Source organism: Rossellomorea sp. QJM3NY_18 (genome assembly GCF_056173145.1).
The window spans coordinates 4208358-4266028 of sequence record NZ_CM149659.1 but is presented as its reverse complement, the minus strand read 5'-3'; the positions used below and the strand labels follow the sequence as shown (position 1 = coordinate 4266028).

Genomic DNA, 57671 nt, shown 5'->3' with positions numbered 1-57671 from the left:
GCTGGTAGAAAGGATGAAGATACATGGGATATTATGACGGTGATCATAATTCAGAAGGCAGGAACGTCAGGCAAAAGGGAAATCGGGGAGGAATGTTCCTGGCGGGGCTTTTGGGAGTCGTCCTTGGGGCGGTCCTCGTAATCGTGGCCATTCCTCAGCTGACGAACTTTGATATATTACCTTATTCGGTCCAACCGGATCAGGATTTGAAAGAAACAGATCAGACGTATCATAATGGAACCACCAAGAATGTGTCTGTCAATGTGACGACGGATGTGACAAAAGCCGTTGAAAAGACCGGGGACTCCGTGGTAGGAATCACGAATATCCAATCCCAGAGCTTCTGGGGTCAGGGTGGTGGTCAGACCCAGGACCAGCAGGCAGGAACGGGATCAGGGGTTATGTATAAAAAAGAAGGAAAAACAGTCTATATCGTGACGAATAATCACGTGGTTGAAGGGGCAGATCAATTGGAAGTCACCCTCGCTGACGGTACAAAGGTTCCTGCTAAACTCCGTGGCACTGATGTTTGGACAGACCTTGCCGTCATTGAAATCGATGGAAGTAAAATAAAGAATGATGATATTGCCGAGTTTGGAAATTCTGATGAGCTGAAAGCGGGTGAACCTGTCATCGCTATCGGGAACCCCCTTGGACTTCAATTCTCTGGTTCCGTGACGCAGGGTGTCGTTTCAGGTGTAGAGAGAACGATTCCTGTCGACATCAATCAGGATGGTATGGAGGATTGGAACGCAGAGGTCCTGCAAACGGATGCAGCCATCAACCCGGGTAACAGCGGTGGAGCCCTTATCAATATTTCCGGACAGCTGGTCGGCATCAACTCCATGAAGATCGCCCAGGAAGCGGTGGAAGGAATCGGACTCGCCATCCCGATCAACTATGCCGAGCCGATCATCGAAGACCTTGAGCAGTACGGAGAGGTCAAGCGTCCCGCTATGGGCGTGACACTGGAAGACGTCAATCAGATTTCTGCCTATCACCAGCAGGAGACCTTGAAGCTGCCGAAAGATATCAACTATGGTGTGATGATCAGACAAACCGTTCCAAATTCACCTGCTGCTCAAGCTGGTTTACAGGAGCTTGATGTCATCACAGAACTTGATGGTGAAAAGATAGAGAATGTGATCGACTTGCGGAAGCATCTTTATAATAAAAAAGAAGTGAACGATCAAATGAAAGTCACTTTCTATAGAGATGGTAAGAAGAAAGAAGTCACGATGAAATTGACGGATGAATCCCGATTATAATATGTGGATAAATGAAAAGCAGGAAGGCGGTGCGCCCTTTCCTGCTTTTTCTTTACATGATATGATGATTGTGGATAAGTATATAAACTACATTTTGAAGAATGGTTAGGAGGAAACGACATGATTTTCTGCTGCTTGGAGCATGTGGAATTGGCCATGGATATTGTCGTCGATGAACATGAGGTAGCGCCTCAACTAACAGAGCTTTCTGAAGAAAAGAAGTTATCCACAACCTGTGAATATTGTGGGAATAACGCCGTATATATAGTGGCGAACTAATATTCTCATACTATATGAGGATTAGTCTTGTGGATATGTGGATAATTTCTGTGGATAACGTGTTTGTAAATTGTTTGTAAAGCGAGTGTGGATAGTGAATATCACAATAGTAACGGTTGGTAAATTAAAAGAAAAATATTTAAAGCAGGGAATCGATGAATATGTGAAGCGACTCGGGGCGTACGCAAAGATCGATATTGTCGAGCTGGCAGATGAAAAAGCTCCTGAAGTATTGAGTGACTCTGAAATGGAGCAGGTGAAGAATAAAGAAGGTGAACGGATCTTAGCGAAAATCTCACCAGATCATCATGTCATTGCCCTTGCCATTCAAGGGAAAATGCGTTCTTCAGAAGATCTCGCCGATAACCTGGACAAGCTTGCAACGTACGGTAAAAGCAAAGTGGCGTTTGTAATTGGCGGATCATTGGGACTGAGTGATGAAGTGATCAAGAGATCCAATGAAACCCTTTCGTTTTCGAAAATGACTTTCCCCCATCAATTGATGAGACTGATTTTGGTGGAGCAGATCTATCGGGCGTTTCGGATTAATCGGGGGGAACCGTACCACAAATAGTCCGGAAAAACGATAAAGTGACGTAAGGTATTTATGAAGAATCACATTTGAGGAGGGGTCCACCCATGCAATATGAAAAAGTCCGCTGGGGAATAATCGGCTGCGGTGATGTAACAGAAAAGAAAAGTGGCCCTGCTTTTCAAAAGGTACGAAACTCAGAGCTTGTGGCAGTCATGCGGAGGACGGGTGAACTGGCGAAGGATTATGCTGAAAGACATGGAGTAGCGAAATGGTACGACGAGGCTGATGCCTTGATTAACGATCCTGATGTGGATGCAGTTTATATCGCCACTCCTCCAGGTTCACATAAGGAATGTACGCTGATGGCAGCGGCTGCCGGGAAACCGGTTTATGTGGAGAAGCCGATGGCACGCAACTTTGAGGAATGCAATGAGATGGTGGCTGCTTGTAAGGAGGCTGGTGTTCCTTTGTATGTAGCATACTATCGCCGGGCTCAGGAACGCTTTTTGAAGATAAAAGAATTGCTTGATCAAAACGTGATCGGAGACGTTCGTTTTGTCTCCTCGACCCAATATCAAAAAGCAGGGGAAGACGTGAAAGATTCAGATCAATTACCTTGGCGTGTTCAGCCTGAAATAGCGGGAGGTGGGTTGTTCTTCGATTTAGCCAGCCATACCCTTGATATACTTGATTTTCTACTCGGACCGATTCAAGAAGCAAAAGGTTTTGCTTCCAATCAAGGGGGATTTTATGAGGCGGAAGATATTGTGACTGGTACATATCGTTTCACATCGGGGGTTCAAGGCGTCGGAACCTGGTGCTTTACGGCTTTTGAAGATGTAGATAGGAATGAAATTGTCGGAAGTAAGGGGAAGATCAGCTTTTCCACTTTTGGCGATGATCCAATCACGCTGACGACAGTTGAAGGAAAAGAGCAATGGAGTTTTGATCGGCCGCTTCATGTCCATCAGCCGCTTGTAGAAACAATCGTGAAGGAGCTGACCGGGAGTGGCGTTTCCTGTCCCAGTACTGGAGACTCTGGTGCACGAACCAACTGGGTGATGGATAAGATAGTAGGGAAGTAGAAAGTACCTGATTCCTCCTATAAAACATCGACTACCAGTATGGCTATCCTAAAAAAGAGAGAAGAGCATTTTCGCTCCTCTCTCTTTTTTACTACTATTATTATTTACTTAGAAACAGAAAAGCCTTCCGCATCTTTCACTGCATCCGCATATTCATCTAAAAGAGCACGAACTTCATCGGTGGTCTCTGATTCCATCAGGCGATTTCGCAGCTCACTTGCTCCCCGGAATCCACGTACGTATATTTTAAAGAAGCGGCGAAGCGGTTTGAATTGGCGCGGCTCAAGTTCTTCTGAGTACTTATCATGAAGATCGAGCTGCAGACGCAAGAGATCGAGCAGTTCCCCACTCGTATGGTCTTTCTTCTCCTTTTCGAAAGCGAACGGATTGTGGAAAATCCCACGTCCGATCATAATGCCGTCTACACCGTATTTCTCCGCAAGTTCAAGTCCCTTCTCTCGGTCAGGGATGTCTCCGTTGATCGTCAGTAATGTATGAGGGGCGATTTCGTCCCGAAGCTTCTTGATTTCAGGAATCAGCTCCCAGTGAGCATCAACGTCACTCATTTCCTTTTTCGTACGTAGGTGGATGGAAAGATTGACAATGTCCTGTTCCAATAAGTGCTTCAGCCAGTCGTGCCACTCCTCCACCTTGGTGTAACCAAGTCGTGTCTTCACACTGACGGGAAGTCCTCCTGCTTTGGCTGCCTGGATGATTTCAGCTGCGACATCAGGTCGGCGGATCAGGCCGGATCCTTTTCCATTCGCTGCGACATTGTGCACCGGACACCCCATATTGATGTCGATTCCGCGAAAGCCCATTTTAGCCACACCGATACTCGTTTCACGGAAGTATTCAGGCTTATCCCCCCAGATGTGGGCGACAATCGGCTGTTCGTCTTCCGTGAACGTCAGACGTCCGCGGACGCTGTCTTTTCCTTTCGGGTGACAATAGCTTTCTGTATTCGTAAACTCTGTAAAAAACACGTCAGGTCTCGCCGCTTCACTCACCACATGACGAAAAACGACATCGGTCACAGCTTCCATCGGTGCCAGAACAAAAAATGGCTTAGGCAACTCATGCCAGAAATTTTCTTTCATACTCTATTTAAACCCTTTCCTTTAGGGAAGCGTATTCCCAAAATTAAAAAGTAAGATGCTTTACTGTTATCCATTCCCGGTTAGGATGGATTCCAACCAGTATATACTTTAATGGTATTGGACAAAAAGTGCAAGGGGACGCGTCGTCTTGTTAGGAGGGAAATACTTATTATTGAAGAAAAATGAACCAAATCTTGAATAGATTAATAAGGTGATCAGTACTTTGAATATGGAAGAATTTATTTCATAATACCGAACACAATCTGTAAAAAATTGCTATAATTGTTTACAGAAGCAGTGTATCGACCTGCGAAAGTAAAGGGGAGCCGCCAATGTCTGATTTTAATGAAAATCCGTTAATGAAGAGCGATGAAAAGAAACCGAAGATCAAGATGGAAAGAAAAGAAGGGGAACCGACGTCTGCCTTTAAAGGGGCAAGTTGGGCAGCTTTGGTGATAGGTGTTTCCGCTTATCTGATTGGCTTGTTCAATGCCGGAATGGAACTCAATGAGAAGGGGTATTACTTTGCGGTATTGGTATTCGGGCTCTATGCAGCTGTATCCCTGCAAAAAGCTGTAAGGGACAAGGAAGAGGATATTCCTGTTTCGGGCATCTATTATGGGCTCAGCTGGTTCGCCGTCATTGTAGCCGTATCCCTGATGACCATCGGACTCTACAACGCCGGAAGTATCATCCTAAGCGAAAAAGGATTTTATGGAATGTCGTTTGTTCTTAGTCTATTTGCGGCCATCACGATTCAGAAAAACATCCGGGACACCCAGGTGGCAAGAGATAGAGACTAATGAGTGGCGGTACTGCTTTCAGTGCCGCCCTTTGCTATTCATAAAGCTTATTTCGAAACCAGGGTTTGAGATAGAGAGTGGACTGGTTTGCTGCTGAATAAAGAAAATTCGACATGGTGGCACGAATATTCTGAGATTCGCATAATTAGTTGAAATCCCGCATGAAAAACTATTTCTCCGCATGATAACGAAATTCTAAGCACGATCCAGATCATTTTCCACATGATTCTTCCCATAATAAAGCTTGCCTCACAGTAAACCCAGTTAAAAAAAGAAGTATCCAAGAACCATTTTACGTTCTGGATACTTCTTTTTAAACGTTATGCTGCACTTATCTGCTTCTGATCCAACCGATAACTGAAGAAAGTAAGCAGACTCGCACAAATTGCAACCACTCCGCCGACGAGGGTCACATTCATCAACGGTCCCTGGTGGTAGACAAGGCCACCGAGTGCCGAGCCCATGGCGATGCCGACATTGCTTGCAACCGGCATCAGGGAAGCGGCGAGGCCAGTCGCTTTAGGCTGATACACACCGGCAAGGTCGATCAGGTAAAGCTGAGTCGATGTGGTAAGGAGGATGGCCATTAAGGACATTAATCCGATGTTGATCAATCCGATGATAAAATGATCGGTCGTAAAGTACAGGGTAAACAGGACAAATGCCTGGATAAGAAACACGAATCGGAGGCGTCCGATGGCATTGTGACTGGCAATCTTCCCTGCAAGGATGTTGCTGAATATTGAGATGAAGCCGTAAGCGAACAGGATCAAGCTGATGGAGCTGCCTGGTGCTCCCATCTTGTTCAGAATCGGGACAAGATACGTAAATACTGCATAAGTTGCACCGAAGCCAAGGGATGGAATGAAGAAAGCCATCAGGATCCTTGGATGAGTCAATAAGGAGAACTGATCACGCATGGAACTGCGGTATTGACTGAGCTTACTTGGCAAATTCATGAAAGATGCCAAAAAGGCAACGACACCTAATAACGTCGTCAAAAGGAACGTAGCATGCCAGTTGTACCATTCGGCAATGACCGTGCCGATGGGAACTCCGATGACGTTTGCCAGGGTGAACCCGCCGAACACGAATGAGATGGCGACGCCTCTTTTTGTGACGGGAATGGCCTCACTGGCAATCGTCATGGCAAGGGAAATCAACACTCCTGTCACAATCGCTGTCAGCATCCTAAGCGCCATAAGCATGACGTAGCTTGTGGAAATCACGCACAAAGCATTCAAAATAATGAATGACCCGATCAAACACAACATCCATTTCCTCTTTGGAAAATGACTAGTCGCCGACATGACAATGGGCGTGGCGATGGCAAAGGTAATCGCAAACGCTGAAACAAGCGTGCCTGCCTTTGCATTTGTTATATGAAGACTTGAGGAAATCTCCGTTAAAATTCCGACGATGACAAATTCGCTTGTCCCGAGAACAAATGTTAATAACGTAAGAGTAAAAATAAGGAACCAATGTTGTTTAGATAATACCGTTTCTTTCATACGTACCTCTTTTCTAAGTTGAATATCCATATGGGATAGAGTGGGCAAACAATTTAACCATCATACCATAAACCGTTTTTATACAGGAAGCCTTCTAATTAAAAATATTAGTAAAAGAGCAGGACTCAATTATCATGTCCTGTATAGCATTTTCTTTTTTACTTTACGATCTGGTTTGATTCGAGGTGAATGTGGATATATATTCTAAATAAGGTTATTTATGTATTAAAAGTGTGTCTTAATGAAAACTAAATCAAATTAAGGTGGGTAAATAATTGGTGAAAAAGGTATCTATTTTAATCGTAATTTTCTTTTTATCAGGTTGTACTTCTTTAGAAGAGAAGGTCTCCACCTTTACGGAAGCGGAAATTGAAGAGGTGTATGGAGAAAAAGTCAAAATGACTTCTATAGAGGAATCCACACCTATTGGCGCCACGATCATTGTGGTACTTACAAAAATCTTCACCGATGTATATGACCTGACATTTCAATCTGAAGATGATCCGAATTTCACATTTGGGGGTGAAATTTCAGGGGACCTTGAAAACTTTGAAGAGGATTACGTTCAAAGCAAACATGAATATTTACTGGAACGGGATAAAAAGTATGAAGAATATCAAAATGTATTTAAAGAGAATGGAATAGAAGATGTTCAGTTTAGAAGTATGATCCGCAAAGGCAAACCTTACATAACAGTCAGTGGATACTACAAGGGTGGAGAAACCAACCCGGAGAAGTTGGTGCACACACTAGGAGAAATAAGCGAAAGCCTTGTGAAAGTGCCTGTCGAAACCTCACTTGATCTGGAAATGGAATATAATAGAATTTCAACGGATTACTATAGTAAGGAAGAATCTGATGAATTCCAACAGATAGTAGAACAACAATTTATGTTGATCCACCACCATGAATTAATTGAAAACGATGTGTTGGACCAAGAACTCGATAAGTTGGACATGTTTGCCGATTCAAGTTTGAATTGGGATGAGAAAAGTGAACATTTTATTACAACATTGTTTGTAAATCAGGATATCACCTTATTTGCCAGACCTCATTCAAGTAATGAAGATATTCTAAAAGCCTTTGATATCTTCAGAAAATACGGTATGGATGAAGCAGTCGTGAACATCATCGATTTAGATGGTACATGTAAGGTAAAGGAAGTAAAAGAGAAGGAAGATCTAAGCAGGTGCTATCGAGAACGCTAAAACAAATCCGTCTCACTAAGAGACGGATTTATGATAGTACCATTGATAAAATGTTTCAGCTTCCTCACTTGATATTCCAAACAACAAACTTTCATGGGTGGGGTTTGCCCGGTTTGAAAACGTGATGGTAGCCACACCAAACTTCCGCTCGAGAAAAGAGTGCTTTACCATTACCTGCTGGATCCGATTACGATGTGTAATGAAGGTTTCATTGATCCATCCTCCCTTACGTATTTGGATGGTTTGCCCGTGCCGTGAATAGCTCGTATACCAGTAATCTAGAAATCTCAGGAAAATGGCTACGGCAAAGATCACCCCTGCCATCCACATCCATTCAATCTTGAAGATCCAGAACCCAGCAATCGCAACGATTGTCAGATAATACGGCTGGATAAGCTTCAGCCAAAGGACTTTTACAGGAAAGCGTTCCATCTCCTCATTGACTGGGAACTGGGGAAGGATGGCATGCAGCATCTCATACGCTTCCTTTTTCGGCATAAACGGATAAAACGAACTGATGTCCTCTTCGGATGAACCGGCACTGATCAATTTAATGGATACGATTCCTATCATTCTTTTGACAATGGATTGTTCCACTCTGACTGCTTGTACTTTATTCTTTGGAATAGAGAAGCTTACCTCATTCCCGATCCCTTTCTCGATATAAATACGTTCGTGATCATCAGTGATGACATAGTTTCCGTACTTAATAGACGTTTTCACGAAGCCAATGAAAATGGACAGCAACATGGCAGCAAGGAATAAAGTGACAAGAATCCATACATGTCCAAGGAGATAATGCCAGGCACTTTCCGCAGATTTCTCAATGGCAAAGAAGTCTGCCAAATTGAAATAGACGGCACTTAATAACGGGAAGATCGCCAGGAAGCTGAGTGAGGTAAAAGATGCTTTGATCAGATCCTTCCTGGTCGTCTGGAAGTGTACCCTTCGTTCTGGTTTCGTCTCTTCATCCAATTCAGTCAAGTCCTGAGTTTGTTCAAGGTGAGTCAGAATTCGTGCCTTTTCAGCCTGTGTAATAACAGGAAAATGACAGGTAGAGTCCTCGTCGCTTGTCCCGGTCTCCATTGTTAAAGAGGTTAATCCGAACCAGCGATGGACGAAGGTGGTATGGGACCTGTGGCTATGGATCCGGTTCCAGGCAACGGTTTTTTGCTTTTTAATGACCATCCCTTCTTTGAAGATGATGGACTCCATTCCTAATTCATAGCGGTTTGAGAACCATTTAGTAAAAATAGAGACAACAGAACCCGCTGTCACGATTAACAATGCATAGCGGCCCCATACTACCCATCCGGCAGTTGAGTTTGCCTTCAGGATGAACAGGAGGAGATAGAATCCAAACTGGTTCTTTACGATTGATACCAGTTCAACAAGAATATACGCGGGATGATATCGTTTCGAAGGTTTGATCATGCTCCCATTTCTCCTTCTTCGGCATCCCTTATTTTTGCAAAGGTTGCAATTTCTATTTTTAATGATTTTGCATTATCGGCTGAAATAGCCGGTATTTTATGATTGGAAGTCGTGGTCCCGATTTCCAGGTCATAAAGATCATACCGACGCATGATCGGACCCTGCTCGGTTCGGACGTATTCCACTTTTTCCATTGGAATCAGCACGTGCTGCTGCTGCCATTTCCCGAATTTCAGTTGGACAAATTCCCGGTCGACCTGATAGCGCCATGTTCTTTGCAAATAAACAGGTTCAATGAAGATGGAGAAAATGGCAGAAAGAATGATTAGACCTCCTAGTATGTATAGGACGATTTCAACCCAGTCATACCAATCGAATTGGTTGGTGCAAAATATAAAAATTCCTATGATGAGCAGTGCAGTTGTATGCCCAATCGTGTTGGAGATTCGCCAGACTTTGGTGGCTTTGTTTGATATGGTTTCCGTTGGTTCTGTTATATGTAAGTACATATGGTTCACCTCTGTCTATATTTACGGTTTTAAGAAATAGAAAGTTTCATAGAATATGGAAATTAATCGTGATATCTATTAAGTAATTCTAACTGATAGATCATAGCAGTTAGAGAATTCTGTGATATAGTGAGTGATATGGTAAATTTTAGATGAATGTACGACTATTGAGGTGAGCAGAGCTGAAGAAACTGAAAGATATAGATGATATTACCCGTGTGTACCTGAGCAATATGCAGCTTCCTAAAGAAAACAGAAGAAATGTGATAGGGTTTCTAATCCTACTTTTGGACTTTTTAGGATTGCTTCCTTTGCTGAGCATTCCTTTTTCTTCCTCCTTCTTCTGGGCTGCACTGGTACCGGCTGTCTTTATACATTTATGGGGCATTCTGTATATCGTTGCTCCCTATAAATTTGAACGGTCTTATTACTTATACATTGGAATTTTTGGGGTTGTAAATACGTATGTATTTTTCCTTGTTATTCAAAAGCTTTTATATCTTCATATCGGTGTAGAAAGCAGTCGCTTCTTTTACATAGGACTAGTGTTGATGGTGTTGCTATTGGTTTTTATTCAGGTTTTTCATGTGAAAATGCTTTATTCCGGTGCCTATGTCAAAATCCAGGATGGAAAGTCTCCATTTACTATTTCATCGATTGTCGCTTTTTCAACTTTTGGATACGTTGCTGCACAGTTTTTAATGTCTTATATGCTCACTGACTCAGTTTTTATGATTATATTAATGATGTCGTATACTGTTGTATCCATCGTGACTGCTTATTTATCAACTTTCGTTCACCGGTATATTTATATACAAAGAAATAATGAAAAAGTGCTGAAAATGTATCCTGATTTTGGGAAACCAAAGGATTTCAGGAAGTTTGGTTAGGGGGATTTTATCGTTGAAGCAGAAAAAGGTAGATGATATTACTCTGTCTTATTTAAGGTTCCAATCACCCAGAGAAAACAGGAGTAATATACTGGTGTTCTTTTTCGTTTTTCTGGATCTCATTGGTGTGCTTTTCCTTCTGGGAGAGCCCTTGATTCCTTCGTTATTTTGGGGTGGCATGATTCCGGTGATATTCATTTACCTGTGGGCCATTTCATATGTGATTGCCCCTTATACGTTTGAAAAATCCTATTATTTATTTTTCGGAGTGTACGGGGTTATCAATACCTTCGTGTACTTTTTAGTGATACAAAAATTGATATATTCTCATTTTCAAATAATCGGAGTAGTCCCATTGGTTTTAGGGTTTATTCTATTTGCCTCCCTCCTTCTCATCATAAATTGGATGAACATCCGCTTATTGCATTCGGGAACGTACTCACGTCTTCAGAAAGGAGAAAAGAGTGTAAACCTTTCTCCTATTGTCACAGCCTCAGGCATTGGGTACGTACTGGCACAGGTAATCTTATCTTCCTTCTTTGTAGAATCGGTAAAAACCCTTATGATCATTGGGGTGTTCTCTATACTCTCTGTGGCGACCGCCTACTTTTCTACAAGCATCCATAAATATATTTATATCAGAAGAAGTATCGAGAAGGTAAAACAGGTTTATCCCCAATTCGGGTTACCGAAAAGAGAACGAACGGTGAGTGAGGAAAAAGGGGAGATGACATGAACAAACATAAGGATATTGACCCAATCACATTATCTTACTTGAATTTGCAAACACCGAAAGAGAATAGGAGAAATATCATTACATTCTTTATCTTTTTTTTAGACATCATTGGTCTCCTTCCCATTTTGGGAGAGCCTTTCTCCTACGCATATTTTTGGCCAGCTGTTGTACCAGTGGCATTTATACATATATGGGCAATCGTTTATTTGGTTGCCCCATTTATGTTTGAAAAGTCGTACTACCTGTTTTTCGGTATATATGGCATCGTGAATACATATGTGTATTTTTTGGTGATACAAAAATGTTTGTATGTATATGCCGGATTGGATGGTAGGGTCCCGTTTATTTTAGGTGCGTTGTTACTACTGGGATTGCTGGTGTTTTTCCAGCTATTTAATCATAGATTGTTGTATTCCGGGACGTATGCAAGACTGCAGAGAAATGATCAGAAGGTTACGTTATCACCTATTTTAACTGCTTCGAGTATAGGGTATGTCATTGTTCATTTTTTGCTTTCTACGTTCATGACGGAATCTCTTACTATGATCATCATCGTTACGGGAGTGTCCATCCTATCGATACTCACCGCCTTTTTTTCAGTATCCGTTCATAAATACTATTTTATTTTGAAACATGAAGAAACCGTTAAGAAGTTGTACCCTCAGTTTGGTTTACCTAAAAGGAAGAGGGGAATTTAACGGGGAATCATTTTTTTTGGGGGGAATTACATGTCAATAAAGAAAGTAGTAGGATTTATCCTTGTGTTTGTGGTGTTTACCTTGATTGCATGTTCGCTATATGGAATAAATGTTCCTTTACCCAGTTCCTATATTCCATTAATGATAGCAGCAAATGGTGTGTTTGCTTTTTGCTCTATTTTTTCTCAGCGATTGGTTATTGCTTTATACGAAGTGAATGTCTTCGAAGGAAAAGATAGTTTAATCGGATATTTTAATAAGTACACGGCTATCTTTACATCGGGTCTTAACTACTATATACAAAACATATTAAACCGCCTTCCTTTTCTAGTGAATAAGCTCCTGGCCTTATGTTTTTTCCTATCTCTTGTTTGGATTGGCTTTGGGATAATTGGAATCTTTAATTAACATTTATGAAATGGTGGAAAGGCGGGATATAGCATGTCAAAGGAAGAACTTATTCAGCTTTCAAAAGTGAATAAAGAAGTTAAAAATAAGGATGAGAAATTCTTCTCTTTAAAACGAGGCTTTATTTTTTACTGGAAAAGTAATGTTTTCCTTCTCTTTTCTATTCTTCTATTCTTATTGAATAAGAACAGTTGGGCTCCGGATGGAGATAGTTATGTATGGTTATTTGGCATCCAGGTTGAAGCGTTACTTATTCTGCTCTCATTCATTGCTTGTTTACGTCCCAGGATATTGGAATAGGTAAAAGGATTCGGTATTAAATAAAAGAGCCATCCCTACATCAAGGGATGGCTCCTTCCATTATAGCGACGTCTTAATCACTTTTTTATAATACAAAACCGATAATACACCAAAGATCGAATACAACACCGTATATAAAACCATCACGATGATCATCGGCGTCCAGACTTCGGCTCCGAACAGGAACCATCCGGATTGGACCGCAAAGTAACTGTGCAGAAGTCCGATGAGAAGAGGGATTCCGAAGTTGAAGAGCTGTTTGGCTTGAATGCCTCTCAACAAGTCTCCTTGAGTAAATCCTAATTTTCGTAAAATCGTATAGTTCGGCTTCTCATCTTCACTTTCGTCCATCTGTTTAAAGTACAGAATACAACCAGATGTGATCAGGAAAGTGAGGCCAAGGAACCCGACGATGAACATCGTGAGGCCGATGTTTTGTTTTTGTTCAGCTTTCATGTCGTACTGTGAAGCGTTCCCCCATCTTTCAACTAGATTTAACTCATGAAAGAGGTCGTTTGCTTTCTTTAAGTCTTTTTCCTATTCGATGTTCACACCGATATACAGTGAGGACTCCCTCTGAATTTCTGGATCCAGATCCTTTTTCAATTCCTGGAAAACATGGTCATCCACAATGACCGCAGGGGAACCAAACCCTGTAAACCACCCTGAAATCGGATATTCATCCCGCATTCCCAAGTATTTGAGCTTTATGTTCTTCGTTTTTCCTTTCAGCTCTATCTTACCGGTATCATGTAGTGGCATTAGCTTTTGAAGTAAATCGCTATAGCCTGTAAAGACTGTTTCACCTTCTTTTACGTCAATACCTTCTACACTTTTTTCACTGATGACAGCAGTAGGCATGGCATCTTGTGATCCGTTCAGTTCACTGAATTCAGAGTCTGCAATGTCTTCCAGGTTCACGAGAACTCTAATGACTTCAATCTCCTCTTTTTTGAATTCAATACCTTTATTCAAAAGGGCTTCTTTAAAATCATTGAAGTCTTGTTTGTTTATTAATGAAAAATCCGCAGGAACATTATTTTCAGCCGTTTTTTCAGCTGAGTAATATCCGATATAGCTCAATGACAGTAGGGCGATAGCCAGAGCCGAAACCGTTGTGATGATCGTCAACAGTAAGGCACTCGATTTCATCCGGAACATGATGGATGAAAGGGACAGGACCTCGTTAATGTTCAAGTAGCCATTCTTTTTCTTACGGATCACATTGAAAATAAAGCTGACGGACCCTTTATAAAAAAGGTAGGTTCCGAGAATGACGGAGCCGAGTATAAAGAGCATGGCTCCATACAGTTGAGCCATGGTCGTGAAGTCGCCGCCAAACAATTTGGAAGATACATAATACCCGGAAGCTATCAGTATGATTCCGAAAACCCCAATGACCATTTCGAGCTTGGACATCTTTTTCACTTTCGTCTCCGTTGAAGATCGGACTCTGAATAGTGATAAGATGCTTTGTCTTTTGATGAATACAAAGTTCATCAGCATGATCAGCAAGTAAATCGCACAGAACACGATAACGGTCTGGATGAGGGCCTTAGTCGAGAAATGCAATGTGGCAATCGCATCAACGCCGGTTATATTGAATAAAATCATGATGATTAATTTGGAGAAGGAAAACCCGATCAAGATACCCAGTATCAAAGATCCAAAATAAAGGATGAAATTCTCCACACTTAAAATGCGGAAGATTTTATTCTTTGTCATGCCGATTAGCTGAAATAACCCGATTTCTTTGCTTCTTCTCTTAATGAAGAGGGTGTTGGCGTATAAAAGGAAAATCGAGACGATGACCACAAGCAGGACAGAAGCGGCTCTGACGGCTGCTCCACCTTTGATGGTTCCCTTCGCTGCATCCATGGACGGATCATACTGGAGGGTCACGAAGGCGAAGTAAAGGGCAACACTAAAGACTAAAGCAAATACATAAAGATAATAATTCTTCAGGTTCTTCTTCAAATTCCTGAAGATCAAGGTATTAATGTTCATTCTGCACCCCGCCAAGCACTCCTTGGGTTTTCATGATGTCACTGAAGAAATGCTGTCTTTCCTGTTCACCTTTATTTAATTGCGTATAAATTTGACCGTCCTTGATGAAAACGACCCGACTACAGTAACTTGCCGCAACGGGATCATGTGTGACCATGACGATCGTCGCCTTCAGCTTTTGATTGAGCTCGCTCAGTTTATTCAGAAGATCTGACGCTGATTTCGAGTCGAGGGCACCCGTCGGTTCATCTGCGAAAATAATGCTTGGTTCATGGATGAAGGCACGGGCTGCTGATGTCCGCTGTTTCTGCCCGCCGGAGATTTCGTTCGGATATTTATCTTTCAGTTCAAGGATCCCTAGCTCGGAAGCAAGGTCATTGAATTTCTGATCAGCTTCTTTCTTAGGGGTCTTGGTGATGGATAATGGCAGAAGGATATTTTCTTTCACCGTTAACGTGTCGAGCAGGTTGTAATCCTGAAAGATAAAGCCGAGGTGATTCTTTCGGAACTGTGCGAGCTGCTTTTCTTTCATCATCGTCATTTCATTGCTTTCAATTTTAATCGAGCCCTCGCTCACTTTGTCGATGGAGGATAGGACATTTAAGAGAGTCGTCTTTCCGGAACCCGACGCCCCCATGATACTGACGAATTCACCCTTTTGGATCGACAGGTCGATTCCCTTTAACACTTCCTGCTTATTGAATTTATTTCCGTAGCTTTTATGAAGTTTGCTTGCTTCTAGTATTGTCATCATATAAAACTCCTTTGATTTGATACCTTTATTATAAAAAGCAGGAAGTTTGTTTTCCTTTTATTGTTCGAACAAAATAGAAAAGCATGTGACATTTTTGTCACACGCCGGTAAGTTGGACGAAATCATTTTTCTCCGGGAATATGAGGGTGACCCGGGTCCCTTCTCCCCGTTTGGATTCTATCTCTATGGAAATCAGCAGAGATTCTGAAACTCTCTTGATTAAATATAAGCCCATGCCGGTAGAGGCGGTATCATTGTGGTCAGTGGTCGAAGTGAATCCTTTTTCAAAGATCCTTGCCAGGTCCCTGGAGTCGATCCCCCTGCCGAAATCCTGAATGGTGAGAGCCACTTTATCATTTCTTTTTTCGCTTAATATGACAATGTCCGATTTAGAGCTATATTTAACGGCGTTAGTCAAAAGCTGTCTGATCATAAAAGCGAGCCACTTCGCATCGCTCAACACGTTTGTGATCTTGAGTTGAATGTCAAATCCGATCCCCTTCTGAATACACCAGGATTGCAAGGTTTTTATTTCCTGAAAAATGACAGACTCGAGATCGGTGTCCTCAATGTATAAATCATTCTCCATAAAAGACATACGCTTCTGGTGCAGCTGCCGATCCAACAAAAGGTGGATGCGCAGCCACTCATATTTTAAATGAGACTTCAAAGGTTCGTCTTCCAAACGTTCAATCATCAAATGCATCGCCGTCAGTGGGGTTTTCACTTCATGGATCCAGGACAGAAGGTCGTCCTTTTCCTGTTCGAGCATCATTCGATTCTCAGATGCTGTCTTTCTCAAAAGGTTCGCCTGCTCCGATAGACTATCCGAAACGATTTCCTGGAATGGAGTATCCGGGGCATTCAGTCCTGTAATGTTGAGATTATGATCCCATTCTTTCAGCTGTTTGAAGAATCGGGTTTCCTTCTGATATCGGATGAACATAAAAACAATGAAAAAGAGCAGAGACAGAAACACCATATATATGATCGGTTGTAACGGGATGGCCCTATCGATAGAGGCGATAAAGATCCATAACAGGTGGAGTCCAAGCATGAACGAAATCCAGCTTTTCCGTTCCCATAAGAATGTACGGATCATGGCGAATCCTCTTCAATGGCCAGATACCCCTGCCCGACTTTCGTTTCAATGAAACGGCCCAATTCGATCTCTTCAAGGCGCTTTCTGAGGCGGTTCACATTGACGGTCAACGTGTTATCGCTGATGAATCGCTTGTCGTCCCAGAGGCTGTTCATCAGCGCATCTCTGCTGACAATCTTATTCTTCTGTTCGATTAGAAGTTTTAATATGTACATTTCATTCTTCGTCAAATCGATAGAACCGATCTCATTGGATACCGTATTCCGTTCAAAATCAACGGTTGCTCTGCACCAGGTCTTGATACTCACCTGTTCGGTGTTATAGTTATACACCCTTCTGAGAGTGGCCTGGACCTTTGCGATGAGGACATCGAAATGAAAGGGCTTCTGGATGAAATCATCTGCCCCAAGCTGCATGGACATGACCATATCCGTCGGGTGATCCCGGGAAGACAGGAACAGGATCGGCACATTGGAATGCGTGCGGATCATCCGGCACCAGTGGAAGCCGTCGAATCTAGGCAATTGAATATCAATGATCACAAGATCTGGTTTCACCTCTGTGAACTCCTGCATGACATGATTGAAGTCTTTGATTCCATATACTTCATAGGACCACTGGGAAAGCCGCTCCTTTATTTCATTGAATAAGGTTGTATCATCTTCGATTAGTAATAATTTCAATTTCTTTCACCACTCTAACTTGCTGTTTACATAAATTGTATAGGAAATCTCATATGTTTGCCATATGCCTGAAGATAGGAACTGTTTTATTTAGAAATATTTAGATTATTTTTACAAAAGATGGGTATTTAATTTCTAAAAGCAATTGACCAAATTGCATAAGAAAGGAATTAAATCATGAAGAAACTTCTCGGGTTAGCATTGATAACAGCCGTTCTGTTAAGTGGATGTGGTGAAGTGCAGATTTCGATTAATAAGGATCAGGAAGTGGAGGCCGAGACCGCCAGCAAGAAAAAAGAGAATGAGAAAGTGGATCTGATCAGTGATGAACCAGAAAGTGAAAAGACGAAGGAAGCAGATAAGCAAAAGGCAATCCTTCGATTCATCAACGAGGATATCTATAAGGTAGCGGAATATGAAGTCGTCGCCTTCCAGTCACTGGCTTCCGTATCAGGAGTCAACTATACGGATGATCAAACCGTCTACAGGGAATTGACCACCAACACCATTCCAGCTTACAAGAAAGCATTGAATGAAGCCCAGGGCATTGAGGCTGAGATCCCTGAACTTGAAGAAATGGGGGACCGGGTCGTGACGGCAACCCAGACCTTTTATGATGCCCTCATTCTCGAAAAGAAGGCGATTGAAGACCAGGATAAAGGTTTGATCAATGAATCCAATGCCAAAATGGAGGAGTATTACAAACTGGTGGACGCCTATCACTCGGACATGAAACTTCTTGCAGAAGAGTATAATGTGACGTATGACCTGAATGAACCGAAACAAAATGTAGAAGAATTATAAGTGAATAAAATTAAATGAACTTTTTTCTGTCAAAACCTAACTCCAGAATGAAAGGAGTTAGGTTTTTTTAGGTGCTAAATGAATCTTTTTAAAAAAATTCTATATAAGAAAATTTTATTAAAAATGCGGTTTATTAAAGTAAAAATAAGGATATATAGTAAGTACTTGTAACTATTTGATAAGATTATCCAATCTTTATTCTCCAGATTCATGAATACTGGGGAGCCGATAGTAATTGTTTTCGTACTATTTACCTAATAAATGATAGTGGATCTTATATCAAATGACCTGTAATTGATTATTCCTGTAGTTATAAAGTTTCCTTTTTCCTGTAAAAATTGTGTTTATATGTATGTTTATAATAGTATGATATTGGAAGTGTGGAAACAATTGTAATTTTAAGGATATTGAGTAAAAAAGGGTTACATAGTTTAGTTGATTTCATGTTTCTTATTTGGGTATTCTGATTTGAAATAGATGATTACCACCAATTTTAACTAAGGGAGAGGAATTACATGTCAGGAATTATTCGTGTTACCCCAGCAGAATTGATTAGTATGTCAAACCGATACACAAGCGAAAGCAGCCAAGTTGGTGAACAGATTTCACGCCTTGACAATATGATATCTGAGTTGGAAGGTATGTGGGAAGGTGAATCAAGCCGTGCGTTCGGTGAGCAATATCAAACACTTCGTCCTTCATTCCTGCAAATGCAACAACTTCTTGAAGACATCTCTATGCAGTTGACCAGCACAGCCAAGTCTCTTGAAGATGCAGATGCTCAGATCGCTAATCAAATTCGCGGATAAGTCTATCCCAATCCATTTTAAACCTGAAGGAGCGCTTATCATTATGTGGGGCGCTCCTTCCTTATGAGGTGAACCCGGACATGTATATAGAAATCACCATTGATCTTAATCGTTATGATGAGAGTTCTTTCGATCTCAGACTATCAAATTATCATACTGTAAAAAAACTGATTGATCTTGTATGGCAGTCCCAAAAACTTACGGCTGAAACCAGGGATGGCTATTGGATCCGGATTGCCAACAAGCACAAAGTGGTTCCTGGCAATATGCGGCTTGTTGATGCAGGGATCCACACAGGAGATCGAATTGAAATTTTATAAAGGAGACCAATAGAATGGCACAAAATAGTGGATCTTACTTACAAGAAAAGCTGGAAGCCGTAATACATAGAAAAGATCATCGTATCACGCTGATTTTTCAAAAAGAGAAGATTAAATTGGATGACGTAACGGAGATCGGCTTCCTAAAGGAGTTATCCCCTTCCATTCAAAGAGAAATCACCATGGAAAATGATGAATTATGCATGGTGAATACCGTACCGGAGTCCTTCTCGTTTCATCCTCAATTAAAGGCAAATGAGAAAGAACGTTTGATGACTGCTTATCAGTTGGTGCAGAAAATTCAAAGACATACACTGTCACGCCTCCACCTCATTATATGTCCCGAAAACATTGTATTTGACCAGGGAATGACACCTCATTTCATTCACTATGGTGTGAAAGAGAGTCTTCCCCCATACGAAAGAGACCAAGAGCTGCTGCTTAAAGAAACGAAAGCCACAGTAGCAGCCATTGTAGATTCACAGCATAGTTTCAAGGACTACTTAAAATTCAATGGAACATTGAAGTTATCTTCTCTTACAAAGGCTATTCTGGAAGCAGGTAGCTTGCAGGAATTAAGTGGAGTGTTGAATCATTCCATCGCAGAGGCCAAAAAATCTGAACGTTTGTACGTGAAGGTCAGCAAGAAGAAATGGAAGGTCAATCGGTATGTTCTCCTTGGGGTCTCTATATGTTTAGTCCCAGCAATCCTTTATTCCATTTATTCTCTTTTCTTCATGAATCCAAAGCAGGACAGGGTTGTAGCGGCGCAGGAGAGTTTCCTGCTTGAAAAATATAGTGACGTTGTGACGGAGCTCCAACCATACGAAATTGACGAAATACCCAAGGTCACTCAATACCAGCTTGCCCTTTCCTATATCATTAATGAATCCTTGACCGAGGATCAAAAGGAAAATGTGCGTAACACGGTCTCGCTTCAATCAGATCCTCTATATTATGAGTATTGGATTAATATCGGAAGAGGGAAGGCGAAGGAAGCGTTGGAAACAGCCCGTTTCTTAGAAGACCGTGACCTGATCCTATTTGGACTCTTGAAATACAGGGAACAAGTGAAGGCTGACGGAGACCTTGATAGTGAAGAAAGACAACAGGAATTAAATGAAATAGAAAGTGAAATTGCTGAATATGAAGAAGAAATGAAGGCATTGGAAGAGGAACAAACTTCACAGCCAACTGAGTCACTGGAGCAACCGCAGCAGGCTGAAGAAAAAGCGGAACCGGATACGGACGGAGCAGAATCTGAACCTTCAGAATCAAAAACAAAAGATGATAAGAAAAAAACAAACTAACAGGGGGGTGAACACATGTATGCCCTATGGGTTTTTCACGACCATTATTATCAAACAATCCTTTTGAAGGATGAAAACAAAAAAATTACACTAGGTCCCCATATAGAAGATACGATCACTATTTTATCCTTGCCATCAGCTATTGAAATAGAGTATTCCGGATCAACATTCCATCTTCATCACGAAGGGGAGGAAGGAAGCATCCTTGAACCAGGCAGTGATCATTGCGTTCGGCTTGAGGATAATGAGCTGCATATCATCATCACTTCATTCAAACCAAAGGCTGAAATCTATTATATAGGACATAAAGAAGAAATCAGGATGTCGACGATGGAACCTGAAGCAACGATTCATCATCCATACGGGAACAGGGAAGCAAGCTGCTTCTGGTATAAGGATTCCGATGGTGGATGGATAGTGGAATCAGGTGATTCTTCTTCTCTCTATCTAAATGGTCACCTGGTTACAGGAAAACAGAAGCTCCAAACAGGTGACATTCTATTTACTGCTTTCTTATCCGTTACCCTGTTAGAGGATGATTTAATCGAGATACATAGTATTGAAGACTATCAGACTTCGTTGGTGGAGACTGTGAGACCGTTGTCCGAGATGCAGAAGAAATATCCCAATTACCGCCGTACCCCGAGGATGGTTTACGATCTGCCGGATGAAAAAGTTCAATTGTCCTTTCCGAGTCAGGAATCAAGTGATACAAACCGGAGTCTGTGGTTAATTATCCTTCCTCCACTCATGATGCTGATCGTCATGGGAATTGTAGCCATTGTAATCCCGAGGGGGATATTCATCATCATCTCGATGGTCATGTTCACCACCACCCTTGTAACATCGACCGTCCAGTTCTTCAAAGATAAAAGCAGCAAGAAGAAATCTCAGGAACGCAGAAAACGCATCTATACTCAATATTTAGAGAATAAAAGGGAAGAGCTTCAATCCCTTGCGGAGAGACAATCTGACGTCCTTCAATTTCATTTCCCTTCTTTTGAAAGGATGAAATATCTTACAGAGCAACTATCGGACAGGCTCTGGGAGAGAACGATCGAAAGTCCCGACTTCCTGCAGTTCCGGTTGGGCAGGGGGAAGTTACCTGCCAGTTACAGTATTTCGGTGAATTCTTCCGATATGTCCAATCGTGAAATGGATGAGCTATTGGAGGAGTCACAGAAGTTAGAAGAGGCCTATCGGGAAATCGAACAATTACCGGTAACTGCCGATCTTCATAAAGGGGCAATTGGTCTGATTGGGAAAGAATCCGTCTACAAAAACGAGATTCACCAGCTTATCGGCCAATTGACGTTCTTTCATAGTTACCATGATGTACGATTCATCTCCATCTTTCATGAAGAAGAGTATAAGGATTGGGAGTGGATGAAATGGTTACCCCACTTTCAATTACCGCAGTCCTTTGCAAAAGGGTTTATTTACAATGAGAAAACGAGGGATCAAATCCTCTCCTCCATTTATGAAATCCTGCGTGAAAGAGATATAGATGAAGATTCAGAAAAGGTAAGATATGCTCCTCATTTCGTCTTTGTCATCACGAATCATCAGCTTATTTCTGACCATGTGATCCTTGAATACCTGGAAGGGGAGTATGGACACTTGGGGATGTCTGTCATATTCGCGGCAGAGGCAAAAGAAAGCCTATCAGATAATGTTCACACCCTTGTCCGTTATATTAATGACAACGAAGGGGATATCCTGATTCAAGATAAAAAAGCCGTAAAGATCCCTTTCACTATGGATGGGTATGAGCATGATGGAAATGAGAAATATGCCAGAACCCTGCGAACCCTCAACCATCAGATCGGGATGACCAACTCGATCCCTGCAAGCGTGTCTTTCCTCGACATGCTCAGGGTAAGGGATGTGGATCAACTGCCGATTGAAGAAAATTGGCTATCGAGAGAATCAGCTAAGTCGCTGGCTGTGCCTGTAGGCTTAAAAGGTAAGGAAGATATAGTTGAACTTAACTTGCATGAAAAGGCACACGGACCTCACGGATTACTTGCAGGAACGACCGGATCAGGTAAGAGTGAATTCCTGCAGACATATATTCTATCGTTAGCGGTTCACTTCCATCCCCATGAAGTAGCGTTTCTGTTAATCGATTATAAGGGCGGCGGAATGGCTCAACCGTTCAAGAACATCCCTCACTTATTAGGGACGATCACCAACATCGAGGGAAGTAAGAACTTCAGTACCAGGGCGCTTGCCTCCATTAAGAGTGAGTTGAAACGGAGACAGCGCTTATTCGACCGTTATGAAGTGAATCATATTAACGACTACACCCGCCTCTACAAACAAGGGAAAACGGAAGAGCCCCTTCCTCATTTATTCCTGATCTCGGATGAGTTTGCGGAATTAAAGAGTGAAGAGCCGGAGTTTATCAAAGAATTGGTCAGTGCAGCCCGTATCGGTCGTAGCCTGGGGGTTCATCTTATTCTGGCCACCCAGAAGCCGGGCGGTGTCATAGACAATCAAATCTGGAGTAATGCCCGTTTCAGAGTAGCATTGAAAGTGCAAAACACAGAGGACAGCCGTGAAATCCTCAAAAACGGGGATGCTGCTTCCCTGACGGTGACAGGAAGGGGATACCTGCAGGTTGGAAACAATGAGGTGTATGACTTATTCCAATCAGCCTGGAGCGGTGCCCCTTACCAGGAGGAGTCCTTTGAAGCAGAAGATGAAGTGGCGATCGTCACGGATCTCGGACTCATTCCTTTATCAGAAGTATCGACAAATCCCGGCAGTCAAAAAGACATGACCAGTGAAATTGACGCTGTAGTCGATCGGATAGAAGCGTTACAGAATCAAATGGACTTGAAAAAGTTATCCAGTCCTTGGCTCCCTCCATTGTCCAATCGGATTTACAGAACAGGATTCGCCCAGACTGAGGAGAATAAAATCCTCCTCTCGATGGTGGATGAACCGGAGAAACAGAGCCAAACCCCTTATCATTATGAGGTGATTGAGGATGGAAATGTCGGTATCTTCGGTTCATCCGGGTACGGGAAGACCCAAACGCTCATTACGTTATTAATGGGTATGGCTACACAGTTTACCCCGGAAGAGATCCATTATTATCTTCTCGACTTCGGGAATGGCGGATTGCTGCCACTGAAGCAACTGCCTCATACGGCAGATTACTTCCTGATTGATGAGGAGAGGAAAATAGAGAAGTTCATTGGGATTTTAGACGATGAACTGGCACGCAGAAAACAACTGTTCCAAAAACAAGAGGTCAGTTCAATCAAAATGTATAACACTGTAAGTGAAGATAAACTTCCTCTTTTATTCGTGACCATTGATAATTTTGATCTGGTCAAAGAAGAAATGCAGGAGCTTGAAACGCAGATCAATCAGTTTGCTAGGGACGGCCAATCGCTTGGAGTATATATGTATTTTACAGCTACACGAGTAAATTCTGTACGACAGTCGTTGATGAATAATCTCAAAACGAAAATTGTCCACTATTTAATGGACAGTTCAGAGGCTTATACGATGTTAGGGAGGTTACCTTTTTCCCCGGAAGCCATTCCGGGAAGGGCCATCGTTAAGAAAGACACGGCTTACTTCTCCCAAGTCTTCCTTCCTACTGAAGGGAAGGATGATTATGAACAGCTGAATCTGTTGAAAGAAGATATTCAGTTATTAAAAGAGAAATATAAAGGCTTGTCTTCACCTAAACCGGTGCCGATGCTGCCGACAGAACTGACCATGGTCAACTTCACCCAGTACACGGATTCAGGAAGGAAAGCTGGCCTGCTGCCGATCGGGCTGGATGAAGAGACGGTTGAACCAGTGTATGTGAACTTCAAGAAAACAAAGCATTGCCTCGTATTGGGACAGGCACAAAAAGGGAAAACGAATGTGTTGAAAGTATTAGCCAACACAGCACTCCTACAGGACAGTGAACATATAGCGATCTTCGACTCCATAGACAGGGGATTATCGAATTTGATGAGGGAAGAAAAGGTTGTATATATGGAAAACAAAGAGCATATTTCCATGTGGCTTAACAGAGTGGAGGAGTTATTCAGTTCAAGAGAAGAGCAATATAACTTATCCATTCAAAAGGGAAGCACTCTCCCATCCTTCTCTCCTGTAATGTTGATCGTGGACGGGTATGCAAGATTCCTGCAAAATCTGGATCCCCTTCTCCAGGACAAAATTGTGAAGTGCATGAAAAATTTTAGTCATTTAGGCTTCTGTGTGATCGTTTCAGGAAACAACAGTGAGTTAACGAAAGGCTACGATACATTGACGGTTGAAATGAAGCAAATTCGACAAGCGCTTGTATTGATGAAAAAATCTGAACAAACTCTATTCACTCTCAGCTATGACCGAAGAGAGCCGGAAATCCAGCCTGGTTTTGGTTATTATATTGAGAATGGAAAAGAAATAAAAATTCAAATACCACTTATGGTAACGGAAAGGAAAGTACACGCATGACAGAGAAGGTAAGCCTGTTCAAACTTTTATTAGCGGTCATGATGATTCTTGCAACTCCTCTTCTATTCTTCCGTTCAGTAGGTGAAAACCCGCTGAAGGTAAAAGAAAACGCCACTAAAGCCATTGCCATTGTGAACGAAGATGCAGGGACAGAAGTAGATGGGGATCCCTTGTCATTTGGTGGGGATGTGACGTCCATACTAGAGGATCAATCATCCTTTGAATGGACAGTCGTTGGCAGAAGTGCAGGAGAAAACGGTCTTCAAAGTTCAAAATATGACGCAGTGGTCTATATACCTTCGGACTTCTCTGACAAAGTCATGACATATGATGAAGAAAGACCGGAAAAGACAAACTTGAATTTTAAAGTCCAAAGCCAACTGAATGCCGTAAATAAGGAAAAGGTCCAGCTGGAAATCGAAAAAGCCACCAAAAGGGTCAATCATAAAATGTCCTCCCTTTATTGGAACTATGTATCAGCGGATATGGAGAATATCCGGGCAGAATTCGATGAAATTTTACAAAAAGAACAGACGTTCCAAGAAACGATGCTGGCATTCTATAAACCTAGCTCAAAGGATCTCGCTGGCCAGATCGAACAGCAGACATCGATGCTATCAAACCTTCAAAACTCGATCCAGCAGGCGGACAGTCGGGCACCGGAGCAGCAAAATTCACTTGAATCCTTTGAACAAAGCCTTTCAAGCTTCGTAGAATATGTGAATCAGTATAGAGAATACCAAGATAAACAAAAGCAGTTATTAGCGGATATCCAGTCTCAATCCGTACAGATGATCAACGAATCAACTGAAAATCAGCAGCCGCGTTACTTAAAGTCCAAATCACTCTTCTCAGAACAAAGTGAGGCTTTAACGGCAGGTTTGACCCAGTTGAATAACAATATAGATACAAACCAAGAGGTATTTACTGACCTCCAGCAGCGCAGGTTTGAAGAAGTAGGCAGACAAGTGGAAGACTTCTATTCTTTTCAGGAAAGAGTGTTGAATTTCTATCAGCAATTACAGGACACAACGACGCTGAATAACCTGCAAGGAAATATCTTTGAACTTAATAATAAGTTGGCTGAAGGAGATGGGGAGATCTTCAATCCACCTGCCCCACCTGAAATTCCAGAGCCGCCAAAAGATGGAGAGGATCCCGAACCTCAACAGGTCGTCATTTCCTCACAGGAAGGTGAGCCCGAGCCAGGAGAACCAAATGATCCTCCTCCTGCACCACCGAATTTAGAACCGGAAATAGCGGAACTGACGGCCATTTCAACAGAAATTGATACGTTGAAAGAAACACTGACTAAATTAACAGTACCAACACTTAAAGACATAACGGATGCTGTGACCACTATTCATACGATCAATGATCGCATCTCGAAGGTCAGAACGCAGTTGGAAGAGAAAAAGAATAGCTCTGAAAACCCTCTTCAAGCTGAAGTGGATAGACTAAAGGCAGAAGTATCAAGACTTCTTAAAGATAATCAAACATTGATTGATAAAATCGATGAACTGACCAAACAGGTTAAAACTCTTACAACCGAAAATCAAGAACTCAAAGATCAAGTAAAGACATTGACAGAGACAAATGAAGTTCTCTTAAACCAATTGGAGATGTTCTCAGACAACATTTCGAATATCGTTGCCGAAATTGAGGATAAAGAGAGTTCAATCCTGAACTCGGCCGCTTTATCGGAAAATAGAAGAAACACTTTATATGGCTATTTTTCCCGAGGGATTAATAACTATAAGCTTATGGATCTTCTACAGTACTATTCTTACCTCGATCGGTATGAAGCGACTCTAAATGGAATGTTAACGGAGAATGGAGTGAAAGCGGCCGTTCTTCAGGATGAAGAGCTTAAAAATGAGGTCAATGAGATATTGAAAGTGAGTCAGACTGAACAAGCGGAGTGGAAACAATTAAATACAGGGTTGCCGACTACTGAGGATGCCCTTATCACACTTCAAGACTCATACACTGTATTTGCTGCTGAATACAATCAAACCATAGATGATCAGCAATCACAGGTTACAGAGAGCCTGAATGCGATTAATCAAGAAGCAACAAATGTATTAAATCGAATCCAGCAACCTGAACAAGCTGCTCCAACGCCTGTCACAGGAGCAGCAGGCCCTGATTTAGTAGGGAATCAAAAGCAAATCGGAAGTGAAATCAAGTCTATCCATTCCTTCCTGGATACAGTGAGTGAAAGTCAAAATACAATCGTTTCCTATACGAACGAGCTTCAATCAAATGTGTCCAATGTTCAAAGTGATGCAGATACCTTGAATAATAAGTGGGCAACGAATGTAGCTTCCACTCAATTAATCCGTGATGATGTATTCAGCGTCCTTGGGAATGCGTTCGTTGACGGGCAATCCAATGGGTATGTATATGATTTCTTAACAAATCCTTTAAATGTAAAGGGTGATGTTCCGGAAGAGAAGAGTGCGAGCGTTCTTCCACCGGTCGTTATTTTGTTTATCATCTTGTTATCCAGCTTGCTTATCGGATATACAAGTTATTACTTTCAAAATGCCCCTCTTTGGATTCAAGGAGTCATTTTTCTTCTCCTGAATCTAATTGTCGGATTTGTGATCAGCTTGTACGGTCTGGACATCTATCCGTTGGTGGAATCCCGTTCAGTCGAGTGGACGATCTTTACGATTCTCCTTTTATTGGCTGCATCTGGACTGGTCAGAGTGGCTTTTGTGGCACATCGTTTAGTGGGCTGGTTTGTTTCTGTGGGACTCATCACCCTGTTTGTGACACCACTATTAGCCTTGACTACGCCGAATTTCAATTTTAAAGATCCGATGTCTACTGTGTATATGTCGATTCAATACGGCACGGAGTCACTTTTCAATCAAGCGGTCATCGTTTTGGGATTGGTCGTGATCGGCCTTGCCGTCTTACAGGTATTGTTGAATAAACGATCCATCAAACAAACCGACGAGACAACAGAAGCTTATGAGGGGTAAAATCCTTTTGCTCCTGACCTCCATCGTCAGTGTAATGATGACGTTCGGTTCACCTATTTTTGCAGGTACAAGCATAAATGAATTGATTCCAAACGACTATCAGGAAAATAAGTTCAAAAAAAATAGTGACCTCATCCATGATCAGTCATCAACAAACCAGAAGATCCGAATTCCCGATGAACAGAAGAACCTGACCTTTGAAGGGCGTCCAAGCAACGGATTGAACGAGTTGAAAGATAAAATTTTCTACAATGAAGAAAAAGATACCAATACAATAAAAGCAAAAGCTGTAAATCTAAAACTTTTTAGTCAATCCGAATCGGCACGATTAGGTGGATTGGAAGAAGACAGTCAATCCTCTTCTTCCCTTTCTCTTTTGATTGCTGTATTTGTAGGGATTTGTGTATTACTTCTCATCATGGTTATTATCATCTGGAATAGAACGGCTCAAAGAAAACAGGGATTGAAATAATAAGAAGAGGTGCCCAGCGAAATATGGGCCCCTCTTCCTTTATTAGTTATAAGTCTCATTCACCACCCTATATAAATGCACAGAAGCCCCTTAATTTCGTCATATCCACCTTGCTAAGGGGTAAGGTTGGTATTAGAAGTGAAAGGCCTAATAAAGCAATCTAGACGAAAAGAGACCTGACAATTCATTCAGGTCTCTTTTTTAGATCAGTGTTTATCTTCATGACGGATAGCGAATACTTTTTTCGCCACCGTTAAGGCATTAAGAACGCGTGGGAACCCTGTATATGGGATTAAATGAGTGATGCTCTCGACGATTTCTTCCTCCGTAAGCCCTGCTGTGAGTCCAGTGTTGATATGGAGCTCAAGCTGAGGCTCCGTTCCTTGTGTCACAAGGGAGGAAATGGTGACGAGGGCGCGTTGCTTATTCGTCAATCCTTTTCGGGAATATATTTCACCATAGGCAAATTCAATGATGTATTTTGCCACATCGGGAGCGATATCTTCCAGTGCTTCAGAGATTTTGAGATGAGTGGCGATTTCTTTGTTATCGTTCAGTGTGTATTCCATCAGTTTATCCAATCCGTGTTGATATCTGTCTTGATTCATCTTCCATTCCTCCTGTCTAAGTTGCTACAGGAATACTATAACGCTGAAAGTATATATGCGTAAAATACATATAATTTATCGGTAGTATGCAAAAAAGTTATATGTTTTATCGATCATCCAGCATTTTCTTGAACTCACGAACAGCAAAAGATTCATATCGTCCTTTTTTCGTGATGATCCCTAAGTTCCAGGGAACGACTGGGTTTACGATGCGAATGGATTTGACGACTCCCTGGTCCACTTTTTTAGAAATGGATTGAGGGAAGATGGAAATGCCAAGATTTTGCCCGATCATTTCACCTATGAAATCCCACTGTGAACTCTCATAGGCGACCTTAGGATAAAATCCCGCTTTTCTGCACTCCTCAATGATTTTGTCATGCAGGGCAAAGTCTTCACTGAAGAGGATGAAGTCCTCGTCATGTAATTCGTTCATTTCCACCGAATCTTTTTCCGCCAATGGGTGAGAGTGATGAACAAATAGCATATGTTTCTCGGAAACGAAGGGGACGACATCAAACTGCTCTTCATCCATCGGTAAGACGACCACACCAAGGTCCAGCCTCCCATCCCTCACTTCTTCCTCCACTTTATTGGCACCATACTCGTTCAGCTGTATCTGGATGTCCGGATATAATGTGTTAAATTCCTTTATGATGCTTGGAAAAAATAAAAAACCAATCAAAGGCGGGATCCCGATTTTGATTTTCCCTTTCTTTAAGTTCATTAAGTCATACAGATGAGTCGATAAGTGATCAAGAGATTCAAGGATAACCTGTCCCTGTTCATAAACGATTTCGCCCGCTTCCGTCAATTCGATTTGCCGTGCGGACCGGTCGATCAGTTCCATGTCCAGTTCATCTTCCAGACTCCGTACCATCTTACTGAGGGTGGGCTGGGATAGATGAAGAACGTTTGAAGCCTTCGTAAAACTTTTGAATTTGGCCACTTCATTAAAGTAGGTAAGCTGTCGAATATCCAATGGTTTCTCTCCTTTTCAATCTATAACTTTTTTGCATGATAAGTATAGTTTTAATTCATTTTACTTATTAATAGGAGAAGAGTAAAATTTCTTACGTCAAAATAATTACTGTTTAAACGATTGAAGAGTAGTGCGAATGCGTGCACTCTCTTTTTGTTTTCTTTAGAAGGGTGGAAAGAAGTTGTTTAGTATTTTAATAGGATTGGTGCTATTGATGGTCTTCGCTTACCTGGGGTGGTCCATTATATGGATTGCACCGATCGTCGCAGGCATTGTCGCGCTGATGAGCGGTATGGATCTGATGGAAACGTACACCGACACTTATATGTCGGGATTCGTGAATTTCGCCAAGCAATGGTTTCCGATTTTCTTACTGGGAGCCGTTTTCGGGAAGCTAATGGAAGATACAGGGGCAGCAAAATCTGTCGCTTATCAGATCACGAAGATGATTGGGGAGAAGCGAGCCATTCTTGGGGTGCTGGTCGCTTCGGCCGTACTGACTTATGGAGGCGTGAGTCTCTTCGTCGTTGTGTTCGCCATCTATCCCATCGCTCTGGCATTATTCAGAAACGCGGATATCTCAAGAAAGCTGATTGCACCGACGATTGTACTGGGGGCATTTACGTTCACTATGACGGCTGTTCCGGGAACACCGCAAATACAGAACTTGATCCCGATGAAGACGTTCCACACGACACCAATGGCAGGTTCATGGATGGGAATTGTATCCTCAATCATCATGGCTGTCGGGGGATACCTGTGGCTCGTTGGCAGGCAGAAGAAAATGGCTGCAAGCGGGGATACCTTTAAGGAAATCAGTCAAGCAGGGGCAGGGTCCGATGAAGAGCAACAAACTTTACCGAATTGGATCGTCTCTTTGCTGCCATTACTTTTGGTTGTCTTGTTATTGAACGGTATCAAATTGGACGCCATTCCTTCTTTACTGGCAGGGATTGTTCTGATTCTCCTTATTAATGTGAGCAGGTATAAGAAATTCATTCCTTCTATTAATGAGGGGGCAAAGGGCTCTGTGATGGCCATTATCAATACCAGTGCCGCAGTAGGATTCGGTGCAGTCGTGACGAGTGTACCTGACTTTGACCGCATCACGGATCTAGTATTAGGAATTTCGTCAAATCCCTTGATCTCTGAGTCATTGATCGTACAGATCCTTGCCATGATCACCGGTTCTGCTTCAGGTGGAATGGGAATTGCCATGCAGGCACTGGGCGACACCTATTACCAACTGTCTCAATCGACGGGAATCAGTCCGGAAGCATTTCATCGCATGGCTTCCATTGCTTCCGGGGCATCGATTCTGCCTCATAACGGAGCATTATTGACGCTTCTGGCGGTTACGAATGTAACGCATAAAGACTGTTATAAAGATGTGTTTATTGTCGGTCTTGTGATCCCTACCATTGCCGTCATAGCAGGGATCATCATGGCAAGTATAGGATTAATATAAAATTAAAGGAGTGTTTTGAAATGGTAGAAAATAAAGTGGTTTTAATTACGGGTTCAGCAAGCGGCATCGGCTTTGAGTTAGGGAAATCCTATGCTGAAAAAGGAAGTAAAGTGGTACTGACAGATTTGAACGAAGAGGGAGTTAAAGCAGCTGCTGATAAACTTAAAGCTCTTGGATATGAAGCAATTGGACTTAAAGCTGACGTAACGAGTGAAGAAGATATCAAGAATATGATCGACACAGCCCAAAAACAATATGGACGCATCGATGTACTCGTGAACAATGCGGGATTACAACATGTGTCTCCAATTGAAGAGTTCCCGACAGCGAAGTTTGAACTTATGATCAAGATCATGCTTACCGCCCCTTTCATAGCCATCAAACATGTTCTGCCTATCATGAAAGAACAGAAGTTTGGCCGTATCATTAATGTTTCTTCCATTAATGGCTTAGTGGGCTTTGCTGGAAAAGCTGCCTACAACAGTGCGAAACACGGCGTGATCGGATTGACGAAAGTGGCGGCTCTGGAGTCGGCTCCTTTCGGGATCACGGTGAATTCTATTTGTCCTGGTTATGTTGACACACCACTCGTAAGAGGACAATTAAAAGATATTGCCACTACGCGCAACGTTCCTTTAGAAAAAGTACTGGAAGAGGTCATCTATCCGTTAGTCCCTCAAAAACGCTTGCTCGATGTCAGTGAAATTGCCGATTACGCAATGTTCCTGTCCAGCGATCAAGCGAAGAGTGTAACGGGACAAGCGGTCGTCATCGACGGCGGATATACCGCACAATAAATAGTTTCATTCTTTATAAGACTTCGGCGTATTAAATGCTGAAGTCTTTTTTTATCCTTTTATCGAGTCGTTAGACGACATTTCTGTTTTCAACACAAACGTTCTTCCACCGACATTTTTATCCCTAGCCACTTTCTGAATCAATTTTATCCCAGGACATCTTTTTTCACTCTTCAATTTCTATCTGCTTAAAATGTAATAAAAAGGTAGTTTTCTAGTTTCGTAGTGTAGTAGAAAGAGCACGATTTGAAGTAAGAATATGTAAAATTCACTGAGTTTACAAATTTGTATACATGTAAACAAAAACGTATACAAATGTATACAAATATGTACACATGTACACAAACAAGTACACATGTTGTTATTAAGGTATGTGTACAATTAATGTATACAACGATACAAAAGTGTATACAACTCAACGCTCTCTCGCTTATCATATTCGATAGAAAAGTAGGATTGACCGAAGACGAGAAATTGTATACTCTGAGAGTAAGAGTGGAAATGTTTTGACAAATTCTTACTCATGAATGAAAGGATGATTTTAATGACGAATTCTCGCATTGCAGCCATTGATGTTGGTAATGATTCTTTAAAAGGTATGTTTGGGAAAATGGACGCTGAGGTGAATATCCCGAACGTCATCGCAAGGGATGTTGAAGACCGTCCTATCATCGGTATCGAGGAGCTGGATACACAAGACCCGCTAGACGGCATACATATCCGTGTCCACTCCCCTGCCCTGAAAGACAATAATGCAATTTATCGTGTCGGTAATCTTGCGACCAAGAGCAATAACTCGACTGAACTGGATCCAGGCAGCAGTAAATCAGAAGAAGATCAAACATTAGTCATGCTGTTTGCTTCTATCGCACTGGATGCAGCGCGTCACGGATCAGATTTTAAAAAGAATAATAATGTAATAGAAGCAAACTACACGCTGGGAACAGGTCTTCCCCTGCGTGAAGTAAAAGAAGGAAAAGATGTTGGATACCGTTCAAGATTATTAGGTTCGGTTCACCAGGTCGAATTCCTTGTTACTCCGCGCTATCAAGGCATCAAAGTAAATATTAAATTTGATGAAGTGAAGGTGTATCCTGAAGGATTCGCTGCTTTTATCAACCTTGTGATGGATAATAATTCAAATATCATCAACAAGGATTTGATTGATAAGCGTATCTTGATACAGGATATTGGTGGATTATCAACAGATATCGCGGTCATCAAAGATCGTAAAGTAGACGATGATAAAGCTCAAGGGTTTAACCTGGGTGTATCTGAATCGCTTGAATTGATTCGTGAGGAGATCCGTTCGAAGCATGGTATTGAGCTTGACAGCCGTCGTGATGTGGTCGAAATCATCACGAAGAAAAATGACCGCAATCATATTATGGTAAAAGGTAGTCGTACAAGCGTACACGATATCGTAGACCGCATCATGCTTGAACTGGCTAAGAAGCAGTACCGCCATCTTCGCAATATGTGGCAAAAGAATTCCCAAACGGAAATCTGCTACTTCATCGGTGGAGGGTCTAGTGTCCTGAAAGAATATATCAAGACGCTTAACAACAATCTTGATGGGTACAATATCGACTTCTTTGAAGATGAGAAGGAAAGTATCTGGATGATGGCCAATGCTTACTACAAGCTGATTGCCGACTTCTCAAGAAAAACACAAAAGCAACAAGCCCCGAAAGAAGAACAAAAATTAGCGAAAACCAAATAGGGTGATGGTATGACTGAAAAAGGGATGTCGAGGGGACAGCCGATCACATTTCGGATCCCTTCAGATACACCTGACCACGTTTTAAAACATTTACAAAAGCTCAAAGAAAAAGAAAAACGGAATTTCTCCAGTAAAATTGCAGAGCTTGTCCTAAACGGGGTAAATGATACGATTTCCAAACAGCGGGAAGCGATTACGATTCCACTTCCGAAGGGTCTGGACAAGTCCCAACGTGACTGGCTTAAGCATGAACACTCAGAAGCGCTGCTTGGAAGCATCGTATACCAGTTGCTTTCAAACCCGGTACGGACTGCCTCCCTTCTTGCTTCTTTGAGCAGTAATTCATTGGATATCGATGAAGCACTTTATCTTCAGGAAGAATCGGCAGCAAGTCACGATACCGGAAGAGAGTGGTCCCTTGATCAAGTGATGGATGATATCCCTGAAGAAGTAGTGGATGAACGTTCGTACTCAACAGATGAAGAACTGGACAACTTCGACTGGGACAATGCCATGAAACCCAAGGAAACCGTCAATGAGGAACCTAAAGAAGAGTCAATGGATGATCTGTTAGGAGACTTCCTTGCCCAAATGAATAAATAACAAGAACCTGGAGTGTGGCCCTTTGGCCTATCGCTTCAGGTTCTTTTTGGTTCTATATCCCCTATCGCTTCTAAGCATATTCACCCTTTAAATTCAACCACCTATTATAGTTGGAAACTGTAACCGATTTGTCTTATTTGAATTATTATTTCCACAAAAACTCCACAAATGCATATGCCTCTAAGGGAAAATTGTTACAGCCTGTTACAACCGGTTTAAAACATGTATAAAAAATGGCAGTTTACTTCAAATAATTCCCACCACATGGTTTAACAGGGGCGGAAATCGAGGTAAACACCGATTAAACAGAATAAAATTTTTGCACACAGTCATTGGCTACACCAAATAAGAGGAGAGATTCGATGAGTATTCAAAAAAGTAATGATAGCTCAAGTCTCGCAGAAGTAATTGATAGAATCCTGGATAAAGGAATAGTCATTGATGCATTTGCCAGAGTTTCCTTGGTAGGAATTGAAATTCTTACAATAGAAGCAAGAGTCGTCATTGCAAGTGTAGATACATGGCTACGATATGCAGAGGCAGTTGGGCTCTTAAGAGACGATGTTCAAGAAGAGGGCTTAGCGAAACAGGAAAATGAAAGAGGAACAGCATTTAGCGTTTAAACAAGTAAGTAACATATAGTTTTACTATTTTTTCTAGAAAAGAGGATGGATATGGCAGAAACAAAAAGCAGTCAACAAGTGGAAGAAACGAAAAATACTGAAGGAAACGAAGAACAAACAACTGAAAACAGACAATCCATGAATTACGCGATTATAGGTGGAGTAGTCGGAGCGGGTCTCGGATTGCTTACAAATCCGGGTACAGGAAAGAAAATGGTGGACAGTTTAGGGAAATCAGAAGTGATGAAAGCTGCAAGTAAAGAATTGCGAAGGTCAGCACAGGAATTCCTGACAGAGCAGGCCATCATCACCCTTAGACAATCCGCTACCGGATATATGAGCAGGCTCGAAGGTGGTTTGCTGTCACCTAAGAAGAAAAAAGAAGAGGCGTCGGAGAACACTGATGCCAAAGCTGAACAGAATGAAGGTTCTTCCAATCAATCAGAAGAATTAGAAGGTATCAAAGAAGAAAACAAGAATTTGAATGAGCGTTTAGAACGTATCGAGGAAATGCTGAACAGCCTGGTGGATTCTAAGAAATAATCGCATCCCTGAAGGGGGCATTACATGAGTAAGCCTGTAAAAAAAGCAGTTGGGAAGATGGCTAAAAAAGCATACGACCATGCTCCAGAACCAGTGAAAGATAAAGTGAAAGATACGTTGAAAGACAAAGCGAAAGAAACATTTGTAAACAGTGTGGAAAGTGGTATTCAATCAAAAGCAAACGAAGCATCAGCGAAATTAGAGAATGCAAAAGAGAAAAACGCCGAAAATGTTCATAACAAAGCAGAAGAAGCAAAAGAAAAAGTACAGGATGTCCTGCTTTCCGTACGAGAAAAGTTAGGAAACGCAAAGGAAGCAGGAGAAGAGTTTCAAAAGAAAGTCTCTTCAACGAATGATAAACAAACAAAAATCAAAGGCGTGGGAAATATTAAGGGAGCAAGTGACATAAAGAGTTCCTTTAATATCAAGAGTTCGACTGAAATCAAAAGTTCGGAAAACATTAAATCATCAAAAGACATTAAGACAATCTGTTCATAAACACTGGAAGGAGAATAACAATTGGCTATTCAAAAGAGTAATAACAGTTCGAGTTTAGCAGAAGTCATCGACCGTATTCTGGACAAAGGGATCGTCATTGACGCATTTGCAAGAGTATCCGTCGTTGGAATTGAAATATTGACAGTTGAAGCAAGGGTCGTCATCGCAAGCGTTGATACATGGTTGCGTTATGCAGAGGCAGTAGGCCTCTTACGGGATGACGTCGAAGAAAACGGACTTGCTACACAGCAGAATGAAAGAAGCTCCCAGTTCAGCATCTAAATGGAGTACCACTAAAAGAATAAAAGTATGAAGGGGGCCATTATTGGCACCCTCCCCTTCATCTAAAGTAGGAGGCAGCTATGGTAATCAAAGAAATCATGAATAGTGTGACGGATTTCTTCAATGAACATGTAGCTCCGGTCCATAAGATCACGTCAGTGGAACTGACAGAAGATGAAGGCTGGAAGTTGCAAGTCGAAGTGATTGAAGAAAAAGAATATATGAAGAAATATGCGAAAGACGAAATGCTTGGAACATATGATGTTCTACTTAATAAAGAAAAGGAAGTCACGTCATTTAAACGACGGGATATCCGTTACAGAAGTGCCATTGGTCAGGAAATGTAGTGGCTCTAGCGAGTAGGAGGGAATTGTAAGTGACGGTCTTAACAAAACGGATCAAAAAGGATAGCAGGGCATTAATACAAGATGATGAAACGAAAGAATTGCTTTCGCGCTCATTGCAATATCTAAAAGCTGGATATCCTGTGCATTTTACAGGCCCTTCTGGAGCCGGAAAAACGTCTCTTGCACTCGCACTGGCGAAGAAGAGAAAAAGACCGGTTATGCTCATGCACGGAAACCACGAACTGAATAATAAAGACTTAATTGGTGATTTTACTGGTTATACAAGTAAAAAGGTCGTCGATCAATATGTACGATCCGTTTACAAAAAGGACGAAAGCGTCACAGAGACATGGAGAGACGGTCGATTACTGGAAGCCGTCAAGAATGGTTATACCCTTGTATACGATGAATTTACACGATCACAGCCGACGACAAATAATATCTTCCTATCCATTTTGGAAGAAGGAATCATTCCGTTGTATGGTTCGAAGCTCACAGAACCCTTTATTAGAGTACATCCGGAATTTGCCATCATATTTACTAGTAATCCTGCAGAGTATGCAGGGGTTTATCAAACACAGGATGCTCTACTGGATAGGTTAATCACCATTAACGTAGATTACAAGGGAGCAGAACAAGAAGCGAAGATTGTATCAGAAAAAGCTAACCTGGTTATGGGTGAAGCTAGAGCGATTACTACACTAATCTCAACATTACGCGATCAATGTACAAACGAAATGAACGGACCGAGCTTGCGTGCTTCCTTGATGATTGCAAGACTCGCCATTGAATCAGACATTCCCATAGACGGTAAGGATACAGATTTTCAACGTCTATGTATTGATATAGCAGCACATAGTATAAGTCGATGTATCGACGGGGAAAACTCACAAGAAAAAGCAGAACAATTGATTATAGATGCATGTAAACGTATGAAGGTATCTGAGGAATAAAGGAGAGTATTATAATGAGCCAGGAAGAAATGGGAATTTATATATTTTGTGCCATCCAAACCAATGAAGACGATCAATTTGGTTCGATTGAAATAGAAGGCCAAGAACGCGAGACGTTCACGATCAGATATAAGGACGCAGCTATGGTAGCGGCAGAAGTGCCCATGAAAATTTATCATCCCAAGAAGCAGAATTTACTGATGCACCAGGGAGCTGTATCCCGGGTTATGGAACAAAAGGATACGGTCATCCCGATCAGCTTCGGAAATGTCTTTAAATCAACAGACGATGTGGAGGCACTGCTTGAAAACCTTTATCCACAGTTCGAAACTCTTTTCCCGGCCATTAAGGGAAAAATCGAGCTGGGCTTAAAGGTTATCGGTAAAAAGGAATGGCTTGAAGCCATGGTAAAGGATAACCCTCAGGTAGAAAAAATGGCCACAGCCGTTAAAGGCAAATCAGAATCGGCAGCGTATTATGACCGGATTCAGCTTGGCGGAATGGCTCAGAAGTTATTTGCTTCCCTCCAAAGTGAGATTAAGGAAGAAGTGTATGCACCTCTTGAGGAAGCGGCAGTATCGGCAAAGGCCAACGAACCTTCAAGTGAAAAAATGCTTCTTAACGCTTCTTTCTTAATCGACCGGGATCAGGAAGAGTTGTTCGATCAAAAAGTCAATGAAGCACATGAAAAGTGGAAGGATAAGGTCGAATTTAATTACAGCGGCCCTTGGCCGGCATACAACTTTGTCAACATACGATTGAAGGTTGAGGAAGGCTGATGATTCATAAATTGGGGAGTGCACCAATTAATTTAGTCATAAAAGTCGCTGAAAAGATCAAAGAAGAGGCAGACAAAGAATTGTACGACCTTCCTACCATTCAACAAAAATTGATTCAGCTTCAGATGATGTATGAATTAGGAGAAATTCCTGAGGAGGCATTCCAGGAAAAAGAAGATGAGCTCTTAACAAGGTATGAAATTGCGAAACAGATGGAAATGGAACAATGGGAAGAATTAACGAAAAAGAAACAAGGGTGATCAGATGAGCGATTTACTTTATTTATACGGCTTAATTCCGACAAAAGAAGCAAATAAAGAAAACCTGCCCTCCATGAAAGGATTCGATGGAGAAAGTGAGCTGTACTCGATTGAAATCGGAGAAGTGACAGCCATAGTTTGTGATTTACCATCAAGTGAATACTCTGAAGAAACCATTAAGGACAAAGTCGATAACGACATGGATTGGCTTCAGGAAAAGGCATTTCATCATCACGAAACGGTATTGATGGTTTCAAAGTTGTATACCATCATCCCCTTGAAGTTCTGTACATTATACAAAAATGAGGATAGCCTCAAGTCCTCGATAGAAGGCAATCGAAACAAGCTCGAGGCGACCTTTGAACAGCTGGATGGCAACGAAGAGTGGAACGTCAAGATCTACTGTGACGATAAGCTGCTGAAAGAACAAGTAAGTGAAAACAATCCATCCATCGAAGCCAAAAGGAAAGAAATCAGCGAGTTACCAAAGGGCAGGCAGTTCTTTGAAAAGAAAAAAATCGATCAGCTGATTGATCGGGAACTAGAAAATGAAAAGAACCGACTTTGTGAAGAGGTTCATGAAAAGCTGAAAGAACATTCCCTGCATGGGAATATCAAAAAAAATTGGAGTAAGGATGTCACAGGCCGACAGGAACATATGGCCTGGAACAGTGTATTTCTCCTTCCTGCATCCAAAGTAGATGAATTTGTTGAAGAAATAAAGCAATACGAAGAAGAACTGGGACACGCAGGTTGGAAAATTGAAGCATCCGGCCCTTGGCCACCTTATCATTTTTCTAGTTTTTCTTAATCACAAAATAAGGAATGAGAAATATGACAGTCAGAGAATCGATCGAAAACAAAGATATAGCCCTTATAGATATTTTAGATGTCATTCTCGACAAAGGTGTGGCGATAAAGGGAGATTTGATTATATCCATTGCAGGTGTCGACCTCGTGTATCTGGATTTGCGAGTGCTGATCTCCTCAGTTGAGACATTGGTGCAACACAAGCAGGGAACGCGCAAAACGGTAACATCCGATCATTTCGATAAAGAAAGGGAGGGATTGATTCATGCAACAGGCCAGCGGGACAAATGGGCGAATTAATTTCGACCCTGAAAAAGCAGAACAAGGATTGGCACAGCTTGTATTAACTGTTGTAGAACTATTAAGGCAAATCGTCGAGAGACATGCGATGCGCCGTGTAGAAGGCGGCACGTTAACAGATGAACAAGTGGAGAATCTAGGCATTGCCCTAATGAACTTAGAAGAAAAGATGGAAGAGTTGAAAGAGGTATTTGGTCTTGATGCAGAAGACTTGAATATAGATCTTGGTCCTTTAGGGAGCTTAATGTAATGCCGAATAAGGAGGTTACATGATGGGTATGGAGCATCCGGTACAATCCAACACAATCGTGGATGTATTAGAAAAGATTTTAGATAAAGGAGTTGTCGTGGCAGGAGATATTACGGTGGGAATCGCCGATGTCGAGCTGCTTACGATAAAGATCCGCTTAATCGTTGCTTCTGTAGATAAAGCAAAAGAAATAGGCATGGACTGGTGGGAAAATGATCCCTATCTCAGTTCCAAAGCCGCAGATAACAACACGAAAGCACTTGAAGAGGAAAATAAGAAATTACAGGACCGACTGGAATCACTTGAAAAGAAATTGGATACAAACCGTCTTAATACGGCGGAAACAACTAACTAAATGGAGGTTTTACCGATGGCAGAAAAAAATAATAAGCAAAACACAACAGTTGAGAATCAAGAACAGGAAAAGAATTCAACAAATGAGAATAAGGCAAGAAGAAGCGGCCCTATCAAAAGAACCGTGGCAGGAAGTCTGTTGGGAGCAACTGTAGGATATCTGGCAACACCTGAAAATGGAAAGAAACTTCTGGATCGTATCGATCAGGAGAAAATCAAAAGCAAAAGCCTGGACTTCGGGAATGCAGCAAAGGAAAAATCCAGAAAAGCCGCTGTCTCGTTAAAATCGTCAACAGCTAACCTGTTCAAGCGTGATAAAGAGGAAGAAGCTTCTGAAGACACGGAAACGGCCGTTAACTCAACAGAAACGAACAGTCAAGAAGAAGAGTCTAGCCAGGACTATGATGCCCTTAAACAGGAAAATGAAGAACTTCAGACTCGCTTACAGCAATTAGAAGAGAAAATGAATCAAATTGCCGGAGCAGGTGAAGATGAAAGCGATGAAGAGGAAGACGAAGACGAGGATGAAGAAGAAAAAGAAGAAGAAAAAGAAAAAGAAGAAGACGAAGAAACTTCTTCAAGTAAGAAATCTTCTAAAAAGTCTAAAGAAGAAGCGTCTGATGAAGATGAAGAAAATGTAGAAGACAAAGAAACTGATGAAGATGAAAACGCAGAAGACGAAGAAACTGATGAAGATGAACAAGATGATAGCAAAGAAGAGGAAGAAGCTTCCAGCAAGAAGAAATCAAACGGCAAATCTGGTTCAAAGGGAAAGAAGCGTTCTACTCGCAAGTCTTCAGCTAAAAGTAAAAAATCTGCAAAAAAAGATGATGATAAAGACGAAGATCAAGACAAAGATCAAGACGAAGATACAACAATCTCTACCGAAGATGATACTGTAGCTTAACAATAAAGGAGATGTGAAAATGAGTGTAGAATCAGGTACAGGGAAGGATAGCATCTTAGAATTTTTTGTACAGGCATCAAACAAGCATGATTTTTCATTAGACATCACGTTAAACGTCAAAGGAGCTGTCGTAACAGGTACCCTCGTCTCCGCAAAGGAATACTTCGATTCATTGAGTGAAACCTTTGAGGATGGCAGTGATGTAGCTCAGAAGCTGAGTGAGGAGCTTGCGAGAGCCGGAGAATCTGTAGAAGAAAATCAAAGTGCTGAAGCTCACTTTATTCATTTGAAGAACACAAAGGTGTATTGTGGCGACAGCAAGCCGACCCCTTCGAAAGGGAAGATCATGTGGCGTGGGAAAATAAGTGAAGTCGATGGATTCTTCTTGGGTAAAATAGCAGAATCGAAAAGTAGTAAATAATACAAAAAAGCAGCCAGATACAGTTACTGGTTGCTTTTTTGTATTTTCAATCCCTCGACAAGGAATTATTTCCCGGGGAGGATTTACCGGATTCGACAAAAATCTCCTTTCCGGTAATCAAAGGAAAGGAGATTTTGTTATGATCCCGGTTACACAAGGATGACCCAAAGAAGTAAGGTGAAAACAAGAGCCGTTAAACCTTGAACCAGTGTAGCTGCAGTTTGCGCCTTATACGCATCTGTGACTTTCATCCCGCTGAATTGTGTTACAACCCAGAAATAACTGTCATTGACATGACTCACTGTCATGGCCCCTGCACCAATGGCCATGACCACTAAAGCAAGAGGCACGGCTCCATCAATCCCCATCTGTGGCAGTAATGGAGCAATCAAGGAGGAAGTAATGACGAGCGCCGCGGTTGAAGAGCCCTGAGCCGATTTTAATAGTGCCGCGACAACAAATGGTATGAGAAGGACGAGGGCACCGGAAAGCAAACCTCCGTCTGCGATTCCTTGAATCAATTCTGCAACAGGAGTCGCCTTGATAACGGAACCGAATGCTCCTCCTGCGCCTGTGATTAATAGAATATTGGTTGCATCTTTCATCCCTTGAGTGACCCAGCCGTTCAGGGTTTCTTCATTCCACTTCGGCATGAGGGCAAAGGCAGCCAGGACTCCGATGAGTAAAGCGACAACAGGAGAACCGATGAATAAGAGGACCTCTGCTGCTCCGCCTTCCCATTGAAAGAAGCTGACGATTGAACCTGCACCAATCAAGAGGATGGGAAGTACAATCGGAGCAAAGGATTTGAAAGTTGAAGGAAGTTCCCCGAAGGATTTGACGATCTCATCATAATCCAAATCCAGTTCTTCTTCCCCTTCGATTTTAATTTTACTTGCGACTTTGATGGCCCAAAGATACCCTGCTAGAATCGTAGGAATGGCTACAATCATCCCGATTAAAATAATGGTTCCTAAGTAGTCGCTGGCACCGATGTTCCCGGCTGCTGCGATGGGACCCGGAGTGGGCGGAACCAGCGTATGGGTGGCATATAGCCCTGTTGCAAGTGCAACGGACATGGAAGCTAAAGCTACTTTTGCACGCTTTGCCAACGCTTTTTTCAAGCTTGAGAGAATGACGTATCCGGAGTCGCAGAAGACGGGGATGCTCACGATTGCGCCAATAAGGGACATAGCCAATTGTGGCCTCTTTTCCCCCACTAAACGAAGAACCACTTCTGCCATCCTGAGAGCGGCACCGGATTTCTCTAAAATAGTCCCGATTATGGTACCCGCTACGATAACGATACCAATATACCCCATTAATCCTCCGAACCCACCGTTGACTGCTTCTACGACGGTATTCAGTGGCAGTCCTGCAAAGATACCGACCAAGAACGCAGCAAACAATAACGATAGAAAAGGCTGAAGCTTCAATTTAGCCGTTGTGAAAATGATGAACCCTACCCCTAATACAATGACCGTAAATAACCAAATTCCTGACATAAGATTTTCCCCCTTTATCTTTCTCCCTTTGTTACGTGTAAAATTCGTGCGATGTTCCTTGTTTCATGGTAAAGCAGTTCTTCTGCCCGGCTGATGCTCTCAGCAAGAGTCATTGGGCCAATGGCAATGGAATGACAACTGGTAAAGTCTTCGTATAAATGTTGAAACCCTTCTCCTAAGCTCCCGGCAACAAGAGATACCGGCGTATGATGCTGTTTAGCAATGGATGCTACATAAGAAGGGAGTTTACCAAACAGTGTTTGATAATCGCTTTGTCCTTCACCGGTAAGAACCCAATCTGCCTTCTGAATCGCAGCTGAAAGATCGGAAGCTTCAGCCACCAGTTTAGCGCCTGATTGAATTTTGCCGTTTAAATGAAGGAAGGAAAAGCCGAGTCCTCCGGCAGCACCTGCACCATTTGTGTCCTTGAAATCGCTCCCATTTACTCCTTTAAGCAACTGACTGTAGTGAAGCAATTGCTGATCGAGCTCTTTCACCTGTCGTTTTGTGGCCCCTTTTTGAGGGCCAAATACAGATGAGGCGCCTTTCTCACCGCATAAAGGGTTTTCCACATCTGAAGCAATATGAAAGGTACAGTCGTTTACTAGAGGGTGAAGGGTACTCCAATCCACACTGGAGATGAGTCCTAAATCTCTTCCAAAGGACCCCAAAGTATGACCTTGTTCATCAAGGAAGGTAACACCGAGAGCTTGAAGCATTCCGAACCCGCCATCATTCGTCGAGCTCCCGCCAAGTGCAATAATGAAACTTCGAAAGCCTTCTTCCATGGCTGAAGCAATGACTTCCCCAATGCCATACGACGTAGTGTGGTAGGGATTCCGTTTTTCAATGGGCACCATTGGTAACCCTGAAATGGAAGCTATTTCAATAACAGCTGTCTTTTGATCTCCTAACACACCGTACTCTGTGGAAACTTTTTCTCCTAAGGGACCGGTTGCGATCGTTTTTACTTTTTTCCCTCCCGTTGCGTAAATTAAGGTCTCGAGCGTTCCTTCGCCACCATCGGCCATGGGGATGACGTTTGTTTGAAAGCTTGAGGATTCATCCTTAAAGGCTTTTTCCATAATAGTTCCGACCTCGAGTGAGCTTAAACTTCCTTTAAATGAATCGGGGGCAATAAGAATATTCATAGCGACTCCTTTTTCAGAAAATATAATCTATTTACTCATTTAATCAATTTTAGTAAGCGGTTACAATGTAAATTCACCTAAACATTTCTTTATAAATAGAAAAAAGATTGTGCATATGCACAATCATATTTCACGCCTCTTTATTCATCTCTTGAATAAGCAATATAAACCGAAGTAAGATGGCATCATCAAATTGCCGCGGGTTGAGACCTGTCAGTTCTTGGACACTTTCAAGTCTGTAAAGGAGTGTGTTGCGGTGGATATGTAATGAGATAGCCGTTTCTTTCATGTTTAATTGGCAGTCAAACAACCGCTGGAGGGTATATCGCAGGGAGGCACTCAGATGAATGGTGCGCTCATGATATCGGTTCATGAATTCCTTCCGAATCTCAATGGGTATTTGCTTGATGAAATCCATAATACCCCAATCCTGAATATGAACATAGTCAGTGAACTGTGGGAAGCTCTCCTGTAATTCAAGACAGTTTTGTGCCTCCACATAAGATTTTCTATATCCTTTGACTCCTGAATAGCCATTGCCGACAGCCATCTTCACCTTGAAATGCTTCTCCTGTAGATGTTGATGCAAACGCTTGGCCAAGTGGCATGCTTCTTCCTTAGTGGGACAAATACTTGATGGGACACCGAGGACGCAGTGGGAGTCAGTGATAAAGGATTGAAACTGTACCTTTGGTAATTGAAGCTTCATTCTTCTTAAAATCTCTTCTTTGACCATTGATAAAGGGAGGTTGGTTGTAGAGTGAGTGGATATGTCATCAAACTGAATCAAAAAAACTTGAACATTCTGGCTTGTTTCAAGATGTAAGTAGTGATGAGCAAATGATTCATTTTTTCTTTCATCAAAATAATGGGGGTGAACTAAATCCAGTAACCAATTATCCATGAGTGTTTTTTTATGTTGCAATTGACTATGGAAATGGACCTGTTGAAGCATCACTTCCACTGTGACTTTTACGATTTTCACGAACTGTTCCAATTCCGCGGGAGACCCTGTTACGCCGACAACTCCAATCATTTCCCCGAGAAACTCAATAGGGAGGTTGATGCCTTCTTTAGAACCATGATACCTGTCTGAATCATGCTCAGAAATAATCAATGGTCTTTTTTGTTTGAGCACAAATAGAGCTCCTTCATGAACGTGATTCATCCGTGTAGCATCTGTTGTGGCAACAATGACACCCGACTCGTTCATGATATTGATATTGTAGTGTACGATGGTTTTTAATTTTGCGATGATTGGATAGGCTAATTCTTCTGTAATATGCATATGGAACACTCCGTTCATTTGACCTGCCTTCATTCTAGCATATGTTTTCTTTCTGCATAATTCGGGTAAAGAATACTATACAAAGGAGGTTACCTTCATGAAACGTTTAATGGGAAGACTGATCAAATGGGGACCTATTATTTACCCGATTTATAAGAAGTATCGGAATAAAAGAAGACATAAGAAATCGATGACATATTAAGAGGGCAGCCTGCATGGGCTGTTTTTTTTATGTCTTTTAGCACAAATAAAAAACCCCTGGAATCCAGGGGTTTCAGTATTCTTTCTTAATGAGACGTTCTTCTCATTCCTCTTAGAATTAAGCTTAATAAGAATACGAAGATGATCGCTCCCAATAATGCCGGGATGATAGCGATTCCTGCAAGGGACGGGCCGAAGCTTCCAAGAAGTTCCCCACCGATCCATGCACCGATAATACCTGCTATGATGTTTCCGATGATTCCACCAGGAACGTTTTTACCTAAAATTAGACCAGCTAGCCAACCGATGATTCCACCAACAATTAAATACAAGATAATACCCATCTTTTCTTACCTCCATGTAATGTTTTTATGTTGTTAAAAGTTATTTTCCCCTTTTTTCAAATGTCAAAACCTAATATGTTGTCACTTGAAAAATTTTCTGCAGAATATACATGACATACTTAACAGCAGGTAACTTATCCTGATATTTTTCATAGTCAACGGTGTAGGTCCCGTTTTTATTATTCCAAATTCGGTCGAAATAGTCGTCGACTTCGGTCATGGTTTTGCTGTCTGATGGGGCCGTCAGCTTCAGGTTTTCTTCCAGGTTATAATCATCCAGGTTTCGGGATGTATAATTACCCGATCCCCCGATCACGGTACTTTGCTTTTTCCCTTTTACATAAATGAATTTCGTATGATACTGCTCTTTGTTCGTGTTATACCATCTAATGGTGATATGTTCGTTCTCCAGTTTATAAAGCTCGGCTGCAATGGGAAGGTTCGGCAATCCGATTTTTTCTTGTCCAAAGGCGTTCTGGTTCGGGTCCAGTACTAACCGGATGTCAACTTCACGTTCTGCCGCATCCTCAATTGCATCGATGATGTCCCGATCCGCAAGGTAGAACATGCCAATCCAGGCCTCGTCGCCTTTTTTGGCATCATCTAATGCCTTTACCACCCCTTTTTGAATTTCTCTTTCCGTCAGGATCTGTGCGTTGACAGATGTTTCACTTGGAGGTGAGGCTTTGACCGAATCGTTTACCTCTTCCTTTGTAGGGAAAGCATTCAAATTCCCACCTGAAAAATCCGCTACGGCTTTTTCAGCTTTGACCATGTCTTTGATGATGTCTCCTTTAACCTTAAAAGCGATATTCGAGTGAAATCCGCTGGCATCATGTGGGTTGGCGGATAGGATGAGTCCCGAGTCTTCCGAGATGACGACTTTTCGATGGTTGGCTTTCACGTTCAATAGTTTCAAATAGGATCTCATCGTGACCTTCGGGGCAGAAGGGGACATAGGGTTAGGCAGCCACCCGTAGCCATCCTGTCCGAACCATCCTAAAGCGGTCCTCCATACACCGGAATAGATGAGGTTGGGATCCCGGAGGCGGTTCAAATCGGTAAAGACGACCTCAGCGCCAAGCTTTTCCAATGGTTCAATTTGTTTCGCTTGGTGTGACCCGTAAGTCGTGTTGACGACGTCACTGATAAAGACCACTTTCAGGTCGGGCTTCTTTTTCATTTGTTCTTCAATCTTCCTGGACAATGTTTCACTGATCTTCGGATAATCACGGTCACCCTTTGTATAGCCATTTACTAAGAATAAGTCCAAAATGAGAAAATCATCTGCTTCTTCAATGGTTTGATACACCTCATCAAAGATCGATTGATCATAAAGTTCTTTCCCATCCTTCTGATAAGTGAGGTCGTATAAAAATTTTACGTCACTCTCCGGTATGGTATAAGTATCGCTTGAGTATGAGATTCCTGGTGGTAAGGGCTTGATGCGGTTGTAAATCATCACCGCTGTCAGAATCAATATGATGGCTCCCCAGATCCACCATTTTTTCTTCTTATACCACTTTTTCTTTGTCTTCAAATGAATTCCCCTGTTCTACTGTTTTTTCTTACTATACCCCCAATGCCTCTGGGAGAATCCACATGATTTGAAGAAAATGGATTGTGAAAGTTTACATTCTGGGAAATAGTCTATTATATAAGGAGAATCTGGGAGGAGTGTGTGTATGTCAAATCTCAACATAAAAGCTTTTGTATTCGATGCCTATGGAACGTTATTCGATGTTCATTCCGTTATTGAAAAATGCAATGAACTTTTTCCTGAGAAAGGGGAGGAAATCAGTCAGGTTTGGCGGCAGAAACAATTGGAGTACAGCTTCCTGCGTCAGTTGATGGGAACGTATACGACCTTTTTCTCCATCACGAAGGATGCCCTTCATTACGCGTGTGTACAAGTCGGGGTCGATCTTACTGATGAAAAAGAGAAGGTGTTATTGGATGCCTATCTGGAATTAACTCATTATGAAGAAGTGGAAAGTGTACTGGGGGAATTATCATCTCATCAAACCGCGATTTTCTCCAATGGTTCCCTGGATATGCTTTCACCGCTGGTTGAGCAGTCGTCGTTTGGTCCCTTATTGGATGAAGTGTTGACAGTGGATGAGGTGAAGCAATTCAAACCAACTCCGATGGCTTATCAGCTTGTCCTGAAAAAGCTTGGAGTCAAAAGGGAGGAAGTCCTGTTTATGTCCTCTAATCCATGGGATATAGCAGGGGCCGCTAACTTTGGTTTCCATACGGCTTGGATCAATCGCCAGGATAAGGTGATGGATGAGCTGGGTGTGAAACCTGATTTTGTCTATCGTGATTTGAACGGAATACTTGAGCATAAGAGCTAGGAACAAGAGGCTGATCTTCTTACGTCGTGAAAGACATTAGAAGATCAGCTTTTTCTTTTATCGACAGTTTCGGGGAACTTCAAAAATCTTCCCACTCCCTTTCCGTTTAAATTCATTGTATAGTACAGGTAGATCATTAGACTGATTTCCTTTCTTTTTTGAGAGGAATACGAATCCTAAATATAGAAGACTACTACATACTGATTGGGGAGGAAAATCATGACTGAAAAGCTGATTCCGGTATCCGGCGTAGAAGTGGATTCTAAAACAAAATGCAAGCATTATCGAACACCAAAGGATATCATCGCCATTAAATTCAAATGCTGTAACACCTATTACCCTTGCCACTCATGTCACGAAGAAGTGACAGATCATGATCCCATTCTCTGGTCTCCGGAAGAGTGGAATACGAAAGCGATTCTTTGCGGGGAATGCCATAATGAACTAACGATTTTACAATATATGAACTGCCAATCGGTCTGCCCGCATTGTCAGTCTTCCTTTAATCCTGGGTGTCGGAACCATTACCACCTTTATTTTGAAGGGTGAAGGACAGCGATGTTTCACGTGAAACGAAGGGAATGATGAAATGGAAAAGGCGACGTTTGCAGGAGGTTGTTTCTGGTGTATGGTGGAACCCTTTGAGAATCAGGAAGGAATCGAAGAGATCATCTCCGGCTATACTGGCGGGGATACGGCAGATCCAACCTATAAAGAAGTGACGTCAGGCGAAACCGGTCATTATGAAGCAGTGCAGATACTATTTGATCCTGCCTTGTTTTCGTATGAGAAACTACTGGATCTTTACTGGCGACAAATTGACCCAACAGATCCCGAAGGACAATTCAAAGATCGGGGAAGCTCCTATCGGACTGCGATCTTTTATCACAATGAGAGTCAAAAAAAGGTTGCGATGGACTCTAAAAAAGAATTGGAGAAGAGTGGAAGGTTTGCAGACCCCATTGTGACAGAAATCCTCCCTGCGAGGGAATTTTATCCTGCGGAAGACTATCATCAGGATTTCCACAGGAAAAACGCTTTCCGATATGCGCTTTACAAACGCAGCAGGGAAGATTTCCTGAAGAAATATTGGCCAAAGGATCGATCCTATTTAAAAGGGCAGCTAACAGAGATGCAATATTTCGTCACCCAGGAAGATGGGACGGAGCCACCATATGAAAACGAATTCTGGGAAAACAAAAGAGATGGAATATACGTGGATATCGTGTCAGGGGAACCCCTCTTCACGTCGAAAGATCAGTATGACAGTGGCTGTGGGTGGCCCAGCTTTACAAAGCCGGTCATGGACGCAAGCGTCAGCGAACGATACGATCTCTCCCATCGTTCCACCCGGATGGAAGTCAGGAGCAGAGAAGCGGATTCCCATCTGGGCCATGTATTTTCGGATGGACCGGGTCCCAAAGGACTTCGATACTGCATCAACTCTGCAGCTTTACGGTTTATCCCTACAGAAAAACTTGAAGAAGAAGGATACGGTGATTTTCTGTTATTGTTTTCTGGTAAGTAAAGCCATGCCGGCCGCCACGGTTAGCCAAAGGACTTCAACCAAGAGGAGGAAGAATCCTCCTTGCAAAAAAGAACAACCGGAAGCAGATGATGTCCCACTGTTTCCGGTTGTTGGTTATCTATGACAGGTTCCTACTTTTGTGGTCGGTTTTTCTTGGCATTTTCCTGCCCGGTTGTAAATTCGACTAATTCAGAACTTGTGCGATTTCCTCTTTTAGCATTCGTGTTGCTTTGAGCATTGCGGTTACCTTTTTTTGTGCGTCCCATTCAGAATCCCTCCCAAAATAGTCAAGCATCTATAGTGTAAGGAGTTACGCAGGAAATATTCTTCTGTATCATGCGACAAAATATGTCAGATACCTTGGTTTTTCAGTTTATTTCCCAGGCTATATTCGACAAAAACCTCATTTTCTCTAGAGGTCCGTCCCTCCATCGTTTAATTCGAACCTTGTGAGGGGTTTCTTGGCAGGGCCTTCGATGACGTCTCCGTCAATGGAGAAGCGTGAGCCGTGACAAGGGCAGTCCCAGGTGTGGTCTCCGTGATTCCATTCGGTTTCGCAGCCGAGATGGGTACAGGTTGTGTCCACGACATGCAGTTTTCCGGATTCATCCCGGAACCCTCCACATCGGCGTCCGTTCAAATTGACGACATCGCCTTCCCCTTTCTCAAGGTCCTCGGGCTTTTTAGATGGGATTTGCAGTTTTCCTTTAATGAGCTTGCCGGCTACATTGAGATTCTCCTTGAAAAAATGCTTGATACTTGGGTCAGCGACAAACCTCGAAGGTAAGTAGATGTCTGCATAAATGTGATGATTTCCTAAGATCTGGTCAGAAAGAATCTGGCCGGCAAGAGTACCGGAAGTCATGCCCCACTTATTAAAACCTGTTGCCACAAAAATCGAGGGATGCTTTTCCGTCAACTTTCCGATATAAGGCACTTTATCAAGGGTGATCAAGTCCTGTGCGGACCAGCGATACCTTATTTCCTCTACACCGACAACCTTTTCTGCAAATTCCTCTAGTGCCCTGTAGTGGTTCATCGTATCTTTTCCTTGCCCCGTTTTATGTTTATCCCCGCCGATCAGAATGAGTTTTTCCCCATTTTCATCCACTTCATAGCGGAGGGAACGAGTTGGATCTTCTGCGCTGATATACATGCCTCCCGGATAATCCTTGTTAGCTTTCACCCCGATGATGTACGAGCGTTCTGCATGCATTTTCGTGAAATAAAAGCCCATGCCATCATAAAAGGGGAAGTGGGAGCAGATGACGACGTATTCACTATCGAGATGATAACCGTCAGAGGTGACAACCTGAGTGCTGTCTCCTTCATTGATGGTCTTGGCAGGGGTTCCTTCATAGATTTGGCCGCCCAATCCAGTGTAAGAATCGATTAGGGCTTTAAGATATTTCAATGGATGGAATTGAGCCTGTTTTTTCATCACCACCGCCTTTTTGATATCCAGGTTGAGAGGGATATCTTCTTTGAGTTCACCGGTAATATCCAACTTCTGATACGCTTCATATTCCTTTTCAATCTTCTCTGCATATTGGTCTGATGTTGCATACACATATGCGTCTTCTTCTGAAAAATGACAGTCGACGTTTTCGTTATGAATGGTGTCCTTGATGAACTGGATAGCCTTGGTTTGGGACAGATAATATTTCCTTGCGAACTCTTCCCCGAAATGCTGGATGAGTTCATCATAAATCAACCCGTGCTGTGCGGAAATTTTGGCGGTTGTATGACCTGTCGTGCCGTTCAAGACGTGATCAGCTTCTATGAGGGCAACCTTCTTCCCGCCTTTTGCCAACAGGTAAGCAGTAGTGATCCCTGCCATCCCGCCTCCGACAACGGTCACGTCTACTTTAATATTTTGATCCAGCTTTTTAAATAGGGGGAGTTTAGTCGTTTCTCTCCAGTAGGGTTCCGGTGTGTTGAAAAATGCATTTTGTTGGTGTGTATCCATATGAACGCTCCTTTAACTTTCTATTCCTTACCATTCTCTCCCGAAATGAAGAAAAAATAAGTAAGAATGAAGAAAAAAAGAGACCGGCTCAGCCAGTCTCTTAATGGATCGCTTTTTATGAACTCTGCAGAATGCGATCATCTTTCTCTGCAGATTCAACGGTTTGTTTTAACAGCATGGAAATCGTAACAGGGCCCACTCCGCCTGGAACGGGTGTGATGGCACTGGCCTTTTCATAGCATGCTTCATAATCAATGTCCCCGACGTTCCCCTTGTTGTAGCCGGCATCAAGTACGACAGCACCTTCTTTTAACCATTCCCCTTGGATGAAGTTCGGTTTGCCGACAGCTGCCACGACAATATCTGCAGTAGCGAGAAGGTCAGGGAGATTTTCTGTATAGGAATGACATGTCGTCACGGTAGCGTTCCGGTTCAATAACATCATGGAAACGGGTTTGCCCAGGATCGGACTCCTTCCAACCACGACGGCATGTTTCCCCTCAAGGGAGACTTCGTAGTAATCAATGATGCCCATGATGGCCGCCGGAGTACAGGATGGATATTCACCAAACCCCAATGAATTTTGACCGAACCCGAGGCTCGTGACCCCATCCACATCCTTTTCAATGGAAATCGCTTCAAAGGCAGCACGTTCGTCGATATGATGGGGAACGGGGTGCTGTAAGAGAATCCCATGGACGGAAGAGTCATCATTCAACTCCCCGATCACGTCAAGCAGTTCTTCTGTAGTCGTTTCTTTAGGAAGGTGAATGCGCCTCGATTCCATTCCGATCTTCGCACAGGCATTTCCCTTCATCTTGACGTACGTCGCAGAAGATGGATCATCTCCGACCAGCACCGTTGCAAGACACGGAGTGATTCCCTTCTCCTTTAGTGCAGCTACTCTTGATTTCAGGCTTTCCTTAATTTCAGATGCAACAAGTTTCCCGTCTAATACTAGTGGTTCCACTGCAATCCCTCCTGATTAGAGTAAAAAAAGACAAGGGTATCCCCTTGCCTTCTGCCCAGGCGAACGGCTTTGGCTCATGTTTTGTAAAATTCGCAGCTCCCTTGTGGTTAATTCCACATTTTCGCCAGTCACTGCTTTAATTATCTTCAAACTCATTGTAACACGAATGTAAAATGTATTTCCAGTATTAATGTTCGTGTTTTTTATCGAAATACATCAAAAGACTGAGAGGGTGCTACATCTAATTTTCTATATGGTTCAACTCCGAATAGACGATTTTTTACCTTCGGAAATTCCATACACTGGGAGTAACAAGAGAAATGAAAGGGGTATGGAATATGTTTGAACATAAAGTCGTCATGATAACGGGTGCTTCCAAAGGACTGGGGAAGGCATTGGCCGTGAAGTTCGCTGAAGAAGGAGCGAAGGTGGCCATCTGTGCAAGAAACTCAGGTCCACTAAAGGAAGTGGAGGAAGAACTGAAAGTATTGGGAGCTGAAGTTGTGGCTTGTGAGGCCGATGTTTCGAGTGCACGGGATGTTGATCGCTTCGTGTCGGTAACGGAGGAAGTGTGGGGAAGCGTTGATGTTCTGATAAATAACGCTTCTGTGTTTGGACCGGGGCCGCGTCTGTTGGCGGATTATCCAGAGGCGGAGTTTATGGAGGTGCTCAGGATCAATACGTTAAACCCATTTTTAGTAACCAAACGGGTTCTTCCCGGAATGATCAGCAGAGGGACGGGGTCCATCATAAATTTAACTTCAGAAGCGGGCCAAACAGGGTTCGGAGAATGGGGGGCGTACGGTATTTCAAAATTCGCGGTGGAAGGAATGACTCAAACGTGGGCTGACGAGCTGAATGGGACAGGTGTGCGAGTGAACATGGTGGATCCGGGTGAGATGGACACGGAAATGCACGACAAGGCTGTACCTGAATGTGATTATCCCCTTGCGAATCCACATGATCACCTTGATGTCTTTCTTTACCTCGCTTCTGAGGCTTCGACAAAGGAACACGGTAAGAGATTTGAAGCACAGGAGTTTCAAGGGAAAGCGAGGGAGGAGGCATGAATGAACATTCGAATTCATTTCACATCCCCTCCCGTTTGAACGCGACGACACCCATCGAGCTTCAAGGGTTTGAAAGGGATGATGTAAAGCTGATGGTGCTGGACCGTGAGAACGGCAAGTGTGAACATGCTGTATTTAAAGTGCTGCCTGATTTTTTAAATGAGGGGGATGTGCTTGTTTTTAATAACAGCAGAACACTTCCCGCTTCACTCAAAGGGACACAGGGAAACCGGAATGTCCTCGTTCGCCTTTCCCGGAAAAGAAGGGGTAACACATGGGATGCCCTCATCCTTGGGGACTTTCATCAGGCGGGGGAACCAATTCACTTTCCAGGAGATGTATCAGGGCGCATAAAGGGTCAAGGAAGTGAAAGCCCGCTTGTACAGGTGGAGTTCAACAAGGGTGGCAGTGAACTGATGGATTTTATTTTCAGATACGGTGAGCCCATCCGTTATGAATACATCCAGGAGCCTTGGCCCCTGGATTATTACCAGAATGTCTATGGATCGGTACCGGGGTCCGTTGAAATGGCCTCTGCCGGAAGGGCTTTTACATGGAGGCTATTACAAGCCTTAAAGGAAAAAGGAGTGGGCATTGTGTTCATCCAGCTCCACGCAGGCTTGAGTTACTATGGAAATGATCGCTGGCCGATGCCAGAGCACCATCCCGAAGACTATCAGGTGAGTTCAGGAGCGGTAGAAGAGATACTTCACGCAAAGGATCGGGGGAAGAGGGTCGTCGCAGTGGGTACGACGGTTGTACGGGCACTTGAGACGGTCATGATTCAGTACGGGCAGCTGCAGCCGGCTGAAGGTGTCACCAATCTGTATATATCCGGCGATACACCCCTCCAAATCGTAGACGGCCTCATTACAGGGCTGCACGAACCGGAAGCGAGTCATTTGAATCTCTTAAAGGCGTTCATGTCAGAGGACAAATTGCGTCATGCCTATCAAACGGCACTGGCAAAAAACTATAAATGGCATGAATTTGGGGATATGAATATCATTTTGTAAGGAGAATGGATATGAGACTTCATCATATAGGGATGAATGTAATGAGCCTGGAGAGATCGAAGGAGTTCTATCAGACTCATTTTGGGTTTGAAGAAGAAATGATTTTTGAGTGGGGCAGTGAAAGCATCCTGTTTTTAAAAAAGGGGGATTGCCGGTTGGAGCTCATAGAGGAATCTGGGGATGGTGAGGGCTCGGCATGTGCATTCCTTCATATTGCATTGGAAGCAATGGACCTTGAAAAGGAAATAGGATTCGTAAAGGAGAAGGGGTTGATGCCTGTGGAAGGCCCCCTTCTTCTTGAAAATGGATGGAAAGTGGCTTTTTTCTTTGGTCCCGATGGAGAAATCATTGAAATGATTGAAGAGTAGAGGATGGTTTATTGTTTTTGAGAGAGTGAGCCATCCTGAATCCGGCCGATTTGTCCGATAATCCAGCCGTTTTTCGTGAAAAACCAGCGGGAATAGCCATAAAACCAGCCGTTTTCGGCGAAAATCCAGCCAAAACCCCAAGAAATCCAGCTAATTAACAATAAATGTAAAAAACAATAGAACGCACGCGCAACAACTCCCCCCTTACTAAGTTATCCCCACCAAACCCATAGGCTTTCTGAAATTTTTTTGTCCGGCATTCTGTGATACAGTTATCCGGGTAATAAATGAACTGACTATGATGTAGGAAGGGATTTTCATGAATAAAGAAAAGAGTTTACGCTGGTCGTTTTTCTTTGTGGGACTGCTCGTACTGTCGTTTGGCATCAGCTTGACGATCAAGGGGAAAGACCTTGGAATCGGGCCTTGGGATGTATTTCATTATGGGTTATTCAAGCAACTTGGTCTGACGATCGGGACGTGGTCCATCATTGTGGGCTTCATCATCCTGTTTGTGACAGGTGTCGGGACCAGGTCATTTCCTAAAGCCGGGGCTTTTATTAATATGCTGTTAATTGGCATTTTCATAGATGTATTCAATTTTATACTGCCTGATCCTCATTCGCTTGTGGCTCAAACCATCGTGTTTGCTATTGGGATCGTGGTGATCGGATATGGAATCGGTCTGTACGTATCAGCGGACCTCGGAGCGGGGCCTCGGGATAGTCTCATGCTGCTGGTCGTTGAGAAAACGGGTTGGAGAGTTCAATGGGTTCGGAATGGAATGGAAATCATCGTGTTCTTCTTCGGATGGTTATTGGGCGGACCAGTCGGGATCGGTACCGTGATCATCGCACTCGGACTCGGTTCCATCGTTGGATTTTCACTGCCTCAAAGCAAAAAGCTGCTTCACTTTCTCATTGCAAGACAGATGACAAAACGCGACAATCCTTTAGCAAGCTAAGGGTTGTCTTTTTTTACATTCTAAAAGGTATTTCAAACGATCGTCCAGAAGTATGAATAGAGTTCAGGTAAGCGGGATCTATTATGTGAGAAGGAATGGGTGGGAGTATGAAAGAGCTTGTAGACTATTGTTGTTTCTGTCAAAAGCCTCTCTATTGTTTGGACGGTTTCTTTAACGGTGTCCAAACCGGGGATGGAAAGAGCTGTTGTTTTGAATGTGAGGAACGTCAAAAGGAGGAGACGTTACATGAGTCATGAGTATGCTGATAAACTGATTGCTCTATTGAAGGATCATCAAAACAGTGAAAATCGGGAAGCCATGGAAGCTTATATGAGGAATCAATTTGAGTTCTTTGGCATCAGGAGTCCGGAACGCACTCTCTTGCTCCGTGATTTTCTGAAGGAGAATGGCAAACCACCTATTGAAGAATTGCCGGATATTGTCCGTTCACTCTGGTCTCGGCCACAGCGAGAATGCCAATATGCCGCTCTCGGCCTGATCGATAAACAATCAAGGTACTTAACAAAAGAGCATCTTCCCCTTTTGGAAGACATGATCGTAACGAAATCCTGGTGGGATACGATTGATCATATTGCTTCCAATCATGTAGGGAAAATCTATCGTAAAGAAGAAGATGAAACATACTTAGAGAAATGGATTCAATCGAATAATATGTGGTTGAACCGCATCGCCATACTCCATCAATTGAAATATAAGGACAAAACCGATGAGGCTCGCCTATTCAGATACATCAAAATGCACCATCAATCCAATGAATTTTTCATCCAGAAGGCCATCGGCTGGGCCTTAAGGGAGTATTCAAAAACGAATCCAGAAGCGGTGGAAAATTTCATTGCTTCAGAGGAGCTGGCTCCACTAAGCATACGAGAAGGATTGAAGCATGTGAATCGAAAAGCTAAGGTGGAGAAAACGGTAAAGTA

The 57671-nt window shown here is 42.5% G+C and carries 62 protein-coding genes, 1 pseudogene and 1 riboswitch (1 of these 64 only partly in view); of the genes and pseudogenes, 44 read left to right on the top strand and 19 right to left on the bottom strand.

Annotated elements, in window-relative coordinates; translation table 11 throughout:
* Positions 1-23 precede the first annotated feature (23 nt).
* The 4 genes from AC0VXY_RS21895 to AC0VXY_RS21880 all read left to right on the top strand — a co-directional run bounded on the left by AC0VXY_RS21895 (position 24) and on the right by AC0VXY_RS21880 (position 3167).
* Entirely contained in the window at positions 24-1268 is a 1245-nt protein-coding gene (locus AC0VXY_RS21895; protein ID WP_475526547.1) for a S1C family serine protease, read from the top strand.
* Positions 1269-1388: 120 nt separating this feature from the next.
* Complete coding sequence (locus AC0VXY_RS21890) at positions 1389-1547, top strand: CxxH/CxxC protein (RefSeq protein WP_475526546.1); 159 nt, start codon at positions 1389-1391, stop codon at positions 1545-1547.
* 94 nt (positions 1548-1641) lie between these two features.
* Complete coding sequence (gene rlmH / locus AC0VXY_RS21885; RefSeq protein ID WP_475526545.1) at positions 1642-2121, top strand: 23S rRNA (pseudouridine(1915)-N(3))-methyltransferase RlmH; 480 nt, start codon at positions 1642-1644, stop codon at positions 2119-2121.
* A gap of 65 nt (positions 2122-2186) precedes the next feature.
* A complete protein-coding gene (locus AC0VXY_RS21880; protein WP_475526543.1) occupies positions 2187-3167 on the top strand; it encodes a Gfo/Idh/MocA family protein in 981 nt (326 codons plus the stop codon).
* 104 nt (positions 3168-3271) lie between these two features.
* Here the strand turns inward: AC0VXY_RS21880 and AC0VXY_RS21875 are convergent, their stop codons facing one another.
* Entirely contained in the window at positions 3272-4267 is a 996-nt protein-coding gene (locus tag AC0VXY_RS21875; protein WP_475526542.1) for a tRNA dihydrouridine synthase, read from the bottom strand.
* Between the two features lie 332 nt (positions 4268-4599).
* On the opposite strand from AC0VXY_RS21875, the gene yiaA reads away from it, so the two are divergent.
* Positions 4600-5070: an inner membrane protein YiaA gene (gene yiaA, locus AC0VXY_RS21870; protein WP_475526541.1), complete on the top strand. Its 471-nt coding sequence runs from the start codon at positions 4600-4602 to the stop codon at positions 5068-5070.
* Positions 5071-5390: 320 nt separating this feature from the next.
* Here the strand turns inward: yiaA and AC0VXY_RS21865 are convergent, their stop codons facing one another.
* Positions 5391-6581: an MFS transporter gene (locus tag AC0VXY_RS21865; RefSeq protein WP_475526540.1), complete on the bottom strand. Its 1191-nt coding sequence runs from the start codon at positions 6579-6581 to the stop codon at positions 5391-5393.
* Between the two features lie 275 nt (positions 6582-6856).
* On the opposite strand from AC0VXY_RS21865, the gene AC0VXY_RS21860 reads away from it, so the two are divergent.
* Positions 6857-7789, top strand: coding sequence for a hypothetical protein (locus AC0VXY_RS21860; protein WP_475526539.1), 933 nt, complete (start codon positions 6857-6859; stop codon positions 7787-7789).
* 15 nt (positions 7790-7804) lie between these two features.
* On the opposite strand, the gene AC0VXY_RS21855 is transcribed toward AC0VXY_RS21860, so the two are convergent.
* Positions 7805-9223: a PH domain-containing protein gene (locus AC0VXY_RS21855; protein WP_475526538.1), complete on the bottom strand. Its 1419-nt coding sequence runs from the start codon at positions 9221-9223 to the stop codon at positions 7805-7807.
* Positions 9220-9732, bottom strand: coding sequence for a PH domain-containing protein (locus AC0VXY_RS21850; protein WP_475526537.1), 513 nt, complete (start codon positions 9730-9732; stop codon positions 9220-9222). The genes AC0VXY_RS21855 and AC0VXY_RS21850 overlap by 4 nt, the downstream gene beginning before the upstream one ends.
* 218 nt (positions 9733-9950) lie before the next feature.
* Between AC0VXY_RS21850 and AC0VXY_RS21845 the strand changes: the two genes are divergently transcribed.
* The 5 genes from AC0VXY_RS21845 to AC0VXY_RS21825 are packed head-to-tail and all read left to right on the top strand — an operon-like array spanning position 9951 to position 12764.
* Positions 9951-10622 carry a hypothetical protein gene (locus AC0VXY_RS21845; protein ID WP_475526536.1) on the top strand — a complete coding sequence of 224 codons (672 nt, stop codon included), beginning with the start codon at positions 9951-9953 and terminating at the stop codon, positions 10620-10622.
* Between the two features lie 13 nt (positions 10623-10635).
* On the top strand, positions 10636-11358 hold the full coding sequence (locus AC0VXY_RS21840; protein WP_475526535.1) for a hypothetical protein: 723 nt from the start codon (positions 10636-10638) through the stop codon (positions 11356-11358).
* Positions 11355-12056, top strand: a complete 702-nt coding sequence (locus AC0VXY_RS21835; protein WP_475526534.1) for a hypothetical protein — start codon at positions 11355-11357, stop codon at positions 12054-12056. Before AC0VXY_RS21840 ends, AC0VXY_RS21835 begins: the two co-directional genes overlap by 4 nt.
* A gap of 30 nt (positions 12057-12086) precedes the next feature.
* Entirely contained in the window at positions 12087-12464 is a 378-nt protein-coding gene (locus AC0VXY_RS21830) for a hypothetical protein (RefSeq protein WP_475526533.1), read from the top strand.
* A 33-nt stretch (positions 12465-12497) separates the two neighbouring features.
* Entirely contained in the window at positions 12498-12764 is a 267-nt protein-coding gene (locus tag AC0VXY_RS21825; protein ID WP_435988868.1) for a hypothetical protein, read from the top strand.
* 60 nt (positions 12765-12824) lie between these two features.
* On the opposite strand, the pseudogene AC0VXY_RS21820 reads toward AC0VXY_RS21825, so the two are convergent.
* The 4 genes and pseudogenes from AC0VXY_RS21820 to AC0VXY_RS21805 form a co-directional block, all read right to left on the bottom strand.
* A pseudogene (locus AC0VXY_RS21820) lies at positions 12825-14771 on the bottom strand (FtsX-like permease family protein).
* A complete protein-coding gene (locus tag AC0VXY_RS21815) occupies positions 14761-15522 on the bottom strand; it encodes an ABC transporter ATP-binding protein (protein WP_475527913.1) in 762 nt (253 codons plus the stop codon). Before AC0VXY_RS21815 ends, AC0VXY_RS21820 begins: the two are co-directional and overlap by 11 nt.
* A gap of 100 nt (positions 15523-15622) precedes the next feature.
* A complete protein-coding gene (locus tag AC0VXY_RS21810; protein WP_475526532.1) occupies positions 15623-16627 on the bottom strand; it encodes a sensor histidine kinase in 1005 nt (334 codons plus the stop codon).
* Positions 16624-17310, bottom strand: coding sequence for a response regulator (locus tag AC0VXY_RS21805; protein WP_475526531.1), 687 nt, complete (start codon positions 17308-17310; stop codon positions 16624-16626). The genes AC0VXY_RS21810 and AC0VXY_RS21805 overlap by 4 nt, the downstream gene beginning before the upstream one ends.
* A gap of 177 nt (positions 17311-17487) precedes the next feature.
* Here AC0VXY_RS21805 and AC0VXY_RS21800 point away from each other — a divergent pair, with 177 nt between their 5' ends.
* The 7 genes from AC0VXY_RS21800 to essA all read left to right on the top strand — a co-directional run bounded on the left by AC0VXY_RS21800 (position 17488) and on the right by essA (position 28491).
* Positions 17488-18114 (top strand): hypothetical protein, encoded by a 627-nt coding sequence (locus tag AC0VXY_RS21800; RefSeq protein ID WP_475526530.1) that lies wholly within the window; start codon positions 17488-17490, stop codon positions 18112-18114.
* 515 nt (positions 18115-18629) lie between these two features.
* A complete protein-coding gene (locus AC0VXY_RS21795) occupies positions 18630-18923 on the top strand; it encodes a WXG100 family type VII secretion target (protein WP_034764875.1) in 294 nt (97 codons plus the stop codon).
* Positions 18924-19003: 80 nt separating this feature from the next.
* Positions 19004-19243 carry an ESX secretion system protein YukD gene (gene yukD / locus AC0VXY_RS21790; RefSeq protein ID WP_435988873.1) on the top strand — a complete coding sequence of 80 codons (240 nt, stop codon included), beginning with the start codon at positions 19004-19006 and terminating at the stop codon, positions 19241-19243.
* Between the two features lie 14 nt (positions 19244-19257).
* Positions 19258-20553 carry a type VII secretion protein EssB gene (essB, locus tag AC0VXY_RS21785; protein ID WP_475526529.1) on the top strand — a complete coding sequence of 432 codons (1296 nt, stop codon included), beginning with the start codon at positions 19258-19260 and terminating at the stop codon, positions 20551-20553.
* A gap of 15 nt (positions 20554-20568) precedes the next feature.
* A complete protein-coding gene (gene essC / locus AC0VXY_RS21780; protein WP_475526528.1) occupies positions 20569-25026 on the top strand; it encodes a type VII secretion protein EssC in 4458 nt (1485 codons plus the stop codon).
* Positions 25023-28019, top strand: a complete 2997-nt coding sequence (gene esaA, locus AC0VXY_RS21775; protein WP_475526527.1) for a type VII secretion protein EsaA — start codon at positions 25023-25025, stop codon at positions 28017-28019. The genes essC and esaA overlap by 4 nt, the downstream gene beginning before the upstream one ends.
* Positions 28009-28491, top strand: coding sequence for a type VII secretion protein EssA (gene essA / locus AC0VXY_RS21770; RefSeq protein WP_475526526.1), 483 nt, complete (start codon positions 28009-28011; stop codon positions 28489-28491). The genes esaA and essA overlap by 11 nt, the downstream gene beginning before the upstream one ends.
* Positions 28492-28697: 206 nt before the next feature.
* Here essA and AC0VXY_RS21765 read toward each other — a convergent pair whose 3' ends face one another.
* Together AC0VXY_RS21765 and AC0VXY_RS21760 are read right to left on the bottom strand one after the other, a co-directional pair.
* A complete protein-coding gene (locus AC0VXY_RS21765; RefSeq protein ID WP_475526525.1) occupies positions 28698-29099 on the bottom strand; it encodes a carboxymuconolactone decarboxylase family protein in 402 nt (133 codons plus the stop codon).
* A 106-nt stretch (positions 29100-29205) separates the two neighbouring features.
* Positions 29206-30081, bottom strand: coding sequence for a LysR family transcriptional regulator (locus AC0VXY_RS21760; RefSeq protein ID WP_475526524.1), 876 nt, complete (start codon positions 30079-30081; stop codon positions 29206-29208).
* A 181-nt stretch (positions 30082-30262) separates the two neighbouring features.
* Here AC0VXY_RS21760 and AC0VXY_RS21755 point away from each other — a divergent pair, with 181 nt between their 5' ends.
* From AC0VXY_RS21755 to gvpU, 18 genes are all read left to right on the top strand, one after another.
* Positions 30263-31549, top strand: a complete 1287-nt coding sequence (locus AC0VXY_RS21755) for a GntP family permease (RefSeq protein ID WP_475526523.1) — start codon at positions 30263-30265, stop codon at positions 31547-31549.
* Between the two features lie 20 nt (positions 31550-31569).
* Complete coding sequence (locus tag AC0VXY_RS21750; protein WP_435988881.1) at positions 31570-32346, top strand: 3-hydroxybutyrate dehydrogenase; 777 nt, start codon at positions 31570-31572, stop codon at positions 32344-32346.
* Positions 32347-32890: 544 nt separating this feature from the next.
* Positions 32891-34069 carry an Alp7A family actin-like protein gene (locus tag AC0VXY_RS21745; protein ID WP_475526522.1) on the top strand — a complete coding sequence of 393 codons (1179 nt, stop codon included), beginning with the start codon at positions 32891-32893 and terminating at the stop codon, positions 34067-34069.
* 9 nt (positions 34070-34078) lie between these two features.
* Entirely contained in the window at positions 34079-34672 is a 594-nt protein-coding gene (locus AC0VXY_RS21740; protein ID WP_435988883.1) for a hypothetical protein, read from the top strand.
* Between the two features lie 362 nt (positions 34673-35034).
* Complete coding sequence (gvpA, locus tag AC0VXY_RS21735) at positions 35035-35295, top strand: gas vesicle structural protein GvpA (protein ID WP_435988884.1); 261 nt, start codon at positions 35035-35037, stop codon at positions 35293-35295.
* Between the two features lie 51 nt (positions 35296-35346).
* Positions 35347-35838, top strand: coding sequence for a GvpT/GvpP family gas vesicle accessory protein (gene gvpT, locus AC0VXY_RS21730; RefSeq protein ID WP_435988885.1), 492 nt, complete (start codon positions 35347-35349; stop codon positions 35836-35838).
* Positions 35839-35862: 24 nt separating this feature from the next.
* Complete coding sequence (gene gvpQ / locus AC0VXY_RS21725; protein WP_475526521.1) at positions 35863-36336, top strand: gas vesicle protein GvpQ; 474 nt, start codon at positions 35863-35865, stop codon at positions 36334-36336.
* A gap of 21 nt (positions 36337-36357) precedes the next feature.
* A complete protein-coding gene (gene gvpJ / locus AC0VXY_RS21720; RefSeq protein ID WP_034764908.1) occupies positions 36358-36618 on the top strand; it encodes a gas vesicle protein GvpJ in 261 nt (86 codons plus the stop codon).
* Positions 36619-36698: 80 nt separating this feature from the next.
* A complete protein-coding gene (gene gvpO, locus AC0VXY_RS21715) occupies positions 36699-36965 on the top strand; it encodes a gas vesicle protein GvpO (RefSeq protein ID WP_034764910.1) in 267 nt (88 codons plus the stop codon).
* Between the two features lie 29 nt (positions 36966-36994).
* Entirely contained in the window at positions 36995-37918 is a 924-nt protein-coding gene (gene gvpN / locus AC0VXY_RS21710) for a gas vesicle protein GvpN (protein ID WP_435988887.1), read from the top strand.
* Positions 37919-37932: 14 nt separating this feature from the next.
* Positions 37933-38697, top strand: coding sequence for a GvpL/GvpF family gas vesicle protein (locus AC0VXY_RS21705; protein WP_435988888.1), 765 nt, complete (start codon positions 37933-37935; stop codon positions 38695-38697).
* A complete protein-coding gene (locus tag AC0VXY_RS21700) occupies positions 38697-38957 on the top strand; it encodes a gas vesicle protein GvpG (protein ID WP_435988889.1) in 261 nt (86 codons plus the stop codon). The genes AC0VXY_RS21705 and AC0VXY_RS21700 overlap by 1 nt, the downstream gene beginning before the upstream one ends.
* 4 nt (positions 38958-38961) lie before the next feature.
* The gene (locus AC0VXY_RS21695; protein ID WP_435988890.1) at positions 38962-39768 is read left to right on the top strand and encodes a GvpL/GvpF family gas vesicle protein; all 807 of its coding nucleotides are present in this window, start codon (positions 38962-38964) and stop codon (positions 39766-39768) included.
* A gap of 23 nt (positions 39769-39791) precedes the next feature.
* Complete coding sequence (locus AC0VXY_RS21690) at positions 39792-40067, top strand: gas vesicle protein (protein ID WP_435988891.1); 276 nt, start codon at positions 39792-39794, stop codon at positions 40065-40067.
* Positions 40033-40317 carry a gas vesicle protein K gene (locus tag AC0VXY_RS21685; protein ID WP_034764925.1) on the top strand — a complete coding sequence of 95 codons (285 nt, stop codon included), beginning with the start codon at positions 40033-40035 and terminating at the stop codon, positions 40315-40317. Before AC0VXY_RS21690 ends, AC0VXY_RS21685 begins: the two co-directional genes overlap by 35 nt.
* 22 nt (positions 40318-40339) lie before the next feature.
* Positions 40340-40672 (top strand): gas vesicle protein, encoded by a 333-nt coding sequence (locus AC0VXY_RS21680; RefSeq protein WP_475527912.1) that lies wholly within the window; start codon positions 40340-40342, stop codon positions 40670-40672.
* 15 nt (positions 40673-40687) lie between these two features.
* Positions 40688-41578 carry a GvpT/GvpP family gas vesicle accessory protein gene (gene gvpT / locus AC0VXY_RS21675; protein WP_475526520.1) on the top strand — a complete coding sequence of 297 codons (891 nt, stop codon included), beginning with the start codon at positions 40688-40690 and terminating at the stop codon, positions 41576-41578.
* 19 nt (positions 41579-41597) lie between these two features.
* Positions 41598-41999: a gas vesicle accessory protein GvpU gene (gvpU, locus tag AC0VXY_RS21670; protein ID WP_435988893.1), complete on the top strand. Its 402-nt coding sequence runs from the start codon at positions 41598-41600 to the stop codon at positions 41997-41999.
* Between the two features lie 149 nt (positions 42000-42148).
* Here gvpU and AC0VXY_RS21665 read toward each other — a convergent pair whose 3' ends face one another.
* The 5 genes from AC0VXY_RS21665 to AC0VXY_RS21645 all read right to left on the bottom strand — a co-directional run bounded on the left by AC0VXY_RS21665 (position 42149) and on the right by AC0VXY_RS21645 (position 48028).
* Entirely contained in the window at positions 42149-43504 is a 1356-nt protein-coding gene (locus AC0VXY_RS21665; RefSeq protein ID WP_435988894.1) for a GntP family permease, read from the bottom strand.
* Between the two features lie 14 nt (positions 43505-43518).
* A complete protein-coding gene (locus tag AC0VXY_RS21660) occupies positions 43519-44655 on the bottom strand; it encodes a glycerate kinase family protein (RefSeq protein WP_475526519.1) in 1137 nt (378 codons plus the stop codon).
* Between the two features lie 130 nt (positions 44656-44785).
* Positions 44786-45976: a CdaR family transcriptional regulator gene (locus tag AC0VXY_RS21655; protein WP_475526518.1), complete on the bottom strand. Its 1191-nt coding sequence runs from the start codon at positions 45974-45976 to the stop codon at positions 44786-44788.
* Positions 45977-46230: 254 nt separating this feature from the next.
* Positions 46231-46488, bottom strand: coding sequence for a GlsB/YeaQ/YmgE family stress response membrane protein (locus AC0VXY_RS21650; RefSeq protein ID WP_060674001.1), 258 nt, complete (start codon positions 46486-46488; stop codon positions 46231-46233).
* Positions 46489-46558: 70 nt separating this feature from the next.
* Complete coding sequence (locus AC0VXY_RS21645) at positions 46559-48028, bottom strand: phospholipase D family protein (RefSeq protein ID WP_475526517.1); 1470 nt, start codon at positions 48026-48028, stop codon at positions 46559-46561.
* Between the two features lie 145 nt (positions 48029-48173).
* On the opposite strand from AC0VXY_RS21645, the gene AC0VXY_RS21640 reads away from it, so the two are divergent.
* The 3 genes from AC0VXY_RS21640 to msrA all read left to right on the top strand — a co-directional run bounded on the left by AC0VXY_RS21640 (position 48174) and on the right by msrA (position 50373).
* Positions 48174-48845, top strand: coding sequence for a haloacid dehalogenase type II (locus AC0VXY_RS21640; protein ID WP_435988898.1), 672 nt, complete (start codon positions 48174-48176; stop codon positions 48843-48845).
* A 219-nt stretch (positions 48846-49064) separates the two neighbouring features.
* Positions 49065-49394, top strand: coding sequence for a CHY zinc finger protein (locus AC0VXY_RS21635; RefSeq protein WP_435988899.1), 330 nt, complete (start codon positions 49065-49067; stop codon positions 49392-49394).
* Positions 49395-49434: 40 nt separating this feature from the next.
* Positions 49435-50373 (top strand): peptide-methionine (S)-S-oxide reductase MsrA, encoded by a 939-nt coding sequence (gene msrA / locus AC0VXY_RS21630; protein WP_475526516.1) that lies wholly within the window; start codon positions 49435-49437, stop codon positions 50371-50373.
* A 131-nt stretch (positions 50374-50504) separates the two neighbouring features.
* Here msrA and AC0VXY_RS21625 read toward each other — a convergent pair whose 3' ends face one another.
* The 3 genes from AC0VXY_RS21625 to AC0VXY_RS21615 all read right to left on the bottom strand — a co-directional run bounded on the left by AC0VXY_RS21625 (position 50505) and on the right by AC0VXY_RS21615 (position 53312).
* Positions 50505-50639: a hypothetical protein gene (locus AC0VXY_RS21625; protein ID WP_435988901.1), complete on the bottom strand. Its 135-nt coding sequence runs from the start codon at positions 50637-50639 to the stop codon at positions 50505-50507.
* A 146-nt stretch (positions 50640-50785) separates the two neighbouring features.
* Positions 50786-52342 (bottom strand): FAD-dependent oxidoreductase, encoded by a 1557-nt coding sequence (locus AC0VXY_RS21620; RefSeq protein ID WP_475526515.1) that lies wholly within the window; start codon positions 52340-52342, stop codon positions 50786-50788.
* A 115-nt stretch (positions 52343-52457) separates the two neighbouring features.
* Complete coding sequence (locus tag AC0VXY_RS21615) at positions 52458-53312, bottom strand: bifunctional 5,10-methylenetetrahydrofolate dehydrogenase/5,10-methenyltetrahydrofolate cyclohydrolase (protein ID WP_435988903.1); 855 nt, start codon at positions 53310-53312, stop codon at positions 52458-52460.
* A 46-nt stretch (positions 53313-53358) separates the two neighbouring features.
* Positions 53359-53454: riboswitch (ZMP/ZTP riboswitch) on the bottom strand.
* 196 nt (positions 53455-53650) lie between these two features.
* On the opposite strand from AC0VXY_RS21615, the gene AC0VXY_RS21610 reads away from it, so the two are divergent.
* From AC0VXY_RS21610 to AC0VXY_RS21600, 3 genes are read left to right on the top strand one after another with little or no spacing between them, the layout of a single operon-like run.
* A complete protein-coding gene (locus AC0VXY_RS21610) occupies positions 53651-54382 on the top strand; it encodes an SDR family NAD(P)-dependent oxidoreductase (protein ID WP_475526514.1) in 732 nt (243 codons plus the stop codon).
* The gene (locus AC0VXY_RS21605; protein ID WP_475526513.1) at positions 54379-55398 is read left to right on the top strand and encodes an S-adenosylmethionine:tRNA ribosyltransferase-isomerase; all 1020 of its coding nucleotides are present in this window, start codon (positions 54379-54381) and stop codon (positions 55396-55398) included. The genes AC0VXY_RS21610 and AC0VXY_RS21605 overlap by 4 nt, the downstream gene beginning before the upstream one ends.
* A gap of 11 nt (positions 55399-55409) precedes the next feature.
* Positions 55410-55766, top strand: a complete 357-nt coding sequence (locus tag AC0VXY_RS21600) for a VOC family protein (RefSeq protein WP_475526512.1) — start codon at positions 55410-55412, stop codon at positions 55764-55766.
* Between the two features lie 8 nt (positions 55767-55774).
* Here the strand turns inward: AC0VXY_RS21600 and AC0VXY_RS21595 are convergent, their stop codons facing one another.
* A complete protein-coding gene (locus AC0VXY_RS21595; RefSeq protein ID WP_475526511.1) occupies positions 55775-55927 on the bottom strand; it encodes a hypothetical protein in 153 nt (50 codons plus the stop codon).
* A gap of 158 nt (positions 55928-56085) precedes the next feature.
* On the opposite strand from AC0VXY_RS21595, the gene AC0VXY_RS21590 reads away from it, so the two are divergent.
* Together AC0VXY_RS21590 and AC0VXY_RS21585 are read left to right on the top strand one after the other, a co-directional pair.
* Positions 56086-56730 carry a YczE/YyaS/YitT family protein gene (locus AC0VXY_RS21590; protein ID WP_475526510.1) on the top strand — a complete coding sequence of 215 codons (645 nt, stop codon included), beginning with the start codon at positions 56086-56088 and terminating at the stop codon, positions 56728-56730.
* A gap of 246 nt (positions 56731-56976) precedes the next feature.
* Positions 56977-57671 carry the 5' portion of a DNA alkylation repair protein gene (locus AC0VXY_RS21585; RefSeq protein ID WP_475526509.1) on the top strand. 1 nt of this gene lie beyond the right edge of the window, so the window shows 695 of its 696 coding nt (coding positions 1-695); the start codon lies at positions 56977-56979; its stop codon straddles the right edge of the window (only 2 of its three bases are visible, at positions 57670-57671).

Coding starts and splice junctions, on each gene's coding strand:
- gvpT (WP_435988885.1), top strand. CDS start 35,347: ATGGCAGAAACAAAAAGCAGTCAACAAGTGGAAGAAACGAAAAATACT.
- AC0VXY_RS21685 (WP_034764925.1), top strand. CDS start 40,033: ATGCAACAGGCCAGCGGGACAAATGGGCGAATTAATTTCGACCCTGAA.
- AC0VXY_RS21650 (WP_060674001.1), bottom strand. CDS start 46,488: ATGGGTATTATCTTGTATTTAATTGTTGGTGGAATCATCGGTTGGCTA.
- AC0VXY_RS21865 (WP_475526540.1), bottom strand. CDS start 6,581: ATGAAAGAAACGGTATTATCTAAACAACATTGGTTCCTTATTTTTACT.
- yiaA (WP_475526541.1), top strand. CDS start 4,600: ATGTCTGATTTTAATGAAAATCCGTTAATGAAGAGCGATGAAAAGAAA.
- AC0VXY_RS21810 (WP_475526532.1), bottom strand. CDS start 16,627: ATGATCCGTACATTCTTATGGGAACGGAAAAGCTGGATTTCGTTCATG.
- esaA (WP_475526527.1), top strand. CDS start 25,023: ATGACAGAGAAGGTAAGCCTGTTCAAACTTTTATTAGCGGTCATGATG.
- AC0VXY_RS21625 (WP_435988901.1), bottom strand. CDS start 50,639: ATGGGACGCACAAAAAAAGGTAACCGCAATGCTCAAAGCAACACGAAT.
- AC0VXY_RS21750 (WP_435988881.1), top strand. CDS start 31,570: ATGGTAGAAAATAAAGTGGTTTTAATTACGGGTTCAGCAAGCGGCATC.
- AC0VXY_RS21800 (WP_475526530.1), top strand. CDS start 17,488: ATGAAGAAACTTCTCGGGTTAGCATTGATAACAGCCGTTCTGTTAAGT.
- AC0VXY_RS21895 (WP_475526547.1), top strand. CDS start 24: ATGGGATATTATGACGGTGATCATAATTCAGAAGGCAGGAACGTCAGG.
- AC0VXY_RS21740 (WP_435988883.1), top strand. CDS start 34,079: ATGACTGAAAAAGGGATGTCGAGGGGACAGCCGATCACATTTCGGATC.
- msrA (WP_475526516.1), top strand. CDS start 49,435: ATGGAAAAGGCGACGTTTGCAGGAGGTTGTTTCTGGTGTATGGTGGAA.
- AC0VXY_RS21600 (WP_475526512.1), top strand. CDS start 55,410: ATGAGACTTCATCATATAGGGATGAATGTAATGAGCCTGGAGAGATCG.
- AC0VXY_RS21835 (WP_475526534.1), top strand. CDS start 11,355: ATGAACAAACATAAGGATATTGACCCAATCACATTATCTTACTTGAAT.
- essB (WP_475526529.1), top strand. CDS start 19,258: ATGGCACAAAATAGTGGATCTTACTTACAAGAAAAGCTGGAAGCCGTA.
- AC0VXY_RS21690 (WP_435988891.1), top strand. CDS start 39,792: ATGACAGTCAGAGAATCGATCGAAAACAAAGATATAGCCCTTATAGAT.
- gvpQ (WP_475526521.1), top strand. CDS start 35,863: ATGAGTAAGCCTGTAAAAAAAGCAGTTGGGAAGATGGCTAAAAAAGCA.
- AC0VXY_RS21795 (WP_034764875.1), top strand. CDS start 18,630: ATGTCAGGAATTATTCGTGTTACCCCAGCAGAATTGATTAGTATGTCA.
- AC0VXY_RS21825 (WP_435988868.1), top strand. CDS start 12,498: ATGTCAAAGGAAGAACTTATTCAGCTTTCAAAAGTGAATAAAGAAGTT.
- AC0VXY_RS21850 (WP_475526537.1), bottom strand. CDS start 9,732: ATGTACTTACATATAACAGAACCAACGGAAACCATATCAAACAAAGCC.
- AC0VXY_RS21590 (WP_475526510.1), top strand. CDS start 56,086: ATGAATAAAGAAAAGAGTTTACGCTGGTCGTTTTTCTTTGTGGGACTG.
- essA (WP_475526526.1), top strand. CDS start 28,009: ATGAGGGGTAAAATCCTTTTGCTCCTGACCTCCATCGTCAGTGTAATG.
- AC0VXY_RS21665 (WP_435988894.1), bottom strand. CDS start 43,504: ATGTCAGGAATTTGGTTATTTACGGTCATTGTATTAGGGGTAGGGTTC.
- AC0VXY_RS21635 (WP_435988899.1), top strand. CDS start 49,065: ATGACTGAAAAGCTGATTCCGGTATCCGGCGTAGAAGTGGATTCTAAA.
- AC0VXY_RS21680 (WP_475527912.1), top strand. CDS start 40,340: ATGGGTATGGAGCATCCGGTACAATCCAACACAATCGTGGATGTATTA.
- AC0VXY_RS21890 (WP_475526546.1), top strand. CDS start 1,389: ATGATTTTCTGCTGCTTGGAGCATGTGGAATTGGCCATGGATATTGTC.
- AC0VXY_RS21855 (WP_475526538.1), bottom strand. CDS start 9,223: ATGATCAAACCTTCGAAACGATATCATCCCGCGTATATTCTTGTTGAA.
- AC0VXY_RS21815 (WP_475527913.1), bottom strand. CDS start 15,522: ATGACAATACTAGAAGCAAGCAAACTTCATAAAAGCTACGGAAATAAA.
- AC0VXY_RS21610 (WP_475526514.1), top strand. CDS start 53,651: ATGTTTGAACATAAAGTCGTCATGATAACGGGTGCTTCCAAAGGACTG.
- gvpU (WP_435988893.1), top strand. CDS start 41,598: ATGAGTGTAGAATCAGGTACAGGGAAGGATAGCATCTTAGAATTTTTT.
- AC0VXY_RS21605 (WP_475526513.1), top strand. CDS start 54,379: ATGAATGAACATTCGAATTCATTTCACATCCCCTCCCGTTTGAACGCG.
- AC0VXY_RS21655 (WP_475526518.1), bottom strand. CDS start 45,976: ATGAAGGCAGGTCAAATGAACGGAGTGTTCCATATGCATATTACAGAA.
- essC (WP_475526528.1), top strand. CDS start 20,569: ATGTATGCCCTATGGGTTTTTCACGACCATTATTATCAAACAATCCTT.
- gvpT (WP_475526520.1), top strand. CDS start 40,688: ATGGCAGAAAAAAATAATAAGCAAAACACAACAGTTGAGAATCAAGAA.
- AC0VXY_RS21695 (WP_435988890.1), top strand. CDS start 38,962: ATGAGCGATTTACTTTATTTATACGGCTTAATTCCGACAAAAGAAGCA.
- AC0VXY_RS21745 (WP_475526522.1), top strand. CDS start 32,891: ATGACGAATTCTCGCATTGCAGCCATTGATGTTGGTAATGATTCTTTA.
- AC0VXY_RS21875 (WP_475526542.1), bottom strand. CDS start 4,267: ATGAAAGAAAATTTCTGGCATGAGTTGCCTAAGCCATTTTTTGTTCTG.
- AC0VXY_RS21660 (WP_475526519.1), bottom strand. CDS start 44,655: ATGAATATTCTTATTGCCCCCGATTCATTTAAAGGAAGTTTAAGCTCA.
- yukD (WP_435988873.1), top strand. CDS start 19,004: ATGTATATAGAAATCACCATTGATCTTAATCGTTATGATGAGAGTTCT.
- gvpA (WP_435988884.1), top strand. CDS start 35,035: ATGAGTATTCAAAAAAGTAATGATAGCTCAAGTCTCGCAGAAGTAATT.
- AC0VXY_RS21620 (WP_475526515.1), bottom strand. CDS start 52,342: ATGGATACACACCAACAAAATGCATTTTTCAACACACCGGAACCCTAC.
- AC0VXY_RS21705 (WP_435988888.1), top strand. CDS start 37,933: ATGAGCCAGGAAGAAATGGGAATTTATATATTTTGTGCCATCCAAACC.
- AC0VXY_RS21765 (WP_475526525.1), bottom strand. CDS start 29,099: ATGAATCAAGACAGATATCAACACGGATTGGATAAACTGATGGAATAC.
- AC0VXY_RS21640 (WP_435988898.1), top strand. CDS start 48,174: ATGTCAAATCTCAACATAAAAGCTTTTGTATTCGATGCCTATGGAACG.
- gvpO (WP_034764910.1), top strand. CDS start 36,699: ATGGTAATCAAAGAAATCATGAATAGTGTGACGGATTTCTTCAATGAA.
- AC0VXY_RS21830 (WP_475526533.1), top strand. CDS start 12,087: ATGTCAATAAAGAAAGTAGTAGGATTTATCCTTGTGTTTGTGGTGTTT.
- AC0VXY_RS21880 (WP_475526543.1), top strand. CDS start 2,187: ATGCAATATGAAAAAGTCCGCTGGGGAATAATCGGCTGCGGTGATGTA.
- AC0VXY_RS21700 (WP_435988889.1), top strand. CDS start 38,697: ATGATTCATAAATTGGGGAGTGCACCAATTAATTTAGTCATAAAAGTC.